The 55,918-nt window shown below is 68.3% G+C and carries 53 protein-coding genes and 7 pseudogenes (1 of these 60 cut by a window edge); 32 read left to right on the plus strand and 28 right to left on the minus strand.

Going from position 1 to position 55,918, the window contains the following annotated elements:
- On the plus strand, window positions 1–792 hold a 792-nt coding region (locus AB0I98_RS29380), incomplete at its 5' end, for an amidohydrolase family protein (protein ID WP_362947238.1).
- A 408-nt stretch (window positions 793–1,200) separates the two neighbouring features.
- Here AB0I98_RS29380 and AB0I98_RS29385 read toward each other — a convergent pair.
- The 4 genes from AB0I98_RS29385 to AB0I98_RS29400 all read right to left on the minus strand — a co-directional run bounded on the left by AB0I98_RS29385 (window position 1,201) and on the right by AB0I98_RS29400 (window position 4,267).
- Entirely contained in the window at window positions 1,201–1,458 is a 258-nt protein-coding gene (locus AB0I98_RS29385) for a hypothetical protein (protein WP_362947240.1), read from the minus strand.
- A 28-nt stretch (window positions 1,459–1,486) separates the two neighbouring features.
- Window positions 1,487–1,729 (minus strand): transposase, encoded by a 243-nt coding sequence (locus tag AB0I98_RS29390; protein ID WP_362947243.1) that lies wholly within the window; start codon window positions 1,727–1,729, stop codon window positions 1,487–1,489.
- Window positions 1,730–1,925: 196 nt separating this feature from the next.
- On the minus strand, window positions 1,926–3,497 hold the full coding sequence (locus AB0I98_RS29395) for an alpha/beta hydrolase (RefSeq protein WP_362947245.1): 1,572 nt from the start codon (window positions 3,495–3,497) through the stop codon (window positions 1,926–1,928).
- A 113-nt stretch (window positions 3,498–3,610) separates the two neighbouring features.
- Complete coding sequence (locus AB0I98_RS29400) at window positions 3,611–4,267, minus strand: GPP34 family phosphoprotein (RefSeq protein WP_362947248.1); 657 nt, start codon at window positions 4,265–4,267, stop codon at window positions 3,611–3,613.
- A gap of 195 nt (window positions 4,268–4,462) precedes the next feature.
- Between AB0I98_RS29400 and AB0I98_RS29405 the strand changes: the two are divergent.
- The 3 genes and pseudogenes from AB0I98_RS29405 to AB0I98_RS29415 form a co-directional block, all read left to right on the plus strand.
- A pseudogene (locus AB0I98_RS29405) lies at window positions 4,463–4,678 on the plus strand (transposase); the annotation flags it as partial.
- A gap of 296 nt (window positions 4,679–4,974) precedes the next feature.
- Entirely contained in the window at window positions 4,975–5,925 is a 951-nt protein-coding gene (locus tag AB0I98_RS29410; RefSeq protein ID WP_362947251.1) for an NmrA/HSCARG family protein, read from the plus strand.
- The gene (locus tag AB0I98_RS29415) at window positions 5,926–6,714 is read left to right on the plus strand and encodes a 3-oxoacyl-ACP reductase family protein (protein ID WP_362947253.1); all 789 of its coding nucleotides are present in this window, start codon (window positions 5,926–5,928) and stop codon (window positions 6,712–6,714) included.
- Between the two features lie 321 nt (window positions 6,715–7,035).
- Here AB0I98_RS29415 and AB0I98_RS29420 read toward each other — a convergent pair whose 3' ends face one another.
- Window positions 7,036–7,776 carry a hypothetical protein gene (locus tag AB0I98_RS29420; protein WP_362947256.1) on the minus strand — a complete coding sequence of 247 codons (741 nt, stop codon included), beginning with the start codon at window positions 7,774–7,776 and terminating at the stop codon, window positions 7,036–7,038.
- A 149-nt stretch (window positions 7,777–7,925) separates the two neighbouring features.
- Between AB0I98_RS29420 and AB0I98_RS29425 the strand changes: the two genes are divergently transcribed.
- Entirely contained in the window at window positions 7,926–8,165 is a 240-nt protein-coding gene (locus AB0I98_RS29425) for a hypothetical protein (protein WP_362947258.1), read from the plus strand.
- A gap of 228 nt (window positions 8,166–8,393) precedes the next feature.
- Here the strand turns inward: AB0I98_RS29425 and AB0I98_RS29430 are convergent, their stop codons facing one another.
- Both AB0I98_RS29430 and AB0I98_RS29435 read right to left on the minus strand, forming a co-directional pair.
- Entirely contained in the window at window positions 8,394–9,269 is an 876-nt protein-coding gene (locus AB0I98_RS29430; RefSeq protein WP_362947261.1) for a hypothetical protein, read from the minus strand.
- Between the two features lie 21 nt (window positions 9,270–9,290).
- Window positions 9,291–10,490, minus strand: a complete 1,200-nt coding sequence (locus tag AB0I98_RS29435; RefSeq protein ID WP_362947264.1) for a cytochrome P450 — start codon at window positions 10,488–10,490, stop codon at window positions 9,291–9,293.
- Between the two features lie 100 nt (window positions 10,491–10,590).
- Here AB0I98_RS29435 and AB0I98_RS29440 point away from each other — a divergent pair, with 100 nt between their 5' ends.
- Complete coding sequence (locus AB0I98_RS29440; RefSeq protein ID WP_362947266.1) at window positions 10,591–11,244, plus strand: TetR/AcrR family transcriptional regulator; 654 nt, start codon at window positions 10,591–10,593, stop codon at window positions 11,242–11,244.
- A gap of 366 nt (window positions 11,245–11,610) precedes the next feature.
- On the opposite strand, the gene AB0I98_RS29445 is transcribed toward AB0I98_RS29440, so the two are convergent.
- The 3 genes from AB0I98_RS29445 to AB0I98_RS29455 all read right to left on the minus strand — a co-directional run bounded on the left by AB0I98_RS29445 (window position 11,611) and on the right by AB0I98_RS29455 (window position 14,364).
- On the minus strand, window positions 11,611–12,549 hold the full coding sequence (locus tag AB0I98_RS29445; RefSeq protein WP_362947269.1) for a zinc-binding dehydrogenase: 939 nt from the start codon (window positions 12,547–12,549) through the stop codon (window positions 11,611–11,613).
- Between the two features lie 176 nt (window positions 12,550–12,725).
- On the minus strand, window positions 12,726–13,445 hold the full coding sequence (locus tag AB0I98_RS29450) for an ABC transporter permease (protein ID WP_362947272.1): 720 nt from the start codon (window positions 13,443–13,445) through the stop codon (window positions 12,726–12,728).
- Between the two features lie 37 nt (window positions 13,446–13,482).
- The gene (locus AB0I98_RS29455; RefSeq protein WP_362947275.1) at window positions 13,483–14,364 is read right to left on the minus strand and encodes an ABC transporter ATP-binding protein; all 882 of its coding nucleotides are present in this window, start codon (window positions 14,362–14,364) and stop codon (window positions 13,483–13,485) included.
- Between the two features lie 134 nt (window positions 14,365–14,498).
- On the opposite strand from AB0I98_RS29455, the gene AB0I98_RS29460 reads away from it, so the two are divergent.
- A complete protein-coding gene (locus AB0I98_RS29460; protein WP_362947277.1) occupies window positions 14,499–15,626 on the plus strand; it encodes a histidine kinase in 1,128 nt (375 codons plus the stop codon).
- Window positions 15,623–16,225 carry a response regulator transcription factor gene (locus AB0I98_RS29465; protein ID WP_362947280.1) on the plus strand — a complete coding sequence of 201 codons (603 nt, stop codon included), beginning with the start codon at window positions 15,623–15,625 and terminating at the stop codon, window positions 16,223–16,225. The genes AB0I98_RS29460 and AB0I98_RS29465 overlap by 4 nt, the downstream gene beginning before the upstream one ends.
- 82 nt (window positions 16,226–16,307) lie before the next feature.
- On the opposite strand, the pseudogene AB0I98_RS29470 reads toward AB0I98_RS29465, so the two are convergent.
- Window positions 16,308–16,400: pseudogene (locus AB0I98_RS29470) on the minus strand (TetR-like C-terminal domain-containing protein); the annotation flags it as partial.
- A 94-nt stretch (window positions 16,401–16,494) separates the two neighbouring features.
- Here AB0I98_RS29470 and AB0I98_RS29475 point away from each other — a divergent pair.
- Complete coding sequence (locus AB0I98_RS29475) at window positions 16,495–17,400, plus strand: IS110 family transposase (protein ID WP_362947283.1); 906 nt, start codon at window positions 16,495–16,497, stop codon at window positions 17,398–17,400.
- 404 nt (window positions 17,401–17,804) lie between these two features.
- On the opposite strand, the gene AB0I98_RS29480 is transcribed toward AB0I98_RS29475, so the two are convergent.
- The 3 genes from AB0I98_RS29480 to AB0I98_RS29490 form a co-directional block, all read right to left on the minus strand.
- A complete protein-coding gene (locus AB0I98_RS29480) occupies window positions 17,805–18,770 on the minus strand; it encodes an NAD(P)H-quinone oxidoreductase (RefSeq protein WP_272122817.1) in 966 nt (321 codons plus the stop codon).
- A gap of 288 nt (window positions 18,771–19,058) precedes the next feature.
- On the minus strand, window positions 19,059–19,742 hold the full coding sequence (locus tag AB0I98_RS29485) for a type 1 glutamine amidotransferase domain-containing protein (protein WP_093868131.1): 684 nt from the start codon (window positions 19,740–19,742) through the stop codon (window positions 19,059–19,061).
- 230 nt (window positions 19,743–19,972) lie between these two features.
- A complete protein-coding gene (locus tag AB0I98_RS29490) occupies window positions 19,973–20,668 on the minus strand; it encodes a type 1 glutamine amidotransferase domain-containing protein (RefSeq protein WP_184853734.1) in 696 nt (231 codons plus the stop codon).
- Window positions 20,669–20,865: 197 nt separating this feature from the next.
- Here AB0I98_RS29490 and AB0I98_RS29495 point away from each other — a divergent pair, with 197 nt between their 5' ends.
- Together AB0I98_RS29495 and AB0I98_RS29500 are read left to right on the plus strand one after the other, a co-directional pair.
- The gene (locus tag AB0I98_RS29495; RefSeq protein ID WP_362947285.1) at window positions 20,866–21,774 is read left to right on the plus strand and encodes a LysR family transcriptional regulator; all 909 of its coding nucleotides are present in this window, start codon (window positions 20,866–20,868) and stop codon (window positions 21,772–21,774) included.
- A gap of 633 nt (window positions 21,775–22,407) precedes the next feature.
- Window positions 22,408–23,202: an IS5 family transposase gene (locus tag AB0I98_RS29500; RefSeq protein WP_184854225.1), complete on the plus strand. Its 795-nt coding sequence runs from the start codon at window positions 22,408–22,410 to the stop codon at window positions 23,200–23,202.
- Here AB0I98_RS29500 and AB0I98_RS29505 read toward each other — a convergent pair.
- On the minus strand, window positions 23,150–23,677 hold the full coding sequence (locus tag AB0I98_RS29505; RefSeq protein WP_362947288.1) for a hypothetical protein: 528 nt from the start codon (window positions 23,675–23,677) through the stop codon (window positions 23,150–23,152). The genes AB0I98_RS29500 and AB0I98_RS29505 overlap by 53 nt on opposite strands.
- A 174-nt stretch (window positions 23,678–23,851) precedes the next feature.
- Between AB0I98_RS29505 and AB0I98_RS29510 the strand changes: the two genes are divergently transcribed.
- The 4 genes from AB0I98_RS29510 (at window position 23,852) to AB0I98_RS29525 (ending at window position 27,133) form a co-directional block, all read left to right on the plus strand.
- On the plus strand, window positions 23,852–24,166 hold the full coding sequence (locus tag AB0I98_RS29510) for a Pycsar system effector family protein (RefSeq protein ID WP_362947290.1): 315 nt from the start codon (window positions 23,852–23,854) through the stop codon (window positions 24,164–24,166).
- Window positions 24,163–24,894, plus strand: coding sequence for a Crp/Fnr family transcriptional regulator (locus tag AB0I98_RS29515; RefSeq protein WP_362947293.1), 732 nt, complete (start codon window positions 24,163–24,165; stop codon window positions 24,892–24,894). The genes AB0I98_RS29510 and AB0I98_RS29515 overlap by 4 nt, the downstream gene beginning before the upstream one ends.
- A gap of 110 nt (window positions 24,895–25,004) precedes the next feature.
- The gene (locus tag AB0I98_RS29520) at window positions 25,005–25,790 is read left to right on the plus strand and encodes a hypothetical protein (RefSeq protein WP_362947296.1); all 786 of its coding nucleotides are present in this window, start codon (window positions 25,005–25,007) and stop codon (window positions 25,788–25,790) included.
- Window positions 25,790–27,133, plus strand: a complete 1,344-nt coding sequence (locus AB0I98_RS29525) for a hypothetical protein (RefSeq protein WP_362947298.1) — start codon at window positions 25,790–25,792, stop codon at window positions 27,131–27,133. The genes AB0I98_RS29520 and AB0I98_RS29525 overlap by 1 nt, the downstream gene beginning before the upstream one ends.
- Here the strand turns inward: AB0I98_RS29525 and AB0I98_RS29530 are convergent.
- Window positions 27,066–27,404 carry a hypothetical protein gene (locus tag AB0I98_RS29530; RefSeq protein WP_362947301.1) on the minus strand — a complete coding sequence of 113 codons (339 nt, stop codon included), beginning with the start codon at window positions 27,402–27,404 and terminating at the stop codon, window positions 27,066–27,068. The two genes, AB0I98_RS29525 and AB0I98_RS29530, sit on opposite strands and share 68 nt — an antisense overlap.
- A 338-nt stretch (window positions 27,405–27,742) precedes the next feature.
- On the opposite strand from AB0I98_RS29530, the gene AB0I98_RS29535 reads away from it, so the two are divergent.
- On the plus strand, window positions 27,743–28,144 hold the full coding sequence (locus tag AB0I98_RS29535) for a helix-turn-helix transcriptional regulator (protein ID WP_362947304.1): 402 nt from the start codon (window positions 27,743–27,745) through the stop codon (window positions 28,142–28,144).
- Window positions 28,145–28,367: 223 nt separating this feature from the next.
- On the opposite strand, the gene AB0I98_RS29540 is transcribed toward AB0I98_RS29535, so the two are convergent.
- The 7 genes and pseudogenes from AB0I98_RS29540 to AB0I98_RS29570 form a co-directional block, all read right to left on the minus strand.
- Window positions 28,368–28,976: a hypothetical protein gene (locus AB0I98_RS29540; RefSeq protein ID WP_362947307.1), complete on the minus strand. Its 609-nt coding sequence runs from the start codon at window positions 28,974–28,976 to the stop codon at window positions 28,368–28,370.
- Between the two features lie 284 nt (window positions 28,977–29,260).
- Window positions 29,261–31,594 (minus strand): Mu transposase C-terminal domain-containing protein, encoded by a 2,334-nt coding sequence (locus tag AB0I98_RS29545; protein WP_362947310.1) that lies wholly within the window; start codon window positions 31,592–31,594, stop codon window positions 29,261–29,263.
- A 370-nt stretch (window positions 31,595–31,964) separates the two neighbouring features.
- A pseudogene (locus tag AB0I98_RS29550) lies at window positions 31,965–32,093 on the minus strand (hydroxylase); the annotation flags it as partial.
- A gap of 72 nt (window positions 32,094–32,165) precedes the next feature.
- The gene (locus AB0I98_RS29555; RefSeq protein WP_362947452.1) at window positions 32,166–33,212 is read right to left on the minus strand and encodes an AI-2E family transporter; all 1,047 of its coding nucleotides are present in this window, start codon (window positions 33,210–33,212) and stop codon (window positions 32,166–32,168) included.
- Window positions 33,213–33,919: 707 nt separating this feature from the next.
- Window positions 33,920–36,202, minus strand: a complete 2,283-nt coding sequence (locus AB0I98_RS29560; protein WP_362947313.1) for an ABC transporter permease — start codon at window positions 36,200–36,202, stop codon at window positions 33,920–33,922.
- Between the two features lie 197 nt (window positions 36,203–36,399).
- Complete coding sequence (locus AB0I98_RS29565) at window positions 36,400–37,329, minus strand: alpha/beta hydrolase (RefSeq protein WP_362947315.1); 930 nt, start codon at window positions 37,327–37,329, stop codon at window positions 36,400–36,402.
- 205 nt (window positions 37,330–37,534) lie between these two features.
- Window positions 37,535–38,152: a TetR family transcriptional regulator gene (locus tag AB0I98_RS29570; protein WP_362947317.1), complete on the minus strand. Its 618-nt coding sequence runs from the start codon at window positions 38,150–38,152 to the stop codon at window positions 37,535–37,537.
- Between the two features lie 408 nt (window positions 38,153–38,560).
- Here AB0I98_RS29570 and AB0I98_RS29575 point away from each other — a divergent pair, with 408 nt between their 5' ends.
- The 9 genes and pseudogenes from AB0I98_RS29575 (at window position 38,561) to AB0I98_RS29615 (ending at window position 45,982) form a co-directional block, all read left to right on the plus strand.
- Window positions 38,561–39,385 (plus strand): SDR family oxidoreductase, encoded by an 825-nt coding sequence (locus AB0I98_RS29575; RefSeq protein WP_362947319.1) that lies wholly within the window; start codon window positions 38,561–38,563, stop codon window positions 39,383–39,385.
- Window positions 39,386–39,504: 119 nt separating this feature from the next.
- On the plus strand, window positions 39,505–39,639 hold the full coding sequence (locus tag AB0I98_RS29580; protein ID WP_362947321.1) for a hypothetical protein: 135 nt from the start codon (window positions 39,505–39,507) through the stop codon (window positions 39,637–39,639).
- Window positions 39,636–40,837 (plus strand): annotated as a pseudogene (locus tag AB0I98_RS29585) (FAD-dependent oxidoreductase). Before AB0I98_RS29580 ends, AB0I98_RS29585 begins: the two are co-directional and overlap by 4 nt.
- A 24-nt stretch (window positions 40,838–40,861) precedes the next feature.
- A pseudogene (locus AB0I98_RS29590) lies at window positions 40,862–41,044 on the plus strand (cytochrome P450); the annotation flags it as partial.
- Window positions 41,045–41,138: 94 nt separating this feature from the next.
- Window positions 41,139–41,333 carry a ferredoxin gene (locus AB0I98_RS29595; RefSeq protein ID WP_307079882.1) on the plus strand — a complete coding sequence of 65 codons (195 nt, stop codon included), beginning with the start codon at window positions 41,139–41,141 and terminating at the stop codon, window positions 41,331–41,333.
- A 93-nt stretch (window positions 41,334–41,426) separates the two neighbouring features.
- Entirely contained in the window at window positions 41,427–42,647 is a 1,221-nt protein-coding gene (locus AB0I98_RS29600; protein WP_362947323.1) for a cytochrome P450, read from the plus strand.
- A 284-nt stretch (window positions 42,648–42,931) separates the two neighbouring features.
- Entirely contained in the window at window positions 42,932–43,768 is an 837-nt protein-coding gene (locus AB0I98_RS29605) for an SDR family NAD(P)-dependent oxidoreductase (RefSeq protein WP_362947326.1), read from the plus strand.
- Between the two features lie 259 nt (window positions 43,769–44,027).
- On the plus strand, window positions 44,028–45,329 hold the full coding sequence (locus AB0I98_RS29610) for a histidine kinase (RefSeq protein ID WP_362947329.1): 1,302 nt from the start codon (window positions 44,028–44,030) through the stop codon (window positions 45,327–45,329).
- Window positions 45,326–45,982 carry a response regulator transcription factor gene (locus AB0I98_RS29615; RefSeq protein WP_362947332.1) on the plus strand — a complete coding sequence of 219 codons (657 nt, stop codon included), beginning with the start codon at window positions 45,326–45,328 and terminating at the stop codon, window positions 45,980–45,982. Before AB0I98_RS29610 ends, AB0I98_RS29615 begins: the two co-directional genes overlap by 4 nt.
- Before the next feature lie 30 nt (window positions 45,983–46,012).
- On the opposite strand, the gene AB0I98_RS29620 is transcribed toward AB0I98_RS29615, so the two are convergent.
- Entirely contained in the window at window positions 46,013–46,429 is a 417-nt protein-coding gene (locus AB0I98_RS29620; protein ID WP_362947334.1) for a cupin domain-containing protein, read from the minus strand.
- A gap of 88 nt (window positions 46,430–46,517) precedes the next feature.
- Window positions 46,518–47,405, minus strand: a complete 888-nt coding sequence (locus AB0I98_RS29625; RefSeq protein ID WP_362947337.1) for a helix-turn-helix transcriptional regulator — start codon at window positions 47,403–47,405, stop codon at window positions 46,518–46,520.
- 258 nt (window positions 47,406–47,663) lie between these two features.
- Between AB0I98_RS29625 and AB0I98_RS29630 the strand changes: the two genes are divergently transcribed.
- From AB0I98_RS29630 to AB0I98_RS29655, 6 genes are all read left to right on the plus strand, one after another.
- Window positions 47,664–48,428, plus strand: coding sequence for an SDR family NAD(P)-dependent oxidoreductase (locus AB0I98_RS29630; RefSeq protein ID WP_362947339.1), 765 nt, complete (start codon window positions 47,664–47,666; stop codon window positions 48,426–48,428).
- A gap of 86 nt (window positions 48,429–48,514) precedes the next feature.
- Window positions 48,515–49,360, plus strand: coding sequence for an SDR family oxidoreductase (locus tag AB0I98_RS29635; RefSeq protein WP_362947342.1), 846 nt, complete (start codon window positions 48,515–48,517; stop codon window positions 49,358–49,360).
- 139 nt (window positions 49,361–49,499) lie between these two features.
- On the plus strand, window positions 49,500–50,636 hold the full coding sequence (locus AB0I98_RS29640; RefSeq protein WP_362947345.1) for an alpha/beta hydrolase: 1,137 nt from the start codon (window positions 49,500–49,502) through the stop codon (window positions 50,634–50,636).
- Between the two features lie 159 nt (window positions 50,637–50,795).
- Window positions 50,796–51,845, plus strand: a complete 1,050-nt coding sequence (locus AB0I98_RS29645) for an NAD(P)-dependent oxidoreductase (protein ID WP_362947348.1) — start codon at window positions 50,796–50,798, stop codon at window positions 51,843–51,845.
- A gap of 250 nt (window positions 51,846–52,095) precedes the next feature.
- Window positions 52,096–52,443 (plus strand): DUF6192 family protein, encoded by a 348-nt coding sequence (locus AB0I98_RS29650; protein ID WP_362947351.1) that lies wholly within the window; start codon window positions 52,096–52,098, stop codon window positions 52,441–52,443.
- Window positions 52,444–52,666: 223 nt separating this feature from the next.
- Entirely contained in the window at window positions 52,667–52,912 is a 246-nt protein-coding gene (locus AB0I98_RS29655) for a hypothetical protein (protein WP_362947354.1), read from the plus strand.
- Window positions 52,913–53,170: 258 nt separating this feature from the next.
- On the opposite strand, the gene AB0I98_RS29660 is transcribed toward AB0I98_RS29655, so the two are convergent.
- Window positions 53,171–54,328, minus strand: a complete 1,158-nt coding sequence (locus tag AB0I98_RS29660; RefSeq protein WP_362947356.1) for an aldo/keto reductase — start codon at window positions 54,326–54,328, stop codon at window positions 53,171–53,173.
- Between the two features lie 670 nt (window positions 54,329–54,998).
- Here AB0I98_RS29660 and AB0I98_RS29665 point away from each other — a divergent pair.
- A pseudogene (locus AB0I98_RS29665) lies at window positions 54,999–55,097 on the plus strand (IS5/IS1182 family transposase); the annotation flags it as partial.
- 35 nt (window positions 55,098–55,132) lie between these two features.
- Here the strand turns inward: AB0I98_RS29665 and AB0I98_RS29670 are convergent.
- Both AB0I98_RS29670 and AB0I98_RS29675 read right to left on the minus strand, forming a co-directional pair.
- Window positions 55,133–55,652 (minus strand): annotated as a pseudogene (locus tag AB0I98_RS29670) (transposase); the annotation flags it as partial.
- A gap of 124 nt (window positions 55,653–55,776) precedes the next feature.
- Window positions 55,777–55,918 carry the 3' end of an aldo/keto reductase gene (locus AB0I98_RS29675; protein WP_362947359.1) on the minus strand. Its footprint extends 836 nt past the window's final position, so only the last 142 of its 978 coding nucleotides appear in the window; its start codon lies off the right edge, out of view — the gene reads right to left on this strand; the stop codon is at window positions 55,777–55,779.

A 55,918-nucleotide genomic window follows, 5' to 3' on the forward strand; every position in this document is an offset into this window, starting at 1 on the left:
GGTCCCGGTGGCCGTGTCGAGTTGTGCTACGGCCCGCACTCCGCCTACACCCTGCCCGTGGAGGCCCTTCGGGCGACGGCCGAGTCGGCTGCCGCGCGGGGAGCCCTCGTGCACATCCACGTCGCCGAGTCCCTGACGGAGGACCAGGAACAGCGGGCGGCATACGGATCCGTCCCCCAACTGCTCGATGACGTCGGCCTCCTGGACGGGCGCCTGCTGGCGGCCCACGCCGTGCACCTGTCCGCCCAGGATGTCCGGCTTCTCGCCGACGGCGGCGCCGGAGTCGCCCACTGCGCCGGATCCAACGCCAAGCTCGCCTCGGGCATCGCCGATCTCACGGCACTGCGGGCGGGCTCCGTCGCGGTGGGCCTGGGCACCGACGGACCGGCGAGCAACGACGACCTCGACCTGTGGGAGGAAATGCGGCTTGCCATGATGATGGCCCGTGCGACGACCGGGGATCCTCTCGCCCTGACCGCCAAGGACGCCCTGCTGATGGCGACCCGCGGTGGAGCCGCCGCAGTGGGGCGCCAGGACATCGGCACGCTCGGCCCCGGCGCGTGGGCCGACATGATTCACGTCGGCGTGGACGGGCCGCACTTCGCCGCGGGACTCGATGTCCCGGACGAGCAGTTGCTCGCCAATCTCGTGTGGGCCGCCGGTTCCCGGGCCGTGCGCGACGTCTGGGTCGCCGGCCAACAGGTGGTCGCTTACGGAGAACCTCTGCGCGTCGACCGCATCGCCGCCCAGCGGGCAGTGGCCACGGCGTCCGCTCACATGCTCCGGGGGTGAGCCGTTCGACGGCCCTTCCGCGTTGTAGGGGAGGGGCGATCACGCAGAGCGACTAGGGTCTCGGGTCGTTTGATGGCTTTGCCCACGTCGTAGCGGGTGGTGGGCGGCCGATTCTTCGAGCCGGGTGGCCGTCCTGGACCCGGCCGGGGTGGGTTTGGGTGCACGGGCCGGACTGCTGAGGTGGGGCGGATGTTCCTGAACCCGCGCTGGACCGGGTCGGGGTCAGCGGGGTGACGGTGCGGGTGGTCTTCTCCCGGGGGTTGCGTCGGTTGGCTGCCAGCGGCGGCGCGAGGCGGAGTTGGGTGTGGGCTGCGACGGCGAGCCAGGTCCACCGGTCCGCCGACTGCGGATCACGCAGCCTGGGGCGGCTCCAGCCCAGGGACTGCTTGAATAGGCGGAACGTGTGCTTCAGGTCGAATCGGCGCAGGTAGCACGACGAGACGAAGTCGACGTCGTCCGGGGTGGCGCCGTCGCGGAGGACCACAGCCAGACCGGTGGCGCGTCACGGCCACCGGGCAGGCAGTCGACTTTGAGCCGGATCAACCTGCCCTCCACCAGGGGGAGTTCGCCGTCCAGGTCGATCCAGGCCGAGCGGTGGGTGAGCCGGGTGTGGACCCGGTCCCACGCACGGGCCTCGGCCTTGCCGTAGCGGGGCGTGTCGTTCATGGTCACCACCGTCGGCTCCGGCCAGGTCTCAGGCTTCGCCAGACGGGAACTCCGGTCCGTGCTTGGACGGTCGGCCGCCCTTGGGGTCGTAGACGTGCGGTGGCTTCGGCAGCCGCAGGACGCGATCCGAACGAAGGCGCGCGACCAGCTCGACGGGAAGCTCGCGTAGCACCCAGGCCAGGCGCATCACGTCGTAGCCCGTGTCCGTCATGACCAGGATGTTCCGGTCGCCGCACTGCCACTGACCGGCCGCGACCAGGCGCTCGACCACAGCCCGCAGCTGGTCGGCGGTGACGGTCGCGTCGTCGCCGGTGGGCCCTGACCGGACCGCGTCCAGGACCTGCGTTCACGACGTGCGGTCCGGGGTGAGCGCGGCGACGAACGAGTACGGCCAGCCCGGGATGATCTGGGCGGCCCCACGAGAACGGCCCAGGAACCTGGCAGAACAGGCCTCGGCGTCGAAGGGGTCACACCTCGCAACGTGCTGTCGGGGGCGGGGTCTTGAGGTTGATCAGATAGTCAGCGACGATCTTGTTTACGCAGGGGTTGGTTCCTGACGCGGCGATGGTGTGCTGCTCTCCCTTGACGGTGAGCAGGCTGCCGCCGAGGGCCTTGCTGAGGGTGACCCCGGCGCGGTAGGGGGTGCTTGGATCACCGGTGATCGAGACGGTCAGAATGGGCGGCAGTCCATCGACCTGGTCGGGGAAGGGGTAGGTGACCTTCGGCGGGGCTGGCCAAGCCTCGCAGGCGTCGCGGGCGCCTTCGCGACTGCCGCCGGGATCGGCGAACGGCGCCTTGGCGTAGAGCTTTTGTCGGAACTCGCCAGCCTGCTGCGGACCCTTTCGTTCCTCGTCCATGCAGCCGATGCCAAAGTTCGCGTCGGTGAAGTTGCTGCCGCTGCCGTCCGGGTTGCGTCCGCTGAAGACGGCGCTCAGCTTCACGAACCGGGAGGGGTCGCCTGCCTGGAGCTCGGTGAGCCCCATGGTGAGCGCTGGCCAGGTCTGCTGGTAGTACAGCGCGACGATGACGGAGCCCACGAGGTCGTCGAAGGTGAACTTTTGCCCGTCTCCGTAGGGCACCGGCTTGTCGAGCAGCTTGCGGGCAATCTTCTGGAAGTTCTCCGTGGCCCGCTCCGATTCCTGTCCTAGGGGGCACTTCGGACGGGTGGCGCAGTCGGCGGCCATCTTGTCGAAGGAGCGCTGCAGGCCGGCGTACTGCGACAGCCTCCGTTCGCTGCCGAGATGGGGATCGACCGCCCCGTCGAGCACCATGGCCCGCACTTTGTCCGGGTACGCCTGCGCGTAGAGCGCGCCGATCCGCGTCCCGTAGCTCTGCCCGAGGAAGGTCACCTTCTTCTCGCCGAGGGCAACTCGCAGGACGTCCATGTCGCGGACCGTATCGCGGGTTCCCACTGCGGCGAGATTCTCCTTGCCGCCGGAGCGCTGCTCGCACTTCTCGACCAGCCGCCCGGTGTCGTCCGCGGAGAATTCTCCAGCCGACGTGATGAACTCGGTCTGTACGTCGCCGTTGCGGTACTCCCCGTTGGTGAAGCAGGTGATGGCCGGCTTGGTCGCCCCGACTCCGCGAGGGTCGAAGCCCACGAGGTCGAACCGTGCGGTCAGCGGGCTCTTTGCCAGGGCCTTGCCGGTGGCTGCGGCGAAGGGCAGACCGGGCCCGCCCGGCCCGCCTGGATTGAGCAGGAGCGACCCGGCGGACTTCTCGCGTGCGGGGACGCGCAACACCGCGACCTGCCCCGTCCTGCCTTCAGGAGCGTCGTAGTCGAGCGGCACCTCCAGCCGGGCGCACTCCAGCCGTGAGTCCGCGTAGAGCTTCTCCTCAGCCGGGCTCGTTCCGAAGCCCTTGCAGGGTCCGAAGGCGAGCTTCTGGTTGTAGAAGCGGGACAGCTTCTCAGTCGGCTGAGCGGATGCGGACGACTTCGGTTGCGGCGCGGACTGGCTGCACGCGCTGATGGCGAACAGCACGAGCAGCAGCACCGCTGACTCTTTCGGCCGGATGCCGAGGGCGGAGGGGGAGGGCATGCAATCTCCTTAACGTTGGGGGTGTGTGGTGGTGCTGGGGGGCGAGCGATGCGGCGGCTCTGACTGACTCTTGAGATCTGGCGGGGGAGGTGGGGGCGCCCGCGCCGGGATGCCTAGCTGCCCCAGCCTCCGCCGGTGCCCCTGGCCGCCAGGAACGAGTCACGTAGGGCCGCACGCAGTCCGGGGACAAGCGAGTCGAAGTGCTGGGCGTAAGCCTTGAGCGTGCGCTTGTGCTGGCGCATTTCCTTCGAGGCGAAGACGCTCAGCACTTCGCACTCGACGGGGAGTACCGCCATGGCCAGCTCGTCCGCCGGGACAGTCGCCGGGTCAGCACCGTCCAGCACGGCGCTGCGAGCTGTCGTGTGAAGGGTGAGGACCTGCTTCGGATCGTTGACGGTCACCTGGTGGGAGGCGATCGGCGAGAGGAGACTGCGCTTGACGGGTGGTGAGACGGCCCCCGCCGCAACGATCTGCTCACGCACTGGCTTCTCCGCGGTGGTGGCCTTGTTGTGCACGAACTGGAGCCAGCTCTTGGGCTTCTCCGGGGGTACGTCACGCCATACGTCGGCGAGGAACGGATCGTGGGGCGCCTCGGCATGGCTCCGGACGACCTTCTTCTTCTGGGTGGTGAGCAGTCCGTCGAAGGCCAGCTCGGCCAGGGCCGCGGCGCGCAGAAGCTGCCCACGCCCCTGGAGGTTGACGGCCTCGAACTCCTCTTTGTCCACCGTGTAGCAGAGCAGGTACATCCGCTGCGGGAGGTTCAGGTTCATTGCATCCTTCGCGTCGGGCCGAGGCCTCCGTGGCGGGGAGAGGGCGGCGGGCGGCCTACGGGGGGCGTCACCCTCCTCGCCTCCCACGACGCGTCACACCAGAACGATGGACAGAGGCCTGCGGAAACTCTCCCTGAGCAGGTGTCACTGTACGGCAAATTGACACTAAGTGACAGATCATCTGGGTTTCTAGTCTGGCTGTCCAACCTGCCCGCCGACACGGCGCTGGCCACCTTGGTGCGCACCGCGAAACTCCGCTGGCGCATCGAGCACGACTACCGGGTGATGAAGCAGGCCCTGGGCCTGGCCCACTTCGAAGGCCGCACCTGGCGCGGCTCGCACCATCGCGTCACTCTGGTCTCCGTCGCGCACGCCTTCTACACCCTCCAGCGCATCACCCGGTCCCCAAAAGAGACGGCGCCAGCCTTTGTCTCCACCAGGTCGTACGCGAACTGCAGTTACTCCTCGCACTCTGGACCGGCGCCTGCCCCACCTGTCACCGCGACCTACCGGAACCGATACCAACCTGACCAAGCACTACTAGGCCCTCGGCCCGGGCGCGGCCCCACCAGCTCGTCGATTGACCGATCATTCACGGCTTTCGCTACCTGGCCGAATCTCATGGGCAAAGGTTGATGCATCAACGTAATCCTGATTCAGTTGATACCTCAACTAGATTGTTCTCCACTCGGACAGGGGTAGCTGGTATGAGCGACAAGAAGGTCATCGCGGTCGCCGGAGCGACGGGCGCACAGGGTGGTGGCACCGCACGGGCGATCCTCGCCGATCCGGACTCGGGCTTCACGGTGCGCGCGCTGACCCGGAACCCCAACTCGCCTGCGGCCAGGGAGCTTGCTGAGCTCGGGGCGGAGGTTGTCCAGGCGGACTTCTACGACGAGCCGACCGTGCACCAAGCGTTCGAGGGTGCCTACGGCGCCTTCCTCGTCACCAACTTCTGGGCGCATGGCTCGGCGGCCAAGGAGACCGAGGAAGTAGACGTCCTGGTCCGGGCTGCCAAGGCCACGGGGCTGCGTCATGTGGTCTGGTCGACGCTCGAGGACACGCGCGAACTGCTGCCGCTGGACGACGATCGGATGCCCGTCCTCCAGGACAAGTACAACGTGCCGCACTTCGACGCCAAGGGTGAGGCCAATGAGCTCTTCACACAGGCCGGAGTGCCGACGACCTTCCTGAACACCACCTTCTTCTTCCAGGGCTTCCTGCAGGCCATGGGCCCTCAGCGCGCCGAGGACGGTGCACTGACCCTGACCCTGCCGCTGGAGGACGGCAAGCTCCTCGCCGGGGTGGACGTGGCGGACATCGGCCGCATCGCGCACGCCATCCTCAAGGGTGGTGAGCAGTTCGTCGGCGCCACCATCAGCCTGGCCGGCGACCACCTGACCGGTGCGCAGTACGCGGAGAAGCTGGGAACCGCGCTCGGCGAACCGGTGCGCTTCAACTCGGTGCCCTACGACGTCTTCCGCGCCCTGGACATCCCGGCGGCTGCGGAGATCGCCAACATGTTCCAGTATTACGGCGACTTCGACCAGGAGTTCACCGGCGCCCGCGATCTGAACCGGCTGCGCGAGATCAATCCGGCATTGAAGGACTTTGACGCCTGGCTGGCCGAGAACTCCTCGAAGATCGAGGTGAAGTGAATGAGCGCGACACAGACGGCGTCTCATGAGGGCTCGGCGGGAAGGACGAACGGGCCACTCAGCGGCAAGGTCGCCTTGGTCACAGGCGCGAGCCGTGGCATCGGTGCGGCCATCGCGCGTCGCCTCGCCCGTGAGGGCGCGGCTGTCGCCATCACCTACCACTCGTCCCCGAGCCACGCCGACAAAGTCGTCGCCGAGATCACGTCGGAAGGCGGCAGGGCGGTGGCGTTGGCGGCCGATTCGGGAGACGCCGAAGCCGTCCGCGCGACGGTCACCGGCACCGTGGAAGCCTTCGGCCGCTTGGACATCCTGGTGAACAACGCCGGAGGCGCCCACCTCGCACCGATCGGGGAACTTACCGTCGACGACTTCGACCGGGACGTCGCGGTGAACGTACGCTCGGTGTGGGTGGCCACACAGGAAGCCCTGCGGCACATGGGCGACGGAGGCAGGATCATCTCAATCGGCAGCGTCTTTGCCGAGCGGATGCCGATCCCGAACGGCACGACGTACTCCCTCACCAAAGCGGCCATCGGCGGTTTCACCCGAGCACTGGCCCGGGAGCTGGGGCCGAGGGCGATCACGGTCAATAACATCCAGCCGGGCCCGATCGCGACAGACAGCAATCCGTCCGAAGGGGACCACGCCGATCTGATGACCGGACTGACCCCGGCCAATCGGTTCGCGTCTCCCGATGAGTTGACCGGCCTGATCGTCTACCTCGCCGGCTCCGAGTCGGCCTACGTTACGGGCGCGACGATCAACATCGACGGCGGCTACACCGTCTGACACCAGCGACAGCCGTGGCTGAGGTCGCTGGCCTGGGCGTTCGGTGCCCAATGCGGCGGTGCCGTCGTGTGAAGCGCTCCGGGTCTGATGCAGGCTCGGGCCTGTCCCGGAGCGGTTCACGGCACGAACGCAGACAACACACTCACCGAATCGTTCAACGTAGCCCTCAAACGCGAGACGCTCCATGGCACCCGCCGCTTCCACGGGGCCCCGCCTGCCGCCTCCCCAGGCTTCCGCTGGACCACGCCCCCCGTATCTTCTTCGCGGTCCTGCAAGGGGACCGCGAAGAAGATACGGGGGGCCTCGGCGAGGTGCCGGTCGTCAGGTGCGGTGGCCAGGGCCGAACAACAGGGAGACGACGCTCTCTCCGGTAGGCCAGTAGTCGGCCGACGCCTTCTTCACCCGATCCTCGTAGAGCTCTTCGGCCCGGCGCATGTTGGCTTCGTTGAGCTTGCCGCGTCTGGCGAGAGCCGCTGCCATGGCCAAGGCAGCAGGAGCGGTCAGTGGGGACTGATGGACCTCCAGGAGTGCCTGGGCTTGCGTCTCGGCGTTCCTGGCGGACCGCCACCGTTCGTCGATCGCGCTCTGAGCTGAGCGCCCCTCATCCTCTGCGCGCCGTCGCATCGACTGATGCGCGGCTTCCGTCTTGGTCTGCGCAGAGCGCCGCAGCAGATCCTGCAGGGACTGTCGGTCAGACGCAGAGAGGGTCAGCATGAAGTTCCGTCCTTCGGAGTTCTCAAGCCACCGTGAGACGCCCAGGCCGGCATCCTTCGCGAGCCTGCGCACCTCATCAACCAGCTGATACGCCCGCGTAGCCTGCTGAGTTGCCTTCTCCACGTCTTCAGGGGAACGAGGCAGACGGTCCCGGGAGCCTGCAGCGTTCCGACTCAGACGCTCAAAGTCCTGTCGGTCAGCTTCAGAGAGGGTCAGCATGAACTTCCGTCCCTCGGGGCTCTCAAGCCACCCTGAGATGTTCACGGGCTCCGTGTTCTGCTGCTGGTGACGGGTGTCGTAGAACGGCTCCGGAAACATCCGCGCCCACATCCGACGTATGAAGCCCATGCCTCTCCCCACGCTTCTGTGATCTCAGCATGGCAACGGGCGTGGCGAGTGTCCACGGGGCCTGTCCTCGACGAACGACGTGATGAAGTGGTTCACGGCTATGGGAGCGCAATAGGTCCGAGGCCAACTGCGCCGAGGCAACGTCGTCCTTGACCAGGCTGTGCACCGGCTCCCCGCGGTGCTCGGGCGTTTGTGCCGATGACCGCGCGCCGCACGTCCCGGGGCACCTCGCTCACGGACACGCGGGCGGCGGCCTCGTCGACGAGGTTCTTGTCTGTGGCGCATGCGGCGACGAGGGCCTGGAGGCCGCTCGCTCCAACCTGTGCCTCCAGGACCGCCGCGTCGCCGACCTGGAGGCCAAACTCGTCGATCCGACCGCGATCACCTGACCTCGACGCTCCACTTCGTCCGAACGCATGGCCAGAGGACCCGCGCCCAGGCTGTAGCGGCGAACGGCCGGTTCGCGGCACGAGAGTGCGTTCAGCGGTCGCGTGCTCAGCGGCATGGCAGGACGTTTCTGATCGGCTGGCCAGCGACGATCTCTCTTGCCTGCGGCTTGATCGACTTGTGTTCTGGAACGGTGAGCGCGTACCGGTCATGAGTGGTCCGCCAATGGATCAGCTCGTGAATTCGCCGTCGGCGAGTGCCGTGGCGGAAAGCCTGCCGCGTGGTGCGGCGGCGTCCGCGGTCCCCAGGCACTGTCCACCGTCGAACAGTCCCAGTTCGTAGTGCACGGTGTGCTCGTCGTGTCCGCTGACGGCGATCCCGATGTCGTAGGAGCGAGGGTGAAGGACTTCGCCGAGGTAGGTCACGCGGTAGCGCCAAGGGAGGTATCGGGGGAGCTTCCTGGCAGCGTCGTCTCCCAGCAGACGGTGTGCATAGGACGCGATCGCCTCGTCGTACCAGCCCAGTTGGGCGATGTAGTTGACGTGCTGGTTGAGGTCGACGTCCCCGACGCGGCTGTGGACGGTGGCAGCGGCCGGGTAGTACTGCCGCTCGCGGCGACGCGGGTCGGGTTTCGACGCGACTGCTGCACCGGTTTCCGGCAGTTGCAGCTCCTCAAGGTCGGCGAGCAGTTCGTCCGGCAAGGTGATCGACCCGGACTTGTCGGCGAGGACGATGGTGGCTTCAGCCGTGGCGACGAGGTGCCCGTCGACGAACATGCCTTGACCGTAGGTGTACGAGGACCGTCCGATCGCGCGGATACCGGTGCCGATCCGGACGGTCGCGCCGACCTTGCCGAACGCCGTCTGCTGTTCGACACGCTGGCCGACAAACAGGATCTGGTACGGCTTGAACCCGCCGTCCGCCGTGAGCTTGTCGAAGCGCGAGAAGCGCAGACCAACCCGGGGATGCTCGAACAGACGCGTCAATGCCACTGTGCTTGTCGTGCCGTCCGGTGCGAGGTCGCCGAACCGTTGAACCACCTGCTGGTGGTCAGGAAAGTCGTCCTCGGTCAGTAGCGCGGCGTTGGACTGTTCGTCGATGGTCAACGGGAGTTCCTTTCACGATGGTCACCAGGCCATGGGCAGGGACCGCAGGCCGTAGATCAGTGCACGGTGCTTGAAGGCGGGTCTGGCGGCGGGGTCGGCGAGGCGCAACCCGGGGAACCGCTGCAGCAATGCCGGCAGCGCCAGCTGTAGTTGGAGGCGAGCCAAAGTCGCGCCGAGGCAGTGGTGGATGCCGTGGCCGAAGGCAACATGCGGACAGCGGCCACGGGTGACGTCGAGGTCGTCTCCGCCATCCAGCAGCGCCGGATCGCGGTTCGCCGCGGGCAGCGAGGTAACCACGTGTTCGCCACGCCGGACCAGGTGCCCGCCGATGGTGGTGTCCTCGACAGCTACCCGGACGAAGCCGGCGTGCAGGACCGAGGTGAAGCGCAGCAACTCCTCCACCGCGTCCTCGACCGCGCTCGGATCGTCGCGCACCAGCGCGAGCTGGTCGGGGTGGCGCAGCAACGCGAGCGTTCCGAGTGAGATCACGTTCGCAGTGGTCTCGTGGCCGGCGATCAGCAGCAGGTCCGCCAGGCCGACCAGCTCTTCGTCGGAAAGCGCACCCGTGCCGTGCTCGCGGATCAAGAGACTCAGCAGGTCGTCCCCTGGCTTTTCCCGATGCCGTGCGACCAGGGTGTGCATGTAAGCGTCAGCTTCGGCGTCCAACCGCAGCCGTTCCTGCGGGGACATGGTCGTGTCGAAGAACCGGTTGCTGCGTGCACCGAACTCGGCCCGGTCGGCGAACGGCACCCCGAGCAACTCGCAGATCACCAGTGACGGCACCGGTAACGCGAACGCGGAAACCAGATCGACGGGCGGACCGGCGGCCTCCATCGCGTCCAGGTGCTCGTCGACGATCTCTTGGATCCGCGGGCCCAGCGCCTGGGCCCGCCGGACCGTGAACGTCGCCGTCAGCAGCCGCCGCAGGCGGGTGTGCTCGGGTGGATCCAGCATCAGCAGCCGCCCGGCACGGCGTTGCTTCATCTCTTCGTCGTCCACGCCCTCGGCTGCCAAGCCGGGGGACGGGCCGATCGCGTCAAGGCGGAGCCGTTCGGCATCGCTGTGTACGGCCCGGACATCGTCGTAGCGGCTGAAGAGGGTGGCCTCGTGCCCCAGCGGCGATCGCACCCGGTAGACCTCACCGGAGTCACGCCGGCTCCGCACGCCCGGGTCGATATCGAACCCGTTCCGCAGGGCGACCAGCTCGTGCAGGTCTGTCATGGGCCCATTGCACCGCATGCACGCACTGCGCGCAACATCGCGTTCAACACCGCTCTCGTCGTCTGGTGCTGCGCCCACTCCGCTCGACTAAGCTGTCGCCATGCGTCAGCGTTGGAACGAGCAGACCATCTTGGACGCTGCCGTGGAGCTGCTTTCCGGCTCCGAGGGGGACGAGGTGTTCAGCATGCGCAAGCTGGCCGCCGAGCTGGGTACCGACTCCTCCAGCCTGTATCGCCACTTCCGCAACCGCACCGAGCTGATGCTCGCGATCGTGGACCATGTGCTGGTCCAGGCCATGCACGGCTACCGGCGGCAGGGGACCTGGCGTGCGCGGCTCGTCGACCTGACCCTGCGCTCGTGGGATGCGTACGCCGCGATGCCGCAGCTGGCGAAGGACGCCAGCCACTATCCGGGCAGCGGGCCTGGCAGCCAGCTGGTGATCGAGGAGACCCTGCAGGCCCTCAGCGACGCCGGGGTGCCCGAGGAACTCATCCCTGAGTGGTACCACAGGCTGGTGACCTTGTCCGTGTCCCTGATCTCCGCGCACGCTGCCAGCCAATCCTCCGGCCCGACCGAGCGAAAGCGGAGACTGGAAACCTTCCGAGTGATCACGCTGGGCGCCGACCCGGCAGACTTTCCCGCGCTGGGTCACTACGGTCGCCGCATCGAACCCGTCGGTTTCACCCGCGAGAGCTTCCTCGCCACAGTGGAGCTGGTGCTGGACGCGGTGCCTGCGCGCCAAGAACGAAGCTGAACCAGAAGGTCAGTGAGCGAACGGCCCTCGGGCTTGCGCGCTGCCCCTGCCTGACAGTCTGCCGGGCGGGAGAGCCTCCCCGCCGCCCACGCCGACGCCTCCGAAGTCCAACGCGAGAACCAGAAGTCGTTCCTGACCGTCTACACTCCCGACCCGCAGTGATGGCGGCACTACTACCCACGGAATCGAACACGCCGGACAGCGGCCTGTCGACATCGGTCCCTGATCGACCCGATCCGCCAGTGTTTCGGATTCCGACCAGGTCGTGCGGTGCATCCGGGAATCGGCATGAGCGGAGGTTCGCGGCGGCGACCAGCGGCTGTCCGTCGGTCCGGTCCCGTCAGCTGAGATTCGGCACTTTTGAGGTCACCGACCGCCTGAGATGTCCAGGACCGCCTTGCCGTGGAGGCGGCGGGATGTCAGCAGGTCAACGGCCTCATCCGCGCGACTCCAGTCGCCGCGCCAGCCGATGTGGGGCGTGAGCACCTTCTCGGCCATCAGCTGGGCCAGGTGTTCCAGATCCTGGCCGGGCGCAGGGCCGTCCAACGAGTAGAACGTGACGATCGCGCGTCCGTGCCGGTTCTCACTGCCGAGAAAGGCACCCGGCGGGAACGTGACGGGACGCGAGGTGACGTCGCCGACGGCGACGAGCGTGCCGTGGGCGGCCAGCTTCGCGAAGGACTTCACCAGCTGCTGCCCGCCGACCGAGTCCACGACGGCGTCCATGTCGCCGTCGGCGTGCTCGGGCCCGGGAACGACCTCGTCCGCGCCCATCGCCCGAAGGGCATCGCCATTTCTGTCAGGGTCGCCTGTGGACGCGGTGACTCGAGCGCCCTGGGCGTGGGCGAGTTGCACCGCGAATCGTCCTACGCCGCCCGTCGCGCCAGTGATCAGAACGCGCTTACCGGACACCGGTCCGAAACGGCGCAGAGCGCGAAGGGCGCTGAGTCCGGCAACAGGCAGCGTGCTGAGCGCGCCAGGATCGCTGCCGACCGGTACGGGGGCCAGCGCCCCGGTGTCCACGGCGCGGAGTTCGGCCCATCCGCCATCGGCGCCGACGGTGAGCACGGGGGTGCCGACAGGTGGTCCGGATCCGTCGGCGGCGGCTTCTTCCACTTCGCCGGCCGCATCCCAGCCGAGAACGTGCCCCGGCACCGCCGTGGCAATGCCGTGGCTCACCTCGCCGAAGTTGAGCGAGGTGGCGACAACGCGTACCAGTGCCTGGTGGGGCGCTGGCCGGGGTGCTTCCGCCTCACCGAGACGGATACCTCTAGGCGTTGAGCGGTCGATGAGCAGGGCGCGCATGGTCGGGCTTACCTCCTCCGCCGTCCTCCCGGGCGGCAGGAGAGGCGGCACGTGGCGCTGCTGGTCTTGGGGCCGCGAGCAGCATGTGGTTTACGGGGTCGGGACAGCCTTGGTGGTGGAACCGCAGGCGGCGATGTCGTCGCCGGGCGCCGCGGGCCAGCGGCTCCCGGCCGGGTTCATCGGCGTGGTTCCCAACGAAAGAGGCGGGAGGCCAGCCCGACAGCGACGACGACCCAGCCCAGTGTGGGGACCAGCAGGATCAGGGAGTCCGCGACGGGTACGCTGCCGTCCCAGGCATTGACGACCAGTTCGGTGGCCGCGCCGCCGGGTAGTAGCCGCTTGAGCAGGGTGAGATTTTCGGTGCCGGTGAGGCCTACCCAGCTGGCGACCGCGATCACCGACATGCTGACGGGCAGCGTCGTCACCTGAGCGTGCTCCGGCGAGTTCGTGAGCCCCGCCGTGGCGAGTGCCAGGCCGACCATCATGGTCAGCGTGGCCAGGACGGCAGCCGCGAGGAGCGGGATCTGGGACGGTTCGGTGGCGACCGCGCCGAGCACGGTCAGGATCGCGACCGCTTGGACCAACGCGATGACGGTGACCGGCAAGAGCAGCCCGGTGAGGATATCGACGTCGCCCGCGGCGGTGGAGCGCAGCCGTTTGAGGAAGAGGTTCTGCCGACGCGAGGCCAGCGTGGTCACGGCCGTGGTGTAGAGCCCGAAGGCCATCACGGTGAACATCACGATCGCCGCGATGTAGCCGAGGCCAGCCATATCCTCGAAGATCTCGTACTGGTAGACGAAGTACGCACTGATGGCGACCGGCACGATAAGTCCGGTGACCAGAACCAGCCGGTTCCGGAAGATCTGGATCAGCTCACTGCGAGCGATCGCGAACATGGGGGTTGGGTCCCTTCGTGGCAAAGCGTTGGTGGGTTCAGCCGCCGGTGATGGCGCGGAAGACATCGTCGAGGCGGGTCGGACCGGACTCCAGTTCCCGGAAGTCCACCCTGGCGTCGTGAGCCCAGCCCAGCAGGCGGTAGAGGTCCTCCTGCAGGCTGAAGGTCTCCACGCGGAAGGCCCCGTCCACCTGCACCGCTCCCATTGGCGGCTCGGGAGCGCCGGCCGGGAGAACGAAGGTGATCACCGACGGCAGGGTGTGCGTCAGCTCGACGACGGTCCCCTCACGGTGGAAGGTCCCCTCGTGCATGAGCCCGATGCGATCGGCCCGTTGCTGCGCCTCCTCCAGGTAGTGAGTGGTGAGCACGACCGTGGATCCCTCGTCGCGCAGCCTGTCGACGGCGGCCCAGAGCGCGTCGCGGGACTGGATGTCCAGGCCGGTCGTCGGCTCGTCCAAGATGACCAGCTCGGGCCCGCCGTACACGGCGGTGGCGAAGTCCAGACGGCGTTTCTCGCCGCCGGAGAGTTGCGACACCTTGGTGCCCGCCTTGTGGGTCAGACCCACGATGCCCAGAACGCGGTCGACGTTGTCGTGCCGCCGGGTCAGCGTGCCGATCAGCCGGACCGACTCCTTCACCGTGAGATCCGGGGAGAAGCCGCTCTCCTGCAGCATGATGCCCATCCGCGAGCGCACGGCAGCGCGGTCGCGCGGGCTTTGCCCCAAGACGCGGACGGTGCTCGACTGGGCCGGCCGGTGTCCCTCGATGACCTCGAGGGTCGAGGTCTTGCCTGCGCCGTTGGTGCCGAGCAGTGCGTAGAACTCGCCACGCCCCACCTGGAACGAGAGATCCTTCACGGCATGGAAATCGCCGTAGCGGACGTTGAGGTTCGTGACCTCGATGACTGCTGTAGTGGACATGCCTCGATTCCACCGGCCGCGACGCGCTCCCAATAGTGGCTTCGCATCACGTCCGCGCCATGACATTCCTGCCAGGCAGGCATGACGCAGTGTCACTGGTGGACCGGAAGCTCCCTACGGATACTGGCTGAACGATGTCTGAAATTACCGAGGCGACGGCACAGGGACGGCTGCGTCGGCTCAACCTGATCCTGGTGCTCCCGATGGTCGCTGTCAGCGGGGTGCTCATGGTGGCGTTGGACGCCGAGTCCTGGTTGGACGCTGTGGTCCTGGGTCTGGGTGTGGTCGCGGCACTGGTGGCCTTCCTGTCCTGGGCGGCGGGCAGTCTGGCCCGGGTCGCCGTGCCGTGCCTGGTCCTCGCCGCGGGCGTCTGGCTCTTCGGTGCGCTGGTGGCCGGGAGCGGGAAGGCGATCTTCGGCCTGGCCATCGTGGGCCCGTTGGTCGTGCCGCGCCTGCGCCGCCATCGTGGCGCAGCCGCCGTCACCCTGGTCGCCTACGTTGCTCTCGTGGGCGCGGCACGGTTCCTGATGACGGATGACGACCCGCGTCAAGTGCTGATCAGGTATGTCATCGTCCCCGCGGGCCTCACCGCCATCGTGACGGGGCTGATGTTCCCCAACAAGCGGTTCTACGATGTCGTCCACGAATTGGAGGAGTCGCGCAGGCATGAGGCGGAGCTGGCCGTGGTGCGCGAGCGTATACGGTTCGCCAGCGACCTGCACGACATCCAGGGTCACACCCTGCACGTGGTGAAGCTCAAGGTCGCCCTTGCACGGAAGCTTGTGCACCGCGACCCCGGCCGGGCGGAGCAGGAGCTGCTTGAGATCTACTCGCTCGTCAGCGACACCATCACCCAGACCAAGGAGCTCGTCTACGCGCAGCGTCGACTCAACCTCCCCGCTGAGCTGGAGAATGCGAAGAACCTGTTCGAGGCCGCCGGCATCACGGTACACATCCGTCGCGTTGCGGACGCGGACAGTCACGCGGGCGAGCTGCTCGGCCAGGTCCTGCGCGAGACAACGACCAACATCCTGCGGCACGCCCAGGCCCGGGAAGTCCGGATCACGTTGTCCGAGTCAGGCATCACCATCGTCAATGACGGCGCACCAGACAAGCCGCCCTCAGAACTCAGCGGTCTCGCCGTTCTCGAACAACGTGTGGCCGACAACGGGGGAAAGCTCACAGTGGACCAGAAGAACGGGGATTTCCTGACCGCCGCCGACATCCCGTCGCCCGGTCCCGAGGCACAGGAGGCCCGATGACCACCGTCGTACTTGCCGACGACGAGGCACTCCTGCGCAAGGCGCTCGCAGCGCTGCTGCCGCTCGAGGGCGACATCACCGTCCGCGCCGAAGCCGCGGACGGCGAGGACGCAGTCCGCGCCACCCTGCGGTACCAGCCCGACGTCCTCGTCATCGACCTGGAGATGCCCGGCGCCGACGGGCTCAGCGCCGTCTCGGCGATCCGCAGCGTCCGGCCGGACCAGGTGATCCTGATGCTGACCAGACACGCCCGGCCCGGGGTACTGCGCCGGGCACTGAAGCTCGGCGTCCAGGGGTTCGTCAGCAAGTCCGCTGAACCGGCACACATCGCGTCCGTCATCGCGACCCTGCACGAGGGACGGCGCTGGATCGACCCGGACGTCTCCGCACTCGCCCTCATCGACGACAGCCCCCTGACCGACCGCGAGGTCGACGTCCTGCGCGCCACGGCAGGTGGCTACTCAGTCGCCGACATCGCCGGTCAGCTCCACCTCGCCGAGGGCACCGTCCGCAACTACCTGTCCAATGCGATGCGCAAAACCCAGACCCAGACCCGGCACGAAGCGGCGCGGTACGCCCGCGAACACGACTGGCTGTGACCGCACCTGACGAGTAATGGGCTACGAAGAGATTGTGGTCCTCATCCGACCTGGACCGCCTGATACTGCGATGGAAGGTCCTGTGCTCGAAGCCTCCGGCCAGCGCCAGGCTGACGTGGCCGTGGAAGACGCTGCCCAGCATCCGGACCGCGTGCGTCTGGTCCGGCTCCGTCAGGCTCGACAGAGGCATGAAGGCGACGCAGTGACTTCAAGTCAGAGTGCCCACCGCACTCCCTTCCCTGTCGCATCGAGTGCAAGGCGGGCTGCCCGTGATCCTGATCGGTATCGACCCCCACAAGTCCTCCCACACCGCTGTCGCCATCGACCCTGCGGGCTACCAGACCGGCCAGCACCGGTTCGCCGTCAACGCCGGCACCTTCCGTCGGCTGATGCGCTGGTGCGAGCAGTGGCCCGAACGCCGCTTCGCCATCGAAGGCGCCCGCGGCCTGGGCCGCACACTCGCCCAGCAGTTGGCCGCCGCGGGCGAGAATGTGGTGGACGTGCCCTCCACGCTGTCGGCCCGAGCCCGGCTGCTGGCCACCGGCGGCGACCGCAAGACAGACGCAGCGGACGCCCTTCACGTCGCCCAAGTCGCCCTGTTCCGCCACGACCTGCGACCCGTCGAGCCCGAGGACCAGACCACGATCCTGCGGCTGCTGACCGAGCGGCACGACGACCTCGTCCACGAACGCACCCGCGTCCGGCTCCACGCCATCCTGCGTGACCTGCTGCACGGCGGCGCACCCACCGGCCTGTCCGCCGACAAGGCCGCCGCCGCCATGAAGACCATCCGCCCCGTGACCGCCACCGACGCCTGCCGCCGCGACATAGCCCGTGATCTGCTGGCCGACCTGCGCCGGCTGGACAGGCAAGTCAAGGAGAACGAAGCCGAGATGCGCGACGCCCTCGCCGCGGCCCGCACCACGCTCACGACCCTGCCGGGCCTGGGCACCGTGCTGGCCGCCAAGGTCCTCGGCCACGTCGGCGATGTCAGCCGCTTCCCCACCGAGCACCACTTCGCCAGCTACACCGGCAGCGCACCCCTGGACGCCTCCAGCGGCAACAACGTCCGCCACCGGCTCAACACCGGCGGCAATCGCGCATTGAATTCGGTGCTGCACATCATCGCCGTCTGCCAGATCCGCGACGGCGGGCGCGGCAAGAGTACTACCTGAGGAAGATCGCGGAGGGAAAGACGCCGACGGAGGCCCGCAGGGCCCTCAAACGCCGCCTGTCCAACGTGGTCTACCGGATCATGAAACGCGACCTCGGGAACCAACTCGCCCAAGCCGCTTGACACACAGAGGCGCTGATCAGTTTTCTGATCTCAGAAGCCGTATCTCTATCGGTCATCAGGACAATTGGGATCGAACAACGGCCCAGGTCGGGTGATCTCGGCCGGGTGGCTGGCACGAGAACAGAGCCCCCTGGGAAGCTCGGGGTCGCGCCGCCACTCGAGTATCAGGAGTCCCTGTTGTTCCAGTCCCGTGTGCCGGTCCCCGCTCCGTCCAAAGCTCCCGCTTGGCGCGGTGCGATCGCCTCGTGCACCGGTTCGGGGTCGGTCGGCCGACTCTTGGAGTCATGCCGCGTCGGGGTTGAGTAGGACGATTTTGCCGATGTGGTGGGCGTCCAGGATGCGATGGGCTTCTGCGGTTTGGTCCATGGGCAGGGTCCGGTCGATGACGACCTGCACCGTTCCGTTCTCGATCAATGGCCATACATGTTCCTGGACTTCGGCCACGATGGCTGCCTTCTGTCCAGCTTGGCGGGAGCGCAGGGTGGTGCCGTGCACGGATGCACGCCTGGCGAGGAGTTCGACGAGGTTGAGTTCGGCCGTCAGGCCGTTCTGCAGCCCGATGACGACCAAGCGCCCGTCGAGGGCCAGGGAGTGGATGTTGCGCGGAAGGTAGTCGCCGCCGATGACGTCGAGGATCACGTCGTAGGGGCCGTGCTCGGCGAAGTCCTCGGTGCGGTAGTTGATCGCGAGGTCGGCGCCGAGTTCTCGGACCCTGGCAGCCTGCTCGGGGCCGCCGACGGTGGTGACGACGCGGGCACCGTGGGCCTTGGCGATCTGAATGGCTGTCGTGCCGATGCCGCCGGCTCCGCCGTGCATGAGGAAGGTCTCGCCTGGCTTCAGCCCACCGGTCATGAAGACGTTGGACCACACCGTTGCGGTGGCTTCCGGCAACGCTGCCGCCTGGACCAGGCTGACGCCCTTGGGCACCGTGAGCAGCTGCCCTTCAGGGACAGCGACCTTCTGCGCGTATCCGCCTCCGGTCAGCAGTGCGCACACCTCGTCGCCGGGCTGCCAACGCGTCACACCCTCGCCGAGAGCGCTGATCCGTCCGGAGACCTCCAGGCCCGGGTAAGGTGACGCTCCCTCCGGAACCGGGTACAGCCCCAGCCGCTGTGCCACATCGGCCCGATTGACGGCGCTGGCAACGACGTCGATGACCACTTCACCCCTCGCGGGGACGGGGTCCTCCACATCGATCCACTGCAGGACTTCCGGCCCACCAGGTTCCTTGATCGAAACTGCTTTCAAGACATTCCTCCGAGCGCGCCGCCTGACGGACGGCACATACGCCGGTCCGACGTTGTGAAAATGCGAGTGAGAGGGCACGCCCGGCAGCTCACGCTGGTCCGGGGCCGCCGCAGAAACTCCGCCCGAGCCTGCCTGTCCAGCCCGCGCACTGGAAACTGACGAGCCCAGGACCCGGACAGCCCTGAGCTCGAAGAACAAGCCACCTGTCACCGACAAGACGCGAGCAGAACCGCCAAACGCCCAGAGACACTTCCCGAGCAGGACCGGTCCGGCCGATGCGGATCAAGGTCAAAGTTGGCGCAGCGTCTCGATGATCTTTGCCGTGACGACCTTGGTGGAAACGGGGTTCTGTCCCGTCACGAGCCTGCCGTCAGCGGTGGCGAAGGGGGTCATCGGGATGGTGGCCTTGACATAGTTCGCGCCCCGCTTGCGGAACTCGTCCTCCACCAGGAACGGCACCCGGCTCTTCACCATGGCGACTCGCTCCTCCGCGGTGGAGAACCCGGTGACCGTGCGGCCCTCGACGAGCAGGGAGCCGTCGGAGAGCGTGATGTTCAGCAGTCCGCAGGCACCATGGCAGACCGAGGAGACCACGCCGCCGTTCTCATAGATATCCCGCGCGACCTGCTGAAGCGCGGCACTGCCGGGGAAGTCCCACATGACGCCATGCCCGCCCGTGTAGAAGATCGCTGCATACTCGGCCGGGTCGACGTCGGCCGCCTTCCTGGTGTGGTCCAGGCTCGACATGAACGCGCGATCGTTCATGTACTTGCGAACCTCTTTGTCGGCCAATCTGACGCTTCGCGGATCCAGCGGTACCTGCCCCCCTTCCGGACTGACGATGTCGACCTCGAATCCAGCCTGGCGGACTCGGTCGTAGAAGTGAACCAGCTCTGCGATCCACAGCCCGGTCCGGTGGGGGTTCGTTCCGTAGGTCGACTGGTTGGTGACCACGGCGAGGATCTTGCTCATCTGTGTGCCTCCGGCGGTGAGGCAGGGCTGTGGCGGCTGCCCGGATCACGAGCTTTTTTCATGGCCACGACCTGCGAAAGAAGAGTGAGACGGCTTGTGAGGAGTCGGCCGCCTCAGTCGCCGTTGTCATAGGTGCCGATGTCGTCCGCGTGCCTCACTGCGCCCGTACGGGGCCGGCTGGCGAAAGCAGCGTCTGGTGCCCCTCCCAGGCGCAAGCGGATATGCGAGGTTCAGGCCAGCTTCTTGAGGATTTCGGCTGCGGCGGGTCCGGCGGAGGCGGGGTTCTGGCCGGTGATCAGGTTGCGGTCGACGACCACGTTCGGGGCCCATGGCTCGCCCTCCTGGTAGTCCGCGCCGATCTCGACCAGACGGTCCTGGAGCAGCCACTTGGCATTGGCCGCAAGGCCCGTCTGGGTCTCCTCGGCGTTGCTGAATCCGGTGAGCCGATAGCCGGCGAAGGCGTTGCCGCCGTCGGCCGTGGTGGCGGCGAGCAGGGCGGCCGGTGCGTGGCAGACCACGCCGAGCGGCTTGCCCGAGGCGAGGGCATGGATGAGGAGCCTGCCGGAGGTGGCGTCGACGGCCAGGTCCTCCATCGGGCCGTGGCCACCGGGGTAGAAGACGACGGCGTAGTCGGCGAGGTCGACGTCCTCCAGCCTGATGGGGTGCTGAATCTCGTCGATCGCGGCGAGGGCGTCCGCCACCTTCTTCGCCCCCACCTCTCCGCCGTTGAACTGCGGCGCCAAGCTGCCCTGGTCCAGAGGCGGTACGACGCCGCCGGGTGTGGCGACGACGATCTCGTGGCCGGCGGCCGTGAACGCCTGGTACGGGGCCACGACCTCCTCGGCCCAGAAGCCGGTCGGGCGCTTGGTGCCGTCCGCCAGCGTCCAGTGGTCGGCGCCGGTCATCACAAAAAGGATCTTCGACATGGTGTGGTGGTCTCCGAGAGCTGGGGGTTCACGCTTTGACGTTTCGACTTCAGAACGTCAGCGCTCCTACCTTCGAAACTAAAGCCGCCGAAGAAATCGCGCCAATGAAGGCATCGATACCAGGTATCGACGAACCGATGCCCTGCACGGGGACGAATGGCAGGTGGCTGCCGTGCGTACCTCGTAGGCTCGACGCCGTGAGCGATCAGGACACTCATGGGTTCGGTCCGCTGGACCTGAACCTGTTGCGCACCTTCCTTGCCGTGCACCGCCTGGGGTCCTTCACCGCCGCTGCACGTCGGCTGGGGCTGTCGCAGTCCACCGTGACCACGCAGATCCGGGCGCTGGAGAACCGTCTGGGCCGTGAACTGTTCGAACGCCGGGCGCACGGTGTCACCTCGCTGCCCCACACGGACGAACTTGCCACGCGACTGTCAGGCCCCCTGGATCAGTTGGCCGACATCACCGGCGAGGAGCCGAGCAGCACCGCGGGACCGGTGCACCTGGCCGGGCCCGCAGAGTTCATGAGTACCCTCGGCCTTCAGACGCTGGCTCCGCTGGTCGCGCAGGGCGTCCGGCTGCGGGTGGCCATCGGACTGACCGAACCGCTGCTCGAGGAAATGCGGGCCGGACGCCACGACCTCGTCGTCGCCACCCGCCGGCCCCGGGGCCGGACGCTGCAGGCCGAACTCCTCGCCGACGAGGAGTTCGTCCTGGTTGCTGCCCCCGTCTGGGCCGAACAGCTCATGGGACAGGAACTGCCTACTGCCCTGGAAAGCCTGCCCATGATCGCCTACGCCGAGGACCTGCCCATCGCCCGCCGCTACTGGCGCCACGCCTTCGACCGCCGCCTGCACGTCCAGGCCGCGATCACCATCCCCGACCTGCGCAGCGTCCTCACCGCCCTCACGGCAGGCGCCGGCTGGAGCGTCGTGCCCAGCTACCTCTGCCGGACCGAACTCGCCTCCGGCGCCCTCCGGCTACTGCACCAGCCGGAGGACCCCCCGATCAACACTGCCTACCTCGTCCAACGCCCAGGCAGTTCCATCAATCCTCACGTCACGCTCGTCCGTGAGCATCTGCTCGCCGCTGCGAAGACCTGGTGAGCCCAAGCCGGTATCCCGAGGTCATGTCGGGCTGGCATCGGGTTGCGTCGCCGGCACTCCCGATCAGCTGGGGGGACGAGCCAACACAGCGCCATTCGTAACGCAGAGTAATAACCCTCTACCGATCGTGAGCTGGTTCTGATCGAACACGGTCCTTGGCCGGGCGATCTCGGCCGGGTGGTGAGTACGGGGCCCCTAGCTCGGGTTTGCGACCACTCGAGTGCCAGGAGATCCTGTTGTTCCAGTCTCGCGTCACGGTCCCCGTCTCGTCCAACTCCCGCATGGCGTTCCCGGTGACTTTGCGGCCTTCCAAAGCCCGTCAGCGACAACATTGCCGCAGGTCAACGGCTTGCGCTGCCGCTAGATGCCGCATCTCAACCGATCATGGAACGTGCGGGTCGAACAGGTTTCCCGCCGGGGGTGATCTTCCCGTTGTGCGCGCATGAAGACAGGGCCTCTCGGTAGCTCGGGGATGCGAATCTGACCGAGCAGCGCCGGGAGGCCCTGGTGTCGTTGTTGTACGCGTCCGAACCCGTTCAGTTCAACTCGGCTGCTCCATCGTGTGATTGCCTCGCGCACGTGTACGGCAACGCGGCCGACCATCCGGACCGGGAACGCCGGTATCCCTCCGACATGACGGACGCGGAATGGGCGGCCGTCCGGCCTTTGCTGCCGGTGCCGGCCTGGCTGAAGGGCCGGGGCGGGCAGCCCGAGGGCTACTGCCACCGCCAGCTGCTGGACGCGATCCGCTACCTGGTCGCGGGCGGGATCTCCTGGCGGGCGATGCCCGCGGACTTCCCCCACTGGGGCCGGGTCTACGCCTTCTTCCGCCGCTGGCGCGAGCACGGGCTGCTCACGGAGTTCCACGACCGGCTGCGCGGACGGGTGCGTGAGCGGGAGGGCCGTGAGGTGGAGCCGACGGCGGGGATCATCGATGCGCAGTCGGTGAAGGCCGCGGCCTCTGTGCCGTCCGTCTCGCGCGGCTGGGACGGCGGGAAGAAGGTGGGTGGCCGCAAGCGGCACATCGTGACGGACTGTCTCGGTCTGCTGTTGGTCGTCGCGGTGACCGCCGCGAACGTCGGGGACCGGGATGCCGCGATGGGCCTGCTGATGCGGCTGCGGCGCCTGCACCGTGACATCTGCCTGGTCTGGGCCGACGGCGGTTACACCGGCGGCATCGTCGACTGGGCACGGGAGAAACTCGCGCTGACCCTTCAGGTCGTCAAGCGAACCGACGACATGGAGGGGTTCGTGGTGCTGCCGAGGCGCTGGGCAGTAGAGCGCACGTTCGCATGGCTGATGCATTCACGCCGGCTGGCCCGGGACTACGAGACGTTGCCGGCCAGCAGCGAGGCGATGATCCGATGGTCGATGGTCACGCGGATGGGACGGCGCCTGGCACGGCCGCGGGCCGCCGGCCCGCGCTGAACATCCCCGACGTCTCCAGCACGAGCCACCCGCGCTCCGCCAGGCGCCTGGCCTTCGAGCGCACCCCCTCGACCTTCGCCGACGTCGGCTGAAGGCCCAGCACCACCGCGATCTCCTTGGCCTTCACCGGTCCTTGGCCCGCCGACTGCCGCTCCTCGAGCACACCCAGGATCCGCTGATAGTCCGGCGCCAGCACCGTCACCGGCAGTCCTTCGCGCCAAGGCGGCACGATCGAGCCCGGCACCGGCGCAGGTGAGGACACGGCTTCCGTCTCCGCCCTGGTCACAGCGGTGGTCTCGGCAGCCGTGGCCGCCAGGGCCTCGACCAGTTCCTCCCGCGCGATCACCCGCCGGTCCAGCTCGATCTCCGCAGCCTCCAGTACCCCGGACAGCCGCGCGACTTCCTCCCGAAGCCCTTCCACCCGCACACGGGCCGCTGTCTCCCGCTCCTCCAGCATTCCCAGCACCGACGCCATCGCGCACCCCTTGAGCATAGAGGGGAAACAAGACGCCGGATCCCTCCCTCATTCGGAGCTGCACCATGCCTGACCAGCAGAAATCAAGCGATCACGTTCGGTTGAGATACGGCTTCAGGACTGCTGGCGAGTTCTCAACGGTCCGCGGGTGACCTCGACTCGGGCGCATCACGGTTGTTGCTGTGGTGCGGCGTCTTGCTCATGGTGGGCGGCGCCTGCTGCGCCGCCTGGGCCATTTCGCCGAACCTCCGAAAGGAGCGGCGGGGGCCTGAACGGGATGACGACTTTCTGTACTTCGGGCATGTTCGACACTTGGAACCGGCGGCGCTCGAAGAGGTCCTCCGGGACAAAGATCCGTTGCCACCGCTGGCGCGGCAATTGGTGGTGATGAGCGAGATCGCCTGGATCAAGCACCGCCGTGTGCAGTGGTCGCTCATGTTGGCGGTTGCGGGCTGCACCGCCTTCGCTCTCGCGACCGTGGTCGGATGACATACCAGGAAGGCAGGCCGCTGATGAACTTCTGCTCCCTGGTATCCGCCGACGTATGGCGCGACCTCGTGGAACGCGCGCGTCGGCGAACGTTCCGGCGTGGATCCGTGCTGCTGCGAGAAGGGGAGTCGCCGGACTCCGTCATCGCACTGGTCGACGGCTTGGTGAAGGTGACGCAGATCAATGAGTGCGGGGACGAACTGACGCTGACGCTGCGCGGACCAGGCGAAGTGCTTGGGGAAATGGGCGTCTTACTCGGGCGCCCACGCTCGGCCACTGTTACCGCGGTCCGTCCGTGTACAGGCTTCGTTCTGCCGGCTCACGCCTTCCGCGGCTACATAGAGCGTCATCGCCTGGAGACGGTGGTCTACCAGCTGACCGTAGAACGGCTTAACAGCCACGAGCGTTTGCGAGCGGACCTCGCGCACCTGCCACGCGTGGCGCGCATGGCCCGAATCGTCAGTCACCTCGCAGATGAAATCGGCCACCCGTACGGCGACGACGGCCTGGTCGTCGAGTTAGGCATGGTCCGCACGGAGCTGGCCACCATGGCGTCCATGAGTCGCTCATCAGCGCTTGACGCTCTCAGCCAGCTTCAGGCGGCCGGGGTCCTCACACTCGGCCGCCGGAACCTGGTTATCAACGATGTCGCCCACCTCAGGGCAGCCGCCCGGGACGAGAAGGAGCGTCCGGGGGGCATCGGCTGCCAGGGCGACGCCAGCATGTGACTCAGGGCACGCCCGTACCGTCCAGTCCTGGACCATCTCGTCCCTGCTGCTCCACGAGGGTCGTGTTCGCCGCGATTTCGCGGCACAGCACCCGACGAGAGGAGCGGCACATGTTGCCGTCGTGGGAGCCGTTGTGGCCCTACCGGGCCGTACTGGCGGTGGACGCCCGGAACTTCAGTGCGCTGGACAGCAAGGGCATGCAGCAAGTGAACGCCGACATCCTGCCGTTGCTGTCCGAGGCGCTCAGTGCCAGCAACGTGAGCGCTCAGTGGCAGCTGCGGGTGTTCGGCCAGCATGCCGGAGACAGCTACGTCGCCGGCATGGACCCGGAGGTGTTGCCCGCGCTGGTGGGTTGCTTCCCCGGTGCCTTGAGGCAGGCTCTGGGGCGTCGACGCGCGGATAGCCCCGCCAGTACGCCCCTGCAGCTCAGGGTCAGCATTCACGTCGGCCCGCTGCCGCACACCGGGCTGGGCGTACCGATGGTGCACACCCACCGACTCCTGGACGACGACGCACTGCGCACCCTGCTGAACCGTGCGAACCCGGAGATCACCAACACCGCGGTGATCATTTCGCAACGCGTCTACGAGGACGTTTTCGAGAGCGGCTGCGTCAACGGCGATGTCCTGCCCGACCAGTTCATGCGGCACCTGGTGAAGGTGAAGAAGTTCCAGCAGCCGGCCTATGTCCACATCCCCGGCTTCGACTGGCGGCTCGCGGACCCGGACATCTTCGAACCCCTCGACACCACGGATGCGGCCACTCAGCAGCCGGCCCCTGCGCCCGGAGCATCACCGCAGCCGGCACCCCCGGCCCCGGGCACGGTGAGCTTCAGTCACACGGGCGAGCACGGCGTCCAGGCCTACAACCACTTCGGCGCCGGGCGGGGGCAGTGATGATCGACAACGAGCAGGGCCAGCGAGAAGGCACGGAGATCACGTCGCTGTCGGCGGAGCCACCGTCGGGGGAGCCCGTCGAGTCGGCTGCGCCCGCAGGCTCCCCTCCACTGCCAGAGGGCGGTGAGCCGAACGGCCAGACGCAGTCCAGCTCCGTGAGCTTCAGCCACTCCGGTGAGCACGGCATCCAGGCCTACAACCTGCACCTGAATGGTGATCAGGCGATCCCCGTCCCCATCACCGAGAGCGACGCCGACTACAAGGCGAGCCAGGACGGCCGGTTCGTCCCGCCGCGCAACACAGACCAGTGGGAGGCCGCTTCCAAGCTGCTGGACGAATACGGAGTCATCGTGCTCTGCGCAGCCCAGGGCACCGGCCGGCGCACGGCTGCCATACGCCTGCTGCGTACCGTGACCAGCCCTCCGCCGGCTCTCTTCGACCTGGACCCGGAATGGTCCAAGCCCTCGGTCCGCCCGCTGCCGAAAGAGGCGGGGATTGGATGCATCCTCGATCTCTCCGACCTCGCAGAGCAACCTGGCGAGCGGCTCGGCACCGACCTGGTCAGCTACGGGGCGGAGCTGCGCAAGAACAACTCCTTCCTCGTCATCCTGGCCACGCCCGCCGACTGGTACGGCCACTGGGCCGAGCCCACGCTGCCCTTCACCGTCCGGCTGGAATCTCCCGACGCACGGGCCCTCGTCACAGCGGAATTCCGGGCGAACTACCGCGGCGATCGCGTGGCCTGGTTGGACAGGACCGAGTTCGCTGACATCTGGAAGGCCAACCCGTCCGCGCGCGCCGCGTGGCGCCTGGCCGACCGTCTGCTCCGGGCCTCCGGCCCGGAGCAGATCCAGGCGATCGTCAATGAGTTCGGCGACTGGCACACGGAAGTCGAGAAACTCCTCAACAGGAATCGGGCAACGGGGGGCGACGCGCAGCTGCTGTCCACCCGGGTCACAGTCTGGGCCGGCGCCCTGCTGCACGGAGGACAACGCAGGTCGGTCATCAAGGCAGCCGATGACCTCCTGACCCGACTCGGCCTCGAACGCAACCCTGTCAACGTTCTGACCGACGCCACCACATCGAGCCGACTGGACGCCGCGAAGATCACTCGCGACGGAGACCGGGCCTTCCACGACACGCAGAAAGAAGGCCTGCCCACCGCCATCCTGCGTCACCTGTGGGACGAGTTCCCCACCCAGCACGAGCTCCTGCGCAGATGGGCCATCGGCATCGCCGCAGACCGGACCGTCCCGGAAGAGGACGCCCGACTGATCACCACCGCACTGTGGAAACTGGCGGCGCACCGTCCTCGGTGCGCAGCATGCCGACGGCCACCATGAGGTCGACGAGGATTTCCACCTTGCGGCGCTGAGCCTCTTCGGAGTTGGAGAGCATCATCAGCTTGCTCACGAGGCCGATCCGCAGCGCGGGGCCCTGAGCCAGGCGTCTACTCGTCGCCCGGGCGAACCAGGACGTCTGCCACGCCTCGCGCAGCGCCCGGAGGCCCTTCTCCTCGCCTGTCTCCCAGGCTTCGGCCGCTCTTTCCCCCGCTTCCGTGGGACGATAGACGCTCCGCCCCGGCGCGCTCTCGACAAGCCCGTACGCGCGCACGAACGCAAGGACAAGCCCGCAGCGGCGAGCCGGGACTTCGGTGACGCTCTCAAGATCGCGTGCTGTGAAAGGGCCTCTGGCCGCACACGAAGCCCGGGTGATTGCCAGATGCTCATGAGCGAGGACCCGGTCCGTCGGAAGCGGCATTCTGGTTGGCGCGGGGGCATTCCGCCGGGTGTGCGTCACCGCCTGACTCCTTCCTCGTAGGCCCTGCTCCTCAAAGCGCCGGGGATTTCCAGCGCATGAACGCGGGCGTTGACACCCACCAGCTCTTGCCACTTGAATAGCAAGATCCAGGGTGGGGCGCATCCTGTCGGCCGCTCCGTCACACTGTTCACATGCCTGGAGGAAATCGACGTGCCCAAAAGCCGTGCGAGTACGTCGTCGACGGTCTTTGGCCCTACGCCGTGATGGATCACCATCTCGGGGCGCAGGTGGCCCAGGCGGTGGCCCGTGCACTCGCGGAGGCCATGGAGCGCCAGAAGATCAGCGCCAACGCGCTGGCCCAGGCGAGTGACGTCAATCGGCAGGTGATCGCCAACGTGCTGGCCGGCGCCGTGTGGCCCGATCTGCTGACGGTGGTGAATCTGGAGGGTGCTCTCGGGGAACCGCTCTGGCCCAATCACCTGGAGTGGCCGCGGGACGAGAGCGGGCGCAGGGTGCAGCCGCAGGTCGAGGGGATCACCCGGCAGCGGGATGCGGACACGGCGGAACGCGACGAACGCCGCCCTCGAACGTAATGGACACTCGGGCATGACTGTTCGACCCTTCAGGGTTGAGTTGGCCGAACGCCCGGCGCGCGCTACGGGAAGCCGGTAGCGTCGAGGACGGCGACCTATGGGGCGCTGACCGCCGCCGAGTCCAGGCCAGAGGGCTACCAACCAAGAGGCCGGACGCGGCGGCGGTCTTTTGCTGTGAAGTTGTGGCTGGGGTCTCGGGCACACGGACCGCGTCGGCTTGGGGTCAAGCGGCCTGCCAGGGGGCCGCGAGCCGGTAGAAGACGCTCTTGCCGTTGCCCTCGCGCTTGGGCCTCTCGCTCTTGGCCAGCACGCCGCGCTTGCAGAGGTTGTCCAGAACGCAGCGGTTTCGGCGGACGGCCTCGGCGGGTTCGCCGAGGGCCTCGGTGACTGCCCGCGCGCTCCATTCCCGCTGGCCGTCGGTCGAGATCACCTTCATGATGATCACGGATCGCGCTCCCCCGATGAGGACGACCGGATTCCCGGGAGGGAGCTGCGTGGCCTCGGGCGCACCGGTTTCGGAATCGGCGGGAGGCATGGGCGGATTCCCTGAGTCGGGGACGACGCGCAGGTGCGGACTGGGCGACTGGGTTCGAGTGGCACGCAGATGCTGGCCCTCCCGCACGGCCGTGCGCAGGGTTTCCAGAACACGGCTGGCCTCGTCCCGATTGCTGCGGGCATGCTCGAGCTCCGCCTCAAGCTCGGCGATCGACTCGCGCAGCCGGCGCAGTTGCTCTTCGTGGGACTCGATGAGCGCGTCGCACTCGCGGAGCATCTGCTCCAGGTCCTGAGCCACCCAGTCCGCCGAGGGCAGGTGGCCTTCGAGCTGACTCATGGGAGCCACAGTAGAGGTGAGTCAGGCAGGTCGTCTGCCTATATGGCAGAGGAGGACAGACACGGTCAGACCCGGGCGGAGGTGGCGGGTAGACGATCGGTATTGCGCCTAAGCGGACCTGCTGCCCCTCGCCTGTCACCGGACGCAGAGGGCAGAGGGACACGGCCACATCCCCGATGGTGCACGAATGCAAGTCTTAAGCGTCATTGGAATCCGGGGTTGCTCATCAAACCTGGTCTCTCCGGCCGACTGCCATGTCCTGCGGCGTTGTGATGCCATGCCGTTCACACAGTGATGGAGTCGAAGCCCTGTTCAGTGATCTCCTCACGCCCGGAGAGGATCGCGTCGATGGAGGCGGAGCGCACGAGGTGGGCCAGGGCTCCTGCCCAGCCGCCAGTCCTGTGGTGCAGTGCCGGCGCCAGACGGAGCAGGGAGCCGGGCTGGTGATGGCGCAGGCGGAGGGTCTTGTCGAGGGTTTCGACCAGATGTCCCCAATCCGGCCCGTACGGTACGGGGGCTGCCTGCACATGAGCCAGACGTCCCTGACCTGCCTCGTGCTCTGACGCGAACGGGTTCTCCGCGGTGCCTGAGGCGGCGTAGACGAAGAGGGCAGGTACCTGGTCGGCCAGGAAATGCAGCGCCTCAAACGCGTGTGACTTTCGGGAAGTTGGGGCTGCTGGGCAGGCGTCGTCCACCAGGACCAGACCGGCGTTCGATGAGACCAGGGCTTCCTGTACCGCCTCGGAGACGGCGGCTGTGCTCGTCCTGCTTGGGCAAGGAGGAAGGCCGACGAGCTTCCCCAGTCGGAGGAGTGCCGTCCGGTCACTGTCGGCTGGGTGAAGACGCAGGTAAACGGCCGGGCCGGACGGAAGGCCGGTGAAGGCCGTCTGAGCGAAGTGCCGACCCATTTCCTGCAGGGCAGTGGTCTTTCCGCTGCGGGGCGGCCCAGTGATCAACAGCCCCTGTCTGCCGCCTGCGGGAGTCCGGTTCAGCATGGCGAGCCGGGCGCCGAGCAGGAGCACCTCCTGGAGGAGCGGTGTGCGCAGGATGGGGAGTTGAGCGTGATAGGACAGCCGCTCCTGGATCGAGTCCAGTTCAAGCGACGACTCCCGAGCCGGGGCATACCGCAGAGAACGGTGCGTGATGCCGGTGCTCCCCCAAGCCCGCCTGGATGGCGGTGGCCCCACGCCGTTCATGGCCAGGGGCACCTGCAACCAGGCATCCGCACTCGAACACACCCACACCTGATGCAAGTTGTATGGGTCAAATCGGACTTCGACGGGGCCAGTTGACCGCAAGGCGGCGAGCTCGGCGTGGAAGTAGTGGCGCCCTTTGACGAGCACACCCCTCTCCGTCACGTGACGGGTCACGCTGGGCAGAAGGCGCCCCACCGCGTGCCTGCCCAGTGGCAGATGCACCCACCCCAGCCTGGCGACACAGGCCTCGTACGCCGAAGAGGGCGTTGCGTGTCGGCGGCGGCCCCCTGTCGCCTGCAGCCTCCACTGGGGCTGGTGCTGCCAGACCGACTCCACCCACTGCTCGGCCCGATCCTGCAACCAGCCGATGAGGGAGACGTCGTCATGGGATGGGTCCCCCGTCAGAGTAGTCAGCTCCGTGCTGAAGAGGGTGACGAGTCTGCGGGTGATGCGCTCTCCGGCTGCCTTGTCCACCGGGCGGCGCCTCTCGATCCGGATGCCCATGGCGTGGCACTCGTCCAGGAACTCGTGTCCCCGGCGCATCCGCAAACTGTCGAACACCAGCGACTCAGGAAGGATCAGCGGCACGGCCACGCGCTCATCGCCACTCCGGTGCGCTTTACGCTGAGCAGGTGGACCGCACAGACGGGCCAGCAGAGTCGGTCCGTCCGCTCCCTCTTGGGACGTGTGCACCATCAACGTGCAGATCATCCGCGTCAGTTCGTCGACCGCGACCGTCATCCGCACTGAGCGCAGGGAGTGGCGGGCAAGGTGCGCGGGGAGTGCCAGTTCGAACGTGTCAACGTGTACGCGCTCGCCGGGCCGGGAGAGCCTGATTCCGTTCTCGTCGATCACGGTGATCCCGTCTGCACCGCCGTGCCGGTCACGCACCGCTTTCACCAGCCGCTGGAACGTGGACCGTGAGGGCAACGGCACCGCGCCAGTGCCGTATTGCGTGTCCAGCATGCGACCGACGGACCGCCGGTATTCCTCGGCCGACGCGGTATGCCCCCACCGGGCGTCGTCCGTCATGAGCGTCAGCAGCATCTCCAGAACACGTGGGTCCTGGCGTGAGCCCGGAGCCGGCTCCCGCACAGCCCGCCCGTCGACCAGTCCGTCGATCCCTTCCGCCTGGTATCGCTGACGACGGCGCCGCACGGTGCGCGCGGATACACCGGATAGCCCCGCTGCCGTGAGTTCGGCGGCCTTGGCTGCTTCCCTTTCGCTCAGCGAGCGGACGGCGGGATCATACTCGGCGCGGGGCACGGCATCAGGAGCGGATCCGGGGGGCAGACCGCTGATGACTTCCGTGATGTGCCGTTCCCACCAACGGGCTTGGGCGAGAACCTCCTCGGTCGCCGACGGGACTCGGACCGAAGGAGTACGAGGGCCGCGTGTCAGAACCTCGAAGTCCGTGGACACGACCAGCTCCGCAACCCTGGAACTGGCCATGTTGCCTAGCGGATCTGCTAGTTGGACGAGGTCGTGTTCGAAACCGGCTACCACCCAAGCTCGACCCTCGAACCGCACCTGATCGCCCAGGCCCAGGCGCGGGGGCCACGACACTTCCATCGGCCTTCCTCACGCGGTGTCGTACGGTGACAGCGGGCCCACCACCATGAGCCCACCTTGCCCATAAAACTAAAAAGAACTAAGCAATATGGCGAAAGACCGCCGAGAGAGCCAGGAGCAGGACGGATACCAGGCATCGCCCCGACTCCTCGACACCTTGCGTACCAAGTGACTTCGGTGTCGTCGGTGCGAGGGGTTCGTATGGTGTGACCGTCAGCGGCCCCGGCGGCACGGGCACGTCGTCGTGGGCGCCGATCATCGCGTACGGGTTGGTGAAACAGAACGCGGGCGCGGCGTACCACTCTTCGGGCACGGTGTCGTCGTACCTCCGGGCGACGCCCTCGACATGCAGCAGGTGTCGGCCCGGGATGATGCGCCTGTCTGCCTCGCACCGGACCGGTCAGTGAGTGTCCGCCCGGCTCTAGGTGATCCCGGCGGCCCCGCTCGCCGCTTCCGCGTGTCGCCCCCGGAGCTCTGAAATCACTCCGAAGGCTGCTGCGGTCAGCGGCACAGCGAGGAGCATGCCGAGGATGCCGGCGACCGAGGCACCGGCCGTGAGTGCCATCAGGACCACCGCCGGGTGCATCTGCACCGTGCGGCTGTGGATCATGGGCTGGAGCACGTTCCCCTCGATTGCCTGGACGACGAGAAGCAGGCCGAGGACCCACAGCGCCTTCGTGAGACCGCCGTCCGCGAACGCGACGAGGACCGCGACCGCACCCGACAGGAGTGCACCGAGATAGGGGATGTAAGCGCCGATGAACACCAGCGCGCCGAGCCCGACGGCGTTCGGCACCTGGAGGATCAGCAGAACGACCGTCATGCAGACGGCGTCGATGAAGGCGATGATCGTGGTACCGCGCATGAAGCCCTCGACCGCCTGAAAGGCGCGGCGGGCCATGGCGACAGCGGTGTCCCCGGAGCCGCGGGGTGCGAGGGAGTGCAGCGACGCGACGGCCTTGTCGGAGTCGCGCAGGAAGAAGAACAGCAGCAGGATCGCGAGCACCGCCGTCGCGATCACCTCCGTGAGCAGGCTGACGCCGCTCATCACGCCGGCGACCGCGGTGCCGCCGAACTGGGACGCCAGGTCCTTCGCGTTGGTGGCGATCTCGTCCAGGGAGGTCCCGGCCGCTTCGAACCTGTCGCTGAGCGACTGCGCCGCGTCCCGGAGCGAGGAGATGATCTGGTCTCCGGTGTCGATGAGGGCGGTCACCACGATGTAGGCGGCCCCGCCCATGACCAGGACCACAGCGGCGCAGGTCAGCCCGGCGGCAAGGGACTTGTTGACTTTCACCGCGACCAGTCGCCGGTAGAGCGGGCCGAGCAGGGCCGCGCCGAGCAGCGCCAGCAGAACCGGCGTGACGACGGCCTGGAACGTGACGCAGAACCAGACGATCAGGGAGACGACGCCGCTGAGGAGGAGCACCAGGGCGCTCCCGGCGGCGAGGCGCCGAGCGGGTTCCGGCAGCGGGCTGTGGCGATCCCAGCCCGGCTGCGGTCGATCCGTTCCGGCTTTCTCATCGGCGTGCCGGTATCGCGTTTCGCCCGATGCCTGCGGGGCGGGGGCTCTTCCGGTCGGCCCGGCCGTTCCTCCGTGAAGACCTCTCCGAGGGTCTTCCGTTCGGCTGCTGCTCATCCTGTTCCCGTCCGTCAGATCAGATGCGGCCGCAGGTCGCGCCTGGATGTTCGAGTGTGGCTTCGTGCTCTCGGGCCAGACCGGCTGAGAGGGGGTATGGCTCGCGCCGGGTCGACAGCAACCCTGTGCGTTCCCGAGGAGGGTGGGCCGCGGCGCGGCGTGAAGGGGTTTCTTCGAAGTTGAGCTGTGGAGTCGCCGTGAGATGGGCAGACGGATGCCACTTCTACCGCGGAAGGGCCTGGTCGCCGTCGCCGGACCCGGCCGACCACAGCGCGTACCGTACGAGTCCGCCCACGCATGTCCCGGGCGTCGGCCGCATCAGCGCTGCCCCCAGCGCGCGCACCGGTCAAGTCCGAAGATCCGTCAACCTTGCTCGGGGGCCGGAATCCGGCGCCGCCGCGCGCACGACGACTCGGCCCGGACCATCGTCTCGGTCACCAGGCCGCACCGCGTTGACCATCTGTCAGGTCCGGGGCACCGTCTGTCGCATCGGTGGATTGTGTGGGTCCCCGGCCCGTTCGGGCGGGGACCCACACAGGTCAGGAACGTCGGCGCCGGATCCGCCGCCTGCTGCTCAGGGCGATGGCTCCCGGGGCTGCCTCAGGCGCCGGTCCGCTCGAGCCGACCGGTACGGGCTCATCGGCTTGCCGATCGATCGGGCGGATGCCGGGGCCGCCGTCTGCCCCGTCCGACCTGTCTGCCCCGTCCGACCTGTCTGCCCCGTCCGACCCGTCGGTGCCGCGGGTGCGGTCGCGGCGGGCGATGACCCAGTCGATGCCGATGTGGATCAGCAGGCACACGATGCCCCAGGTGGCGATGGTCCCGAGGTGGCCGGCGGTGCCGGAGCCGTCGAAGTAGACGGTGGCGCGGACGATGTCGACCGCGGCGGGCAGGGGCAGGACGCCGTTCAGGTCGCGGAAGAACTCGGGGACCATGTAGAGGGAGATGCTTCCGCCGGAGGCGGGGATCCCGGCCATCAGGGCGATCACCAGGACGGGGATGACCCCGGCGATGCCGAGGGTGCGGGTGAAGACTCCGGTGAACATCGAGATGCTGAAGATCGTAAGGGCTCCGAAGCCGATCATTGCCCAGCCGTGGCCGTTGATCGCGCCGATCAGGACATCGAACAGGAACCACAGCCACACGGCCATGCCGACCGCATAGCCGGCGAGCATGGGCATAAGCTGCCGCAGGCGCTTGATCTCCGGGGCACCGCCGCGCAGGACCGCCATGACCAGGAATCCGGCCATGATCCAGGACATGGCCACGTACATGCTGTTGCTGCCGCCTGAGTCGGAGTCGTTCAGCGGCTGGACGTCGGTCAGTTCCAGCTGCGTTTTCTGGCTCGCCGAGATCTGCTGGAACATCGACTGCAGCGCGGAGTGCTGACTCGCGCCCGCGGCCGAGGAGGTGTACAGCGTGGCCTCGCCGCCCCTTGAGGTGGGCAGGACGTACACGCCGACGGTCTCGCCCTCGCGGATCTGGTCCGTCGCCGCGTCGAGGGAGGTGCTGGTGGTCAGGGAGAGCAGGTCGCCCAGGCCGTCCTGAAGACCGCGGGCCGCCTGCGTGGCCTGTTCCTGTGAGGCGCCGACGACCACGACGGGCATGTCGCGGACCTGCGGCTGGTGCAGGGAGGCGCCCATCAGGCCGACGACGACGGTGAGGATGGTCAGCGGGAAGGCGGCCACCGCGAAGTACCGGAGCCGCTTGGAGCGCACCGGGCCACCGGCCATCGCGGGCCGGGGGAAGTGGGGGTCGTCGGTCGCCTCGGTGTTTGGAATGGCGAGCCCCTTGCGGCGCTCCACCAGGAGGTTGAGCGCGAGGGCGGCGACGACCCAGACGGCGAGGGTGAGCAGGTGGGTGCCGACGCCACGGCCGTTGAAGTAGACGATGGAGCGCAGCGCCTCGCCCGCGGCCGGCAGCGGCAGCACGTTGTGCAGGAAGCCGAAGAAGCCGGGCATCGAGTGGATCGGCATGGCGAGGTTGGAGGCGGGCACCCCGAAGACCATCCACAGCAGCATGCCGGGCAGCACCGCCAGTCCGCCCATGAGTTTCACGAACAGCAGCTGGCTGAGGGCCACGGCGCCTGTCGCGAGCAGGGCGACCCCGACGAACGCCGGATAATGTCCGTCGATGGCGCCCACGATCGGCCCCAGGATCAGCCAGATCAGCGAGCTGGTCGCCACCGCCCAGCCGGCCAGCAGCGGCAGGAACCTGCGCACGGCGAGCAGATGCGGCACCGCCGCGATCATGCCGCTCAGCGGGGCGTACCCGACCATCATCATGCCGATCGCGGCGAACAGCACCCCGATGCCCGAGCTGTCACCGGCGGGCAGAGGGGCGATGTCCTGGTTCTTCGTGGTCCAGTCGTGGCCGGCTGCCACCGGGGCGAGGAGCTGCTTGACCGTTCCGGCCTGTGAGGCGCCGGCTGCCTGGGCCGTGTAGAGGGTCGCCTCGGTGGCGCCGTCCGCGGGGATCAGCAGGACACCGGCGACGTCACGGTCCTTGAGCAGGTCGAGCGCCTCCGAGCGGTCGGCGACCAGCCGGGGCTCGGCGGCGCCGTCCTCGGCGGACTCCAGCTCGTCGACGACGGACTGGGCCAGGGCCCCCGAACCGACGACGGCGACCGGCATGTCCCGCGTCTTCGGCGAGTGCATGGTGCCCATATACGTCGCGTACATCATCGTGACCATGAGGAACGGCATGACGAAGAGGAAGACGTACTTGACGATCTTCATCTTCCGGTCCGCGTCGGACGTACCCGCCTCGGACGAAACCGGCTCACGCCCGCTCGCTTCGCGGACGGGGGTCGGTGTTTCCATGATGTGCTCCTGATCAATGTGCTGGGGCGCAAGGCGCAGGCGCCTTCTCCGCGCTGTGCGTGGGCATGGGCTGTCAGCCCGACCGGGAGCGCTCTCGCGCAGGGGCAGCTGGCCAGGCTCTGGAGGACTTCGATGTCGATGCGGGTGCGCGCCGAGGGGCGCGCCGCGTTCAGCGCCGAGTGGCGCGCCGTGGTGTGTCAGCCGGACAGCGCGGCATCCAGCGCCCGCGCCTGTCGGCGCCAGAACTGCTGTGAGACGTCGGCCTTGTGGAACACCGTGTCGAACCCGTGGAAAGCGCCCGGGACGATGTGGAGTTCGCAGGGGACGCCGCTGTCACTGAGCCGGCGCGCGTACTCGGTGTCTTCGTCGTGGAAGAGATCGAGGGTGCCGACGCCGATCCAGGCCGGAGGAAGACCGGTGAGGTCCTCACGGCGGGCTGCGGCCGCGTACGGGGAGACGTCCGGGCCCGCGACAGCGGAGCCGAGGTAGGACGACCAGCCGTACTGGTTGCTTTTGGGAGTCCAGAGACGCATGTTCCGCGTGTCCAGGTCCGCCGTTCTCGTCGTCGTGCGGTCGTCGAGCATCGGGTAGACCAGCAGTTGGAACACCGGTCGGATCTCGGCGCGGTCATGGGCGAGCAGTGCGAGGGCCGCGGCGATTCCGCCACCCGCGCTCGCACCCCCGATCGCGATGCGGTCGATGTCGATGTGGAGTTCACTCGCCCGCGCGACCAGGCCGCGCAGTGCGGCGTAGGCGTCCTCGACGGCCGCGGGCGCGGGACTGTCCGACGACAGTCGATAGCGGACCGCGGCGACGGTGATGCCGAGTTCGCGGGCGAAGGCGATGCTCGTCCGGTCGTCCTGTTCCGGGGCTCCGAAGATGAGGCCGCCGCCGTGTATCCACAGCAGGGCCGGAGCAGTCGCCTTCAAACCGGTCGGCTGGAAGACGCGGAGCGAGACGGACGGTGCGCCCTTCGGCCCGGGCACGACCAGCTCCTGAACGGTGAGCCCTGTCCCAGGAGCGGCCGGGCGCGGCTTCAGGCTCCGCATGACGCGCGAGGACACGGGCCCGTACGACATCTTGGGGATGAAGCGTCCGAGCATGAGATCGGGGTGGAAGGCACTCATCGGTTTCTCGGGCTCTCTGCTGCCGCACCGGCAGACCGGTGTGCGTTGGCGCGGTGGCGCCCGGCCGGTGCGGTGGCAAGCCATTGCCCGTGGAATGCGGATCGGTTCAGCGTGCATGGAATCGAGACCATGAGGCGCTCCTCCTCATCAAGGGTTTGCGAGATCACGCGCCCCCGGCGCGTGGACAGCGACACGGTGGGGATAGCTAGGAAGCCGCCACGGCGGCACCGATGGGAAGGCCGGCGCGCACCTGCCGGAGGCCCTCTCGGACAAGATCGGGCAGTGCGACGTCGGTGTCGCCTTTTGCCCACATCTCCATGGACGTCCGCAGCACGGCAGCTGCCGCGGCGGCCAGCAGGCGGGGAGTCAAGTCCCGCTCGGCGTCGGTGCCGGTGCGTTCGGCGAAGAGTTCCGCGAGCTGCTGATCGGCCTGCTCGTACGTGACCAGGTGCTGCGCCCGCATCGACGGTTGCTCGCCGACCACGCGCATCAGCACCGCGATGTTGTCCCGTTGACCGGCGTATTGCGCGGCGAAGGACGGAAGCACCTGTGTCAGGGAGTCCCACGGCGGCTCCTCCATGGGCCTGGCGCGCATGGCGTCGAGCAGGGAAGTGCCGCTCCGTACCAGGCCGTCGAGGATCGCCTCCTCGCGACTGGCGAAGTAGTTGCGAAACGTGCGCGGCGACACATCCACTGCCGCAGCGATCGCCTCCGGGGTCGCCGCGTCGAGTCCCTGCTCGACCATCAGGGACCAGGCCGCACGGCTCAATGCCGCCCGGGTCGCCAGCTTCTTCCGTTCGCGCAGGCTCGGCTCTTTCGTCATGCCGACCACCATCCAGGATTTTTTCCAGCTTGGCAAGTTTTCCTTCTTGGCAAGATCGGGTGAGTGTGCCTAGTGTGGGCCGCGGCGGCAGCTCGTTATGAGCCTGGCACTCCACCAAACGCCAGTCACGGCTGTTCGAACGCCCATGCCGCCGATGGTCATCGCCATGGCAAGCCGGTCGCCGGCCCCCCTTCGGGGCAGCTCACCGTGCGCGCCCCTCGGTGCCGTATTCCGATGCGCGGGCATGGTCTGCGACGCGCTGCGGCCACAGCGCGTTCTTCGGGAACGCACAGGGCTGCTGTCGGCCCGGCGCGGGTCGTGCCCTCTCGGCCGGAGCGGTGCGAGGTCACGAAGCCGTAGTCAAGTAGTGGTCGCTGCCAGCGGCTGCCTGTGAGAAGGGAAGTGAGCATGTCGCGAAACGTGGCAGTAATCACCGGCGTGGGAGGTATGGGTCAAGCCATCGCCCGCCGGATCGGCCCAGGTACCCACCTGCTCCTCGCGGACTTCAACGAGGAGACCCTGGACGCGGTGGCCAAGCAACTGCACGACGAGGGCTACGAGGTGACCTCCCTCGTCGTCGACGTCGCCGCACGAGAGTCGGTCGCCGCGCTCGCCGAGCGGGCCGCTTCTCTGGGAGAGGTGCGTTCCGTGGTGCACACCGCCGGGCTGTCCCCCGTCCAGGCTCCTGTCGCGGCCATCCTGGCGGTCGACCTGCTGGGCGTGGCCCTGGTACTGGAGGAGTTCGGCAAGGTCGTCGCGCCCGGTGGGGCCGGGGTGGTCATCGCCAGCATGGCCGCCCACCACCACCCGCCCATCCCGGGCCCGGACGCGCTGCAGTTGGCCACCGCCCCGGCCGACGAGCTGATGTCCCTGCCGATCCTCGCCCCCGGCAACTTCGCCGGCGCCAACTACGCCTATGGCTTCGCCAAGCAGGCCAACCTGTTGCGCGTTCAGGCCGCGAGCACGATCTGGGGAGCCCGGGGAGCGCGGGTCAACGCGATCAGCCCAGGTGTCATCGCCACGCCCATGGGCCAGGCCGAGCTGAGCGGCCCGCACGCCGCCGTCATGAAGGCGATGACCGACGCCTCCAACGCCGGGCGTGTGGGCACCCCCGCCGAGATCGCCGCGGCCACCGAATACCTCCTCAGCCCCGCTGCCGGTTTCATCTCCGGAACCGACCTTCTGGTCGACGGCGGCGTCCTCGCCGCGATCCGTACCGGGCGCCTCGGCTGAGCGACCGCACGGTGTACCAGCGCCGCAGCACCTCGGCTCTCGGTGCCCGTTTCTGAACCGGTGTCTACCGCACCTGGGCGATCCGGACGCGAACCGGCGATTCAACGAAGGAGATTCAGATGAATGAGAAAGTCGATGTTCCCAAGTGTGTTGCCTCCGGGCAGTCCGTGCTGATCGCGCCCCACCTGCACGACGCGGTCCGAGAGTCGGCCATGGTCTGCCCGGCCGCCGCCGTCCACCTGGCGGAGTCGTGAACCGGGTCGTCATTGTCGGCGCGTCGGCGGGCGGGCTGGCCACGGCGGAGGCGCTGCGCAGGCTGGGGTACAAGGCCGGGCTCACACTCGTTGGCGGCGAGAAGCATCTGCCGTACGATCGCCCGCCGTTGTCGAAGCAGATCCTGACGGGGGAGTGGCAGCCGGACCGGCTGCCACTGCGTCGGCCGGAGGACATCGACGCGCTGGGGCTGGACCTACGTCTGGGCATGACCGCGACCGGGCTGGATACGGCGAGGCGGACCGTGGTTCTGGCCGACGGCACCCGCGTGTCGTACGACGCCCTGGTCATCGCGACCGGAGTCCGTCCCCGCGGCCTGCCCGGAACCGAAGGGCTGGCCGGGGCGCACACGCTGCGCACCCTGGAGGACGCTCTGGCGTTCAAGGCGCGGCTGCGGCCCGGGCGGAGACTGGTGATCGTCGGCGCCGGGTTCATCGGTGCCGAGGCGGCCGCCGTGGCCCGAGGGCTCGGGGTGGAGGTCACGCTCCTGGAGGCGGCTCCCCTCCCTCTGGCGCAGGCCGTCGGTGAACAGGCCGGTCAGTTCCTGGCCCAGATCCACCGCGACCACGGGGTCCGGCTGCACACCGGAGCCAAGGTCGCCGGAATCCTCGGCGCCGAGGGCGAGGTCATGGGCGTCGGACTGGCCGACGGAACCGTCCTTCCGGCGGACGACGTGCTGGTGGCCATCGGCTCCCTGCCCAACACCGAGTGGCTGGCCGGCAGTGGGCTCACCGTGGACAACGGACTGGTCTGCGACGAGATCAGCGCGGCCGCACCCGGTGTGTACGGGTCGGGGACGTGGCGCGCTGGTACAACCCACTCTTCGGTACGGCGATGCGCATCGAGCACCGCACCAACGCCGCCGAGCAGGGCATGGCCGTCGCCCGCAACCTGCTGAACCCGGACGCGCGGCGGCCGTTCGCGCCGGTGCCGTACTTCTGGTCCGACCAGTACACGATGAGGATCCAGGCGTACGGATACCTCCGTGGCCACGACGAGGCGCTGGTCATGGAACACGACCCGGCGCAGCGGCGGCTCCTCGTCGCCTACCGGACAGGGGACCGGCTGGCCGGCGCACTCGCCGTCGGCCTGCCGCCAAAGACCGTCCGAGCCCTACGGGCCCTCGTCGCGGCCGGCACCGCATGGGAGTCGGCCGCCAGTGACGCAGCCGCCGCCTGACCGCGAGCTCAACGACTCAGCGACGTCGCCTTCGGCTGCGGCATCCACCAGTGCCTGGGCCAGCCCCTGGCCCGCGTCGAACTCCAGGTGGCCCTTCCCACCCTGCTGCGCAGGCTGCCCGGGCTGCGGCTGGCGGTGCCGCTGGAGGAGCTGCGGTTCCGGCACGACTTGGTCACCTACGGCCTGCACGAACTGCCGGCCGCCTGATGACACGAACCGGCCGACCGCAGGCCCTGACCGGTTTCTGACCAGAGCCACCCGCCCGGTCGGGCGGGGAGGCAGTCCAACGAATGGAGATGCCATGAAGGTTGAAGTAGACGTTCCCAAGTGTGTCGCCTCCGGGCAGTGCGTGATGATCGCGCCCGAGGTGTTCGACCAGCGCGACGAGGACGGCATGGTCGTACTGCTGGACGAGACGCCCGCGCCGGAGGTGCACGAGGCGGTCCGCGAGTCGGCCATGGTCTGCCCGGCCGCCGCCATCCACCTGGCGGAGTGACGCCTGCCGACCGTCGCCCGCCGACGCCTCACCAGGCACCGCCAGTCGTGTGCGGTGCCGACACCCCCACAGCACCCCCCCACAGGAGCATCCATGAGTACATCAACCCCCACGAACGACCCGACCGGCCTGCCCGCCTTCCCCGGCAAGCGTGACGCGCGCTGCCCCTTCGACCCGCCCCAGGAGTACACCGACTGGCGTGAGGCCGAAGGGCTCCAGCGGGCGGTGTCGCACGGCGAGCCGCTGTGGGTGGTGAGCCGGTATGCGGACATCCGCGCGGCTCTGAGCGACCCGCGCCTCAGCTCGGACGACCGGCGTCCCGGCTACCCGGCTTCTTCCGGGAAGCCCAGTGATCTGCCCCAGAGTTTCCAGCGCATGGACGACCCCGAGCACGCCCGGCTGCGGATGATGCTCACCGGGAAATTGACGATCAAACGGGTGGAGCGGATGCGCCCGGACGTCCAGAAGATGGCGGACGACTTCCTCGACCAGATGATCGCCAAGGGACAGCCGGCGGACCTGGTCCGGGACTACGCGCTGCCCATCCCGTCCCTGGTGATCTCCCTGTTGCTCGGAGTGCCCTACTCCGACCACGCGTTCTTCCAGGAGCACAGCAACACCCTGACCGACGCGAACACCACGGAGCAGGGCAAGCGGGTGGCCAGCGGCGCCCTCTTCGGCTACCTGCTGGAGCTGGTGGGGCGCAAGGAGCGCGAGCCGGGCGACGACCTCATCAGCCGTCTGATCGGCGAGCGGGTCGCCACCGGCGAACTCACCCGTGAAGACGTGGCGATGGACGGCCTCATGCTGCTGATCGCCGGCCACGAGACCACGGCCAACATGACCGCCCTGAGCACCCTGGCCCTGCTGGAGCACCCCGACCAGGCAGCCCGCATCCGCGACACCGACGACCCGGCCGTGGTCGCGAACGCGATCGAGGAACTGCTGCGCTACCTGACGGTCCCCCAGGACCACGTCTGGCGCGTCGCCACCGAGGACCTCACCCTCGGCGGACAGCTCATCCGGGCCGGTGAGGGAGTGACCGTCAACCTGCCCGCCGGCAACCGCGACACGGCCTTCCTCGACCGGCCCGATGCCCTGGACGTCGACCGCAACTCCCGCGGCCACGTCGCCTTCGGCTACGGCACCCACCAGTGCCTGGGCCAGTCCCTGGCGCGGATGGAGCTGCAGGTGGCGCTGCCCACCCTGCTGCGCAGGCTGCCCGGGCTGCGGCTGGCGGTGCCGCTGGAGGAGCTGCGGCTCCGGCACGACATGGCCGTCTACGGCGTCCGCGAACTGCCGGTCGCCTGGTGACCGGCGAGGCGGACAGCGCCCTGCGCAGTCAGCCACCACAGGCCCCGGCTCACTGAGCCCGGGCACACCGAACGGGGCCGTCCTGAGCGGCGGCGGCCCCACCGCGCCGTGCTCCGTGGGGACAGGGGGTACGGCGCGCATCCCGGGCCTGGCAGCGGATCACATGTCCCACCGCCGCCGGCCCGCGGACACCGGTCCGCAACGCAAGGACCACCGCCGACCATCAGGCGGGATCAGACCGCACGCACAGAGGCGTGAAACGCACATAGAGAAGAGGAATACCCATGAGCGGCACGGGATTTGAAGGGCGCAGCGTTGTCGTCACCGGGGCCGCATCGGGCATCGGCCGCGCCGCGGCCCTGATGTTCGCCGAGGAAGGCGCGAAAGTCCTCGTCACCGACCTGGACAAGGCCGGTGCCGACGAGACAGCGAAGGTGATCGAGACGGCGGGAGGCACCGCCGTCGCGGTGGCCGGGGACCTCAGCGACCCGCAGGTGGTGGACGAGGTCGTGGCCACCGCCGTGCGGACCTTCGGCAGCCTGGACGTCCTGGTGAACAACGCCGGCATCGGGGACAGCATGTCGGCGCTGGCCGACGTCGAGGACGCCGAGTGGGAACGCGTCATACGGGTCAACCTGACGGCGCCCTACCTGCTCACCCGGGCCGCGCTGCCGCACATGCTGGCCGCGGGCCACGGCAGGATCGTGTTCACCGCGTCCGAGGCCGGGTTCCGCGGCAGCGTGTCCGGTGCCGCCTACACCGCCTCCAAGCACGGTGTCGTGGGCCTGGTCAAGAGCCTCGCCGTCATGTACCGCAAGCAGGGCATCCGCACCAATGCCATCGCCCCCGGCGGGACACAGACCAACATCCTCACCAACTCGCTGGGCACGGAACCCGACAAGATGACGGCCCTCGTCAACACCGTGTCGGGCAAGGCCCAGTCCGACGGCGGGACGGCTCCGCACGGGCCGACCATCCTGCGCGACATCCTCCGCAGCAACCCCGGCCGGCGGTCCACCCCGGAGGAGCAGGCCGCCGTCATCGTCTTCCTCGCCTCCGATGCAGCCGAGATGATCAACGGCGCTGTCCTGCCGGTCGACGACGGCTGGTCCGCCGTCTGACGAGCCGCCCCGCGCTCCGGCCGACACCCCGGGGCGCGGGTTCGGGCCGCTGGCCGCACGGGCGGGAAACCGCCCCGGCCGGTCTCCAAATCCTGCCCTCGGCCGTCACCGCCAGGACCGCTGGAAGGCCCGCTCACACCATGAAGGATGTACGACAGTGACCGCACCAGCACCGACGGCTCATCCCGTAGATCCACGAACCCTGCTGAGTGGTCCGGAACACCGCACGTTCCGCCCTCTGCTGTGCTGGCTGGCGTCGATGAATCGTGCGGAAAAGGCCCATCCGCAGGTCTCACGCTGGGGCGTGCCGGCCCTGTGCGCCGCGTTCGGCCTGCCCTCCCTCCTGGACGCGGCCGACGGACCCGGCGTCCCGGCGGTCCTGGCGCTGATCGCCGGGCTCACCGTCCCGCTGCTCTGGCGCAAGCAGCACCCCATGACGGTCTACGCCATCACCGCCGCCACCGCCGTGGCGGCACTCCCCCTGGGAATCCTGACGGCTGCGGACGCCGGGCGCCTGGTGGCCCTGCTCAACGTGGGCCGCCGTGGAACCGCCCGCCAACTGGTCGTTGCCCTGGCCGTCGGCCTCGCGCAAGGGATCGCGGCGTACGTGGTCTATTCGTCCGACGGGCAGCTCGACCACTTCCTGCAGGCTCCCGTGCTGATCCTGATCATGCTGCTCGACGTCGTGGCGATCGCCGGGCTGGGTGTCATCAGCCGACTCGTGAACTCCTACATCACGGCCCTGCAGGACCGTGCCGTGCGCCTGGAAGTGGAACGCGACCAGCGTGCCCGCCTTGCCGCAGCCGCCGAACGCGCCCGCATCGCCCGCGAGATGCACGACATCCTCGGCCACACCCTGTCCGTCGTCGTGGGCCTGGCCAACGGCGCCGCCGGACTCACCGAGAAGGAGCCCAAGCGCGGCGCCGACACCCTGCGGCTCATCGCCGACAGCGGGCGCAACGCCCTGGGCGACCTGCGCCGCCTCCTCACCGTCATCCACCACGAGCCCGGCGAACCCGGCACCGCCCCCCTGCTCGCCCCCCAGCCGGGTCTGGCCGACCTCGACGCCCTGCTGGAACGGGTGAGGGCAGCGGGCCCCAGCGTCACCCTGCACACCGAGGGCGAGTTGGAAGGACTCGCCACGGGACTCCAACTGGTCGTCTACCGCATCGTGCAAGAGGCCCTCACCAACACCCTCAAACACGCCGCACCCGACCCGACCATCCAGGTCGCCGTCTGCGTGGACCACAAACTGGTCCACGTCACCATCGAGGACACCGGCCCGCATCGTGCCCGGCACGGGGTCGACCGGAACGACGGCACAGGCCAGGGCCTGGTCGGCATGCGCCAGCGCGCCGCCCTCTACCAGGGCAGCATCACCGCCGGCCCCAACACCCGCGGCGGCTGGACCGTCCGCGCCGTCCTCACCCCCACCGCGGCCGGCTCCACACCCTCCACGTCTCGGCCGGCCTCCCGGCCTCACAGGCACCAGGACGACCTCCACGGGCAGAGGCTCACCCTCCCCACCCCGGCACAGACCACGGGAAACCGCCCGTCATGACCACCGTCCTCATCGTCGACGACCAAGCCCTGCACCGCTTCGGCTTCACCATGCTCCTCGAACAGCACCCCGACCTGACCTTGGTCGGCGAAGCAGCCAACGGGGCCGAAGCGGTCAGGATGACCGCCGAACTCCACCCCGACGTCGTCCTCATGGACATCCGCATGCCCGGCATGGACGGCATCGAGGCCACCCGACGCATCGTCACCTCCGGCAGCCGCTCCCGCGTCCTGGTCCTGACTACCTTCGACCTCGACGAAAACGCCTACGCGGCCCTGCGCGCGGGCGCCAGCGGATTCCTCCTGAAGGACGTCAAGCCCGACGAACTCGTCGCCGCCATCCGCGCGGTGGCCGCCGGAGACGCCGTCATCGCGCCCGGCCTCACGCGGAAACTCATCGACGTCTTCAGCCAGAAGATCAGCCACCGCAGTCGCGATCAGGAACGCCGGCTCGCCTCCCTCACCGACCGCGAACGCGAGGTCCTCAACGCCATCGCCTGCGGCTACAGCAACGCCGAGATCGCCGCCCACCTCCACGTCGCCGAAACCACCGTCAAGTCCCACGTCGGCCGCATCCTCGCCAAGACCGGTGCCCGCGACCGCGTCCAGGTCGTGGTCTTCGCCTACGACGTGGGACTGGTCCGGCCGGCATGAACCCGGCCCGCTCACGGGGCGGTTGCCGGTTCAGGCCCGGCTGGTGGTGCGCGGCCCGTTGTACTGCTCGTCGGTGACCGGCTCCCGACACTCGGTCTCCGGGGTGCCGTCGCCGAGACCCTCCCACATGGCGATGTGCTCCATGAAACGGTCGGACACGGCGCCGTGCCAGTGCTCCTCGCCGGGCGGGCAGGTGACGGTCTCGCCGGGGTGAGCCTCGAAGACCGTGCCGTCGCGGGTACCGATCAGGGCGGTGCCGAAGACGACGTACAGGGCCTGGCCCAGGGCGTGAGAGTGCCAGTGCGTGCGCGCGCCCGGCGAGAAACGCACCAGGTTGGCGCGCATCCGGGACGGCTCCTGGCCGGCGTGGATCACGTCGAACCACACGACACCCGTGAACCAGTCGGCTGGCGCCTTGACGGTGGCCTGCTGCTTGGCGAACTCCATGGTGCTTCTCCTGGCGAAGGCGCTGGGACATGGCCGTGATGCGGCGATGGGCCGCTTCGGGCGCTCGTGCTGCGAGTTTCCGTGGGTGTCAACCGGCTGGGTTGTGCGTCTGTCCGGAGGTGTGGGGGCGGGTGGTGGACGTGCTGGTCCAGCTGGCGAGGATGTTGAGGGCTTCGGCAGAGGGGGACGCCGGCTCCGGGGTGTAGATGACCAGGGTCTGTTCGGGGTCGCCTTCTACTGCCAGAACCACGTAGTCGAGAGTGAGGTCGCCGACGAGCGGGTGGTGGAGGCGTTTGGTGCCGCTGGTGTGGGCGATGACGTCGTGGTCGGCCCACAGGCGGCGGAAGGTGTCGCTGTGCAGGGACAGCTCGCCGATCAGCTCGGTGAGCTGCGGGTCGTCGGGGTGACCTCCGGCGTACAGGCGCAGCAAGGCCACGCAGTCGCCGGCGACTTGGTCCCAGTCGGCGTACAGCGTGCGGGCGGCCTCGTCGAGGAAGACGAAGCGGGCGAAGTTGCGTTCGCGGCGTGGCCGGGCTTCGAAGTCGGTGTAGAGGGCGTGGGCGAGCTTGTTGGCGGCCAGGACGTCCAGGCGTCGCCCCTGGACCACCGCGGGGACGCTGAGAGAGTCCAGGGTCCGGTACAGGACCGGGTGGACTCGCTGGGGGGCGAGCGGCCGCTTGCGGCGGGTCCGGGCGGGGGTGGGCTGGGTGAGATCGAAGAGGTGGGCGCGTTCGGTCTCATCGAGTTGTAGGGCGCGGGCAACGGCGTCCAGGACGGTTTCGGAGACGCCCTTGGTGCGTCCTCGCTCCATTCGGACGTAGTAGTCGACGCTGACCCCGGCGAGCTGGGCGACTTCCTCACGGCGCAGCCCCGGTACGCGGCGGGCGCCGCCGTGCGGGGCGAGACCGGCCTGTTCGGGGGTGATCCGGGCCCGGCGGGTGCGCAGGAACTCACGGATCTCGCTGCTGCGGTCCATGGGTCCACCGTACGGCCGGAACCGGCAGGTCGGCGCCCTGGAAGGGGGTACTGGCAGACCCCCGGAAGAGCGGTGCCCTTTACGGCGGCCCACGGGGCGTTCGCGGGTGGTTGCCTGGATAGCGGGCTCACGACACTGCCCACGGCATCCGCACGACGATGTCGATGTGCGCAGTATGTGCGAGAAAGAGCGCATAAGGGATCGGTAATGCCCGCTGTCTGCCCCTGCGCCATACGTCTGGAGAAGAGGACAACCCTCGTGGCATCGAAACTGACCGGCACCGTCGCTCTCGTCACCGGCGCGAGCAGCGGGATCGGCGCCGCCACCGCCCGCCAGCTCGCCGAGCATGGTGCATCCGTCGCGCTCGTGGCCCGCCGCAAGGACCGCCTGGAAGAACTCGCCGCCGAGATCGAGAAGGCGGGCGGCACCGCGCTGGTGGTGGAAGCGGACATCGCTGACCGTAACCAGGCCGAAGGGGCCGTAGAGCAGGTCGTCGAGCGGTTCGGACGGCTGGACACGCTGGTCAACAACGCCGGACTGATGCTCCTGGGCCCCGTGGTCGGCGCGGACGCCGAGGAGTGGGACCGCATGATCGCCGTCAACCTGCAGGGCCTGCTCTACACCACCCGTGCCGCGCTGCCGCATCTGCTGCGGGCCGCCGAACAGGCCCCGCGCCAGGTCGCCGACATCGTCAACATCAGCTCGCAGGCGGGCCGCGTGGCCAGCAAGGGCTACGGCGTCTACAACCTCACCAAGTTCGGCGTGAACGGATTCACCGAGTCCCTGCGCCAGGAACTCGCCCAGCGCCACGTGCGCGTCGGTGTCCTGGAACCGGGCGCCGTGGAGACCGAACTGGTCGGCCACAACACGCCCGAGGTCCGCAGCGAGCTCGTCGACCCCTTCATCGGGCGGATCGAGGTCCTCACCGCCGAGGACATCGCCGACGGCGTCGCCTACATGGTCACCCGCCCCCGGCGCTCCGCCATCGGCGAGCTGTGGATCATGCCCACCGAACAGGGCTGACCCCCCATCCATCGCCCGGCCGCCACAGTCAATCACCCCCCACACACACCGGGCGCCGTATGCGCAGCCCGACGTAAGGAATCCTCATGAGCAAGGTCATCTTCATCACCGGTGCCGGACGCGGTCTCGGCACGGACATCGTCCGCGAGGCCCTGGCGGCCGGCCACCAGGTCGTCGCCACCGGCCGCCGCCCCGAGGAGGTCGAGAAGACCCTCGGCGGGCCGCAGGACAACCTGCTGGTCACCAAGCTGGATGTGACCAGCCTGGAGGACGCGCAGGCGGCCGCGCAGGCCGCGGTCGACCGGTTCGGCCGCATCGACGTCCTGATCAACAACGCCGGTAATTTCTTCGCCGGCTACTTCGAGGAGGTCTCGCCCGCGCACATGCGGCAGCAGATCGAGACCAACCTCTTCGGCCCGATGAACGTCACGCGTGCCGTCCTGCCCGTCATGCGCGCTCAGCGCGACGGCCACGTCATCACGATCTCCTCGCTCGCCGGTCAGGTCGGCACGGAGTTCACCTCCGCCTACGCGGCCTCCAAGTTCGCCGTCGAGGGCTGGATGGAGGCCCTGCACCACGACATCAAGCCGTACGGCATCCGCACCACGATCGTGGAGCCCGGCTACTTCCGCACCGAGCTGCTCGTGGACGCCTCCACCACCTGGCCCGAGCCGACCATCGACGACTACGCCGAGCGCACCACCGCCACGGTCGCAGCCTGGAAGAGCATCAACGGGCAGCAGCCCGGCGACCCCGCCAAGCTCGCCCACGCCCTGCTGACCCTCGCCGGCCAGGACCAGCCGCCGCTGCGCTTCGTCGCCGGTGCCGACGCCATCGAGGGCGTCTCGGCCAAGGCCAGGGAACTCCTCGCACAGGTCGAAGCCTCCCGTGAGCTGGGCGGCAACCTCGGCCACGACGACACCAACGCCTGAGCGTGGCGTCCACGCCGGCCACGGCCTGCGAGGAGAAAGACACAGCCCCGTGAAAGCAGTCCCATTACATGGTCATCCAGCGTCGGCCTACGACCTGGAAGTGGCCAGACAACCAAACCAGCGATCCAGGAGTTACGCGATGACGAACAGGCTGACCCACACCACACGGACGTTGGCGGCCAGGAGGGTCTTGGTTCTCGGTGTTGCCCTGACGAGCCTCGCAACCCCCATCGCGTTCGCCGGCAGCGCGAGTTCCGACTCGGGTGTCACGGTCGCCAATGCGAGCGCCACGGCGAAGCAGGACACGATCACCAGCTTGGCGGCCTTCGAGAAGACGGTCCGCGCAGACCGCACTGTCACGCGCAAGCAGGTCACGTTCAAGAACGGGGAACTCGACATGGCCGGCGTGCAGTTCGCGCCGGCCGAGATGAAGCCGGGCAAGAAGTACCCGGCGATCGTCGTCGTGCATCCGGCCGGCGGGATCAAGGAACAGACCGCAAGCCTTTACGCCTACCGCATGGCGCAGCAGGGCTACATCGCGCTGGCCTATGACGCATCCCACCAGGGGCAGAGCGAAGGGCAGCCCCGTCTGCTCGAAGACCCCGCACAGCGGGTGGAAGACGTACGCAGCGCGGTCGACTACCTCACTTCGCTTCGCACTGTTGATCGTGAGCGGATGGCAGCTCTCGGCATTTGCGCTGGCGGCGGATACGCGATCAACGCCACGATGACTGACCACCGCATCAAGGCCGTCGCCGGCGTGGCCTCGTTCAATTACGGTGACGGTGTCCGTCAGGGCTGGAGGGGAACGGGAACTGCCGAGGAGCTGCGCGCCGGTCTTGAGGATGTCGCTCAGGAGCGCACAGCAGTGGCCAACGGCGCTCAGCCCACGATGCTTCCGTACGTACCCGACTCGGTTGAGGGTGTCACCGAGCCCGACATGGTGGAAGCCAGCGAGTACTACCGGCAGGCGGACCGGTGGAAGCATGAAAACTCGCCGAACCGTTTCCTGAAGAGCAGCATGGACAAGATCTACGCGTTCGACGCCTTCGACGGTATCGACACCTTGCTGACGCAGCCGCTGCTCCTGATCGCCGGTAGCGAGGCCGGCTCGAAGTGGCACAGCGATCGGGCGTACAAGGAGGCGAACGGTGAGAAGGAACTCTTCGTCGTCCCGGGTGGTACTCACATGAGCATGTACGACAAGGACGTGAACAGGGCGGTGCCCAAGCTGGCTGAGTTCTTCGGAAAGCAGCTCAAGCACTCCGCGAACTAACGGCAGTCAACGGAACACCGGCGAGACGATTCCGGTCGTGGTCGCCGGTGTTCCGTTGAGGTGTTCCGTGAGCAGTTCCCACTGCCTCGGCTGCGGTGCCCCTTCCTGAACGCCGTACCTCCTCCGGCCCGCCTTTCTCCGCCCACAGAGAGCCGTCTGATGACCCAGCCCAAGGAACTCGTCGTCCTTCATCCGGCGCCCCAGTCCACCGAACGGATCTTCAGCCCGGAAACCCTGCGCCGGCTGCACGAGGAGTTCGAGGTCCTCGACCTCGATGGCCACCCCGACGCCGAACGGCAGCTGGACCTGGCGCTTCCCCGGGCCTTCGCCGTGGTCGGCCAGCCCGACCTGCCCGCCGGACGCGTCGAGCGTGCCGTCCGCCTGCGCGCCCTGTGCAACGTCGAGGGCAACTTCTTCCCCAACGTCGACTACGCGGCCTGCGCGGACCGCGGCGTCCGCGTGCTCGGCTGCGGACCCGCCTACGCACAGGCCGTGGCCGAGTACTCCCTCGGTCTCGCGCTCGACCTGGCGCGGGGCATCACCCGCGAGGACCGCGCCTTCCGGGCCGGCACCGAGGGGTACACCTTCGCGGCCAACTCCGACTCCATTCTGCTGCGCGGCGCCGAGATCGGCTTCATCGGCTTCGGCAACCTCGGTCGCGCGCTGCACGAACTGCTGGTGCCGTTCAGGGCCGTTGTCCGGGTCTACGACCCTTGGCTGCCGGACAGCTACCTGGAAGAGGCCGGAGTCACACCGGCCTCGCTCGACGAGGTACTGGAGGGCAGCCAGGTCCTCTTCGTCCTGGCCACGATCACCGAGGAGAGCGAGCGACTGCTCAGCGAGGCACGGCTGCGCCGACTGCGCCCCGGTGCCCGGCTGGTCCTGGTCAGCCGGGCCGCGGTCGCCGACTTCACCGCCCTGGTCGAGCTCGTGAGAGAAGGCCGCTTCGTCGCGGCACTGGACGTGTGGCCCGAGGAGCCGGTGCCCGCCGAGCACCCCGCCCGTGCGGTGGAGGGGCTCGTCCTGTCCGCGCACCGGGCCGGCGGCATCCCCGCTGTTTTCGAGAAGATCGGCGAGATGGTCCTCGACGACCTCCTGCAGATCCGGGCGGGACTGCCGCCGGTGCGCATGCAGGTGGCGGCCCGGGAGCTCGTCCACCGCTACCGCAGCCGTCCGGTCACCACCGCCGCCGGAGCGAGGAACTCATGACTGCTCTGCGAGTCGCCGTGGTCGGTGCCGGCTTCATGATCGGTGTGCACATCCCGCGCCGCCCGTGTCACCGCCGCACGCCCGGTGGCAACCGGCTCTGTCGCGGCGGCCGGCCGCACTGCTGAGCCAGCCGGAACGGGCACCCGACATGGCGGGGCAGGCCCGCTCCGAACCGGCCGGTAGGGGCTTGGGGCCACCGGAGGGGAGGCGGCTCACTGCGGCGTCCCCCGGGCATGTCGGTCCCGGTGGCATGTACGGCGGCGAGGACGAGCAGGGGAGCCAGGCCGAGGCCGCCCATGGTGGCGTAGCCCGCCAGGTCGCGGAGGTGTCCTTCGCCGTCCACAACATCCTCGCGTCGATCGCCGACGAGGAGGAACGCTTCGCGACGATCCTCACGCCGCTGCCGGCCAGGTCGCGGTGGACGCCGGACGAGGCCAAGCGTCGCGCGGGCCAAGCGTCGCGCGGGCCGGTCGCCAAGCGGGTCACGCCGCTGGAGAAGATCAGCGCCATCCACACCCTCGCCAAGGACGAGGAGGTCGCTGCGACGCGCGGCAGCACCACGAGCCCCACCGTGTCGTCGGAGCGTTTGACGATCTGAAGGGTGAGCCCGCACTTCTCGGCCGCCCAGTCCACCAGCCGGCCCGCATAGCCGTCGTCCGCCCAGACCAGGTGGATGGAGACGAGACAGTCCACGACCAGGTGCCGCTTGCGGCCTGCCCCATCTTCCTTCTTCCGCCGTCCCAGCTGGACGTTGAACGCGGGATGTGCGCCGCCGCCCACAACGACTGCGAGTCCACGATGGCAACCGTCGGGTCCGGTGAGTGGCCTTCCTGCTGACGGGCCTTGTCGCGCAGCCGGTCGTGGAGTTCTGCGAGCAGACCCGTCACCCGGCAGCGGCGGGCGAACACGTGCGCGCGCCGGTACGGCGGGAAGTCACGGGGCAGGTTGACCCACTTGACGCCGTTGTCGACGACATGGCGGACCGCATCCAGCAGCAACGGTGGCAAATAGCCCTCCGGCCGCCCGCCCCTCCTGAAGCCATGCGGGAACCGGCAGCAACGGCCTGACGATGCCACTCCGCCTCCGTCAGATCGGAGCCGTAACACCGCACGCTGCCCGGACTGTCCGCCATTGTGATGTCGCGTTGGATTCTGCGGAGGGCGAGCACGAAAGACTGCGGCACAGGGCCTCCTGGCGCTGCTCGGTCGGGATCGCAACCCCGAGCTCCCAGGAGGCCCTGCCGTTGTGCCACGGCTGCCGAGAGATCACCCGAACAGGAACCGTGTCCGACTGATCAAGACTGTCGAATGGTAAGCGGAAGGCTTCTACGGCAGGGGCGAATTGCCGTACCCACCGTCGGAGCTCGTCCCCAGCTTGGCCCCGACGTCGATCATCGCAAGCATCGGTTCGCTCAATCGCGCGCCCTGCACCCGGATGTGAGCGAAGCCGTCCTCGATATCCGCGATGTCGGCGGCGGTCAGCTGGACCTGAAGCGCGTCCATGTTTTCGTCCATGTGCCCCTGTGTGATCGGCCCCGGAATGGGCACGATCCACGGCTTGCGGGCGAGCAGCCAGGCGAGCGCTATTTGGGCAGGCGTCGCTTGCTTGCGTGCACCCACGCGCTGCAGCAGTTCGACGACGGGCCAGTTTGCGCGGCGGGCCTCCGGGGTGAAGCGGGGGAGCGTAGCCCGCAGATCCGCGGGGCCATGCACCATCAGCGGGGTGACGGTGCCGGTCAGATAACCCATCCCGAGCGGACTCCACGGCACGAACCCGATACCCAGCTCTTCACAGGCCCGGAGAACTTCTATCTCCGGATCGCGGGTCCAGACGGAGTATTCGTTCTGCACCGCCGTGACGCGCTGCACTTTGTGCGCGCGCCGAATGGTCGCTCCGCCCGCGGCAGAAAGTCCGAAGTGGCGGATTTTGCCCTGGGAGATCAACTCCTGGACCGTCCCGGCCACCTCCTCGATGGGCACCTTGGGATCAACGCGGTGTTGGTACATGAGATCGATGTAATCGGTCTTCAGGCGCCGGAGCGACTGATTGGTCACCCGCTTGATATGGTCAGGACGGCTGTTGAGTCCCTGAATCTGCCCGTCCCGCCCGATGTCGAACCCGAACTTAGTGGCGATAACCACCTGGTCGCGCATCGGCGCCAGTGCCTTGCCGACTATCTCCTCGCCAAGGTACGGCCCGTAGACTTCGGCGATATCGAAGAACGTGACGCCCCGGTCATAGGCCGCCCGGATTACCCGGATCGCTTCCTTCGTGTCGATCGGCGGTCCATACATACCGGCGAAGTTCTGGCAGCCGAGCCCCAGGGCAGACACTTCCAGTGAGCCGAGCATGCGGCGCTGCGTGCTCGACGGGCGTGAACTCGGCGCAGACGGTTTTGGTGTTTTCGCCTGCGCGGTTGAAAGAGGCAGGACAGATGCTGCGCCCACTCCAAGGCCGGCGGCCATGAATCCACGGCGTTTCACGACGGTTCTTCTCCTCTTCGTTCTTTGACTCAGCTTGGGTTTGCTGAAGGCGGCTGATCGTTGAGCGCGCGAGATGCCGAAAGGTCGCAGTAGGCGTGAAAATGAGCCCGCAGGGGCGGCGACCTTCTGCTCGGCTGAGGCGATGTGCAATTCCTGAATCGCTGTGTTGGTTGGCTTGGCCGCTTTCAAGCCACAGTCAGACGATTCGTGACCATGCAATGGGGCTGATTTCGCGGGACTATGCTTTATCTCGCCAAGCCGTCCCCCTGCTCGAATTCAGTTAAGCATCCGCAGACCCGGTGTCGGCTGCTGGAGGGGGTCTCCTTCGTCCAGGGGTCTGCCAGTACCCCCGTAGAGCTCGTAACACGATCTTGTTGGGTTGACCGTGGATCGTGGATGGTGATTGTGGGCGCTGATCGAGCCGCTGCTGCCGACCTGGCCCGATCGGTCGCCGGGCCCGCGGCCGGTGACAGACCGGCTTTGCGTCTGGGGGTTGGCTCCGGGCAGACCTGCTGGCGCCGCATGGAGTGGTGGCAGCAGGCAGGAGTCTTCGATCAGCTGCACCGCGTCCTGCTACTCGAGCTGAACGCGGCCGGCGAACTTGACGGGTCCAGGGCGTGTGTGGACGGCTCCCACATCCGTGCGGACAAGGGGGTGCCGACACCGGTCGTCGCCGGTCGACCGGCGCAAGACGGGCAGCAAACACCACCTGAACTGCCACGGTCGCGGAATTCCGCTCAAGGTCATCACGACTGCGGCCAACGTCAACGTCGTCACCCAGCCCCTCGCCCTGGTCGACGCATCAGGCAGTCCGTCCAATAGGTGCGCGATGCGCGGGGCGTCGTAGCCGGAGTCGAGGACCACCGCAACTCTTCGGGTTTGCCTCGTGCCACTGCCCGGCGACGATGAGCCGCTCGACGACATCGCGCAGCTGGACGCCGGTGACAGCGGCAAGGTCGACGCCGGGCTGAAGGCGGAGCGCATCCAGCGCCGCAATCCACGACGTGCGGCGCCTCCAGCGCGGCCACGACCGAGTAGGGCCGGCCTGGGATCATCTGGTGCTTGGCATCACCCCGGCAGCAGGTGTGGCAGAAGGAGCGGTTCGGGCAAGTGGCGGCGTCCGGCCGCAGCCAAGGCGAAACGTCGGCCGCCAGGACCAGGCGGCCGACCACCGCCTTCGACAGCGGAAGCCCGGCAATCGTCCGCCGCAGCCGGTCAACGCCAGGCGCCTCAGCAGGGCGTCGGTGAGCTCGAACAGCGCGTCACCGCGTCCGGGCAGGCAGTCGTAGAAGTCGCCACGGAAGCGTGACAGCGTCGAGAACACCTCTTACTGGCCCCCTGTTGCAGCACGCTCGTCTCCACAGTCGCGGTCTGGTCAGGTGCGTCCTTGGTGGAGCACATGATCAGGCCGAGGCCACCCGCGTGTCCGGCACAGAGCTGGACGGCGGTCAGCGCTCGATGGCGGCCATGCCGCTCTCGTCGTGGCGCTCGCCGGCGGGCGGGGTGAGGTTGTTCAGCCGTTCGAGCTGCCCGGTGCTGAGCGCGATGCGGTCGGCGGCGGTGTTCTCCTCGACGCGGGCGGCCCGCTTG

This window comes from Streptomyces sp. NPDC050211, assembly GCF_040656035.1.
Lineage (GTDB): Bacteria > Actinomycetota > Actinomycetes > Streptomycetales > Streptomycetaceae > Streptomyces.

Coding starts and splice junctions, on each gene's coding strand:
- AB0I98_RS29385 (WP_362947240.1), bottom strand. CDS start 1,458: ATGAACGACACGCCCCGCTACGGCAAGGCCGAGGCCCGTGCGTGGGAC.
- AB0I98_RS29395 (WP_362947245.1), bottom strand. CDS start 3,497: ATGCCCTCCCCCTCCGCCCTCGGCATCCGGCCGAAAGAGTCAGCGGTG.
- AB0I98_RS29400 (WP_362947248.1), bottom strand. CDS start 4,267: ATGAACCTGAACCTCCCGCAGCGGATGTACCTGCTCTGCTACACGGTG.
- AB0I98_RS29410 (WP_362947251.1), top strand. CDS start 4,975: ATGAGCGACAAGAAGGTCATCGCGGTCGCCGGAGCGACGGGCGCACAG.
- AB0I98_RS29415 (WP_362947253.1), top strand. CDS start 5,926: ATGAGCGCGACACAGACGGCGTCTCATGAGGGCTCGGCGGGAAGGACG.
- AB0I98_RS29420 (WP_362947256.1), bottom strand. CDS start 7,776: ATGGGCTTCATACGTCGGATGTGGGCGCGGATGTTTCCGGAGCCGTTC.
- AB0I98_RS29435 (WP_362947264.1), bottom strand. CDS start 10,490: ATGACAGACCTGCACGAGCTGGTCGCCCTGCGGAACGGGTTCGATATC.
- AB0I98_RS29440 (WP_362947266.1), top strand. CDS start 10,591: ATGCGTCAGCGTTGGAACGAGCAGACCATCTTGGACGCTGCCGTGGAG.
- AB0I98_RS29445 (WP_362947269.1), bottom strand. CDS start 12,549: ATGCGCGCCCTGCTCATCGACCGCTCAACGCCTAGAGGTATCCGTCTC.
- AB0I98_RS29450 (WP_362947272.1), bottom strand. CDS start 13,445: ATGTTCGCGATCGCTCGCAGTGAGCTGATCCAGATCTTCCGGAACCGG.
- AB0I98_RS29455 (WP_362947275.1), bottom strand. CDS start 14,364: ATGTCCACTACAGCAGTCATCGAGGTCACGAACCTCAACGTCCGCTAC.
- AB0I98_RS29460 (WP_362947277.1), top strand. CDS start 14,499: ATGTCTGAAATTACCGAGGCGACGGCACAGGGACGGCTGCGTCGGCTC.
- AB0I98_RS29465 (WP_362947280.1), top strand. CDS start 15,623: ATGACCACCGTCGTACTTGCCGACGACGAGGCACTCCTGCGCAAGGCG.
- AB0I98_RS29485 (WP_093868131.1), bottom strand. CDS start 19,742: ATGAGCAAGATCCTCGCCGTGGTCACCAACCAGTCGACCTACGGAACG.
- AB0I98_RS29490 (WP_184853734.1), bottom strand. CDS start 20,668: ATGTCGAAGATCCTTTTTGTGATGACCGGCGCCGACCACTGGACGCTG.
- AB0I98_RS29500 (WP_184854225.1), top strand. CDS start 22,408: ATGACGGACGCGGAATGGGCGGCCGTCCGGCCTTTGCTGCCGGTGCCG.
- AB0I98_RS29505 (WP_362947288.1), bottom strand. CDS start 23,677: ATGGCGTCGGTGCTGGGAATGCTGGAGGAGCGGGAGACAGCGGCCCGT.
- AB0I98_RS29515 (WP_362947293.1), top strand. CDS start 24,163: ATGACATACCAGGAAGGCAGGCCGCTGATGAACTTCTGCTCCCTGGTA.
- AB0I98_RS29520 (WP_362947296.1), top strand. CDS start 25,005: ATGTTGCCGTCGTGGGAGCCGTTGTGGCCCTACCGGGCCGTACTGGCG.
- AB0I98_RS29525 (WP_362947298.1), top strand. CDS start 25,790: ATGATCGACAACGAGCAGGGCCAGCGAGAAGGCACGGAGATCACGTCG.
- AB0I98_RS29535 (WP_362947304.1), top strand. CDS start 27,743: ATGCCTGGAGGAAATCGACGTGCCCAAAAGCCGTGCGAGTACGTCGTC.
- AB0I98_RS29540 (WP_362947307.1), bottom strand. CDS start 28,976: ATGAGTCAGCTCGAAGGCCACCTGCCCTCGGCGGACTGGGTGGCTCAG.
- AB0I98_RS29560 (WP_362947313.1), bottom strand. CDS start 36,202: ATGGAAACACCGACCCCCGTCCGCGAAGCGAGCGGGCGTGAGCCGGTT.
- AB0I98_RS29565 (WP_362947315.1), bottom strand. CDS start 37,329: ATGAGTGCCTTCCACCCCGATCTCATGCTCGGACGCTTCATCCCCAAG.
- AB0I98_RS29570 (WP_362947317.1), bottom strand. CDS start 38,152: ATGACGAAAGAGCCGAGCCTGCGCGAACGGAAGAAGCTGGCGACCCGG.
- AB0I98_RS29575 (WP_362947319.1), top strand. CDS start 38,561: ATGTCGCGAAACGTGGCAGTAATCACCGGCGTGGGAGGTATGGGTCAA.
- AB0I98_RS29580 (WP_362947321.1), top strand. CDS start 39,505: ATGAATGAGAAAGTCGATGTTCCCAAGTGTGTTGCCTCCGGGCAGTCC.
- AB0I98_RS29595 (WP_307079882.1), top strand. CDS start 41,139: ATGAAGGTTGAAGTAGACGTTCCCAAGTGTGTCGCCTCCGGGCAGTGC.
- AB0I98_RS29600 (WP_362947323.1), top strand. CDS start 41,427: ATGAGTACATCAACCCCCACGAACGACCCGACCGGCCTGCCCGCCTTC.
- AB0I98_RS29605 (WP_362947326.1), top strand. CDS start 42,932: ATGAGCGGCACGGGATTTGAAGGGCGCAGCGTTGTCGTCACCGGGGCC.
- AB0I98_RS29610 (WP_362947329.1), top strand. CDS start 44,028: ATGAATCGTGCGGAAAAGGCCCATCCGCAGGTCTCACGCTGGGGCGTG.
- AB0I98_RS29615 (WP_362947332.1), top strand. CDS start 45,326: ATGACCACCGTCCTCATCGTCGACGACCAAGCCCTGCACCGCTTCGGC.
- AB0I98_RS29620 (WP_362947334.1), bottom strand. CDS start 46,429: ATGGAGTTCGCCAAGCAGCAGGCCACCGTCAAGGCGCCAGCCGACTGG.
- AB0I98_RS29625 (WP_362947337.1), bottom strand. CDS start 47,405: ATGGACCGCAGCAGCGAGATCCGTGAGTTCCTGCGCACCCGCCGGGCC.
- AB0I98_RS29635 (WP_362947342.1), top strand. CDS start 48,515: ATGAGCAAGGTCATCTTCATCACCGGTGCCGGACGCGGTCTCGGCACG.
- AB0I98_RS29640 (WP_362947345.1), top strand. CDS start 49,500: ATGACGAACAGGCTGACCCACACCACACGGACGTTGGCGGCCAGGAGG.
- AB0I98_RS29645 (WP_362947348.1), top strand. CDS start 50,796: ATGACCCAGCCCAAGGAACTCGTCGTCCTTCATCCGGCGCCCCAGTCC.
- AB0I98_RS29650 (WP_362947351.1), top strand. CDS start 52,096: ATGTACGGCGGCGAGGACGAGCAGGGGAGCCAGGCCGAGGCCGCCCAT.